The 53772-nt window shown below is 69.8% G+C and carries 54 protein-coding genes, 1 tRNA gene and 1 riboswitch; of the genes, 37 read left to right on the top strand and 18 right to left on the bottom strand.

Translation table 11 applies throughout. The features are described from left to right. Positions 1–150: 150 nt before the first annotated feature. Positions 151–1494: a UDP-N-acetylglucosamine 1-carboxyvinyltransferase gene (gene murA / locus ACZ5CR_RS23000; protein WP_468860167.1), complete on the bottom strand. Its 1344-nt coding sequence runs from the start codon at positions 1492–1494 to the stop codon at positions 151–153. 245 nt (positions 1495–1739) lie between these two features. Here murA and ACZ5CR_RS22995 point away from each other — a divergent pair, with 245 nt between their 5' ends. The 7 genes from ACZ5CR_RS22995 to ACZ5CR_RS22965 all read left to right on the top strand — a co-directional run bounded on the left by ACZ5CR_RS22995 (position 1740) and on the right by ACZ5CR_RS22965 (position 10388). Beyond that, entirely contained in the window at positions 1740–2348 is a 609-nt protein-coding gene (locus ACZ5CR_RS22995) for a YqgE/AlgH family protein (protein WP_468860165.1), read from the top strand. A 237-nt stretch (positions 2349–2585) separates the two neighbouring features. After that, positions 2586–2894 (top strand): DUF3039 domain-containing protein, encoded by a 309-nt coding sequence (locus ACZ5CR_RS22990; protein ID WP_383275550.1) that lies wholly within the window; start codon positions 2586–2588, stop codon positions 2892–2894. Between the two features lie 117 nt (positions 2895–3011). Next, a complete protein-coding gene (locus ACZ5CR_RS22985) occupies positions 3012–4634 on the top strand; it encodes a beta-N-acetylhexosaminidase (protein WP_468860164.1) in 1623 nt (540 codons plus the stop codon). A 297-nt stretch (positions 4635–4931) separates the two neighbouring features. Continuing rightward, entirely contained in the window at positions 4932–5834 is a 903-nt protein-coding gene (locus ACZ5CR_RS22980; protein WP_468860162.1) for an FAD binding domain-containing protein, read from the top strand. Next, positions 5831–7546 (top strand): (2Fe-2S)-binding protein, encoded by a 1716-nt coding sequence (locus ACZ5CR_RS22975; RefSeq protein ID WP_468860160.1) that lies wholly within the window; start codon positions 5831–5833, stop codon positions 7544–7546. Before ACZ5CR_RS22980 ends, ACZ5CR_RS22975 begins: the two co-directional genes overlap by 4 nt. After that, entirely contained in the window at positions 7543–9855 is a 2313-nt protein-coding gene (locus ACZ5CR_RS22970; protein ID WP_468860158.1) for a xanthine dehydrogenase family protein molybdopterin-binding subunit, read from the top strand. The genes ACZ5CR_RS22975 and ACZ5CR_RS22970 overlap by 4 nt, the downstream gene beginning before the upstream one ends. Positions 9856–9893: 38 nt before the next feature. Further along, positions 9894–10388, top strand: coding sequence for an AAA family ATPase (locus ACZ5CR_RS22965; RefSeq protein WP_468860337.1), 495 nt, complete (start codon positions 9894–9896; stop codon positions 10386–10388). A gap of 18 nt (positions 10389–10406) precedes the next feature. On the opposite strand, the gene ACZ5CR_RS22960 is transcribed toward ACZ5CR_RS22965, so the two are convergent. From ACZ5CR_RS22960 to ACZ5CR_RS22945, 4 genes are all read right to left on the bottom strand, one after another. Continuing rightward, positions 10407–10481 (bottom strand) — tRNA-Cys (locus ACZ5CR_RS22960). Positions 10482–10575: 94 nt separating this feature from the next. Continuing rightward, positions 10576–10782, bottom strand: coding sequence for a type II toxin-antitoxin system VapB family antitoxin (locus tag ACZ5CR_RS22955; RefSeq protein WP_468860156.1), 207 nt, complete (start codon positions 10780–10782; stop codon positions 10576–10578). A 32-nt stretch (positions 10783–10814) separates the two neighbouring features. Then, positions 10815–11615, bottom strand: a complete 801-nt coding sequence (locus ACZ5CR_RS22950) for a helix-turn-helix domain-containing protein (RefSeq protein ID WP_468860154.1) — start codon at positions 11613–11615, stop codon at positions 10815–10817. Between the two features lie 264 nt (positions 11616–11879). Continuing rightward, entirely contained in the window at positions 11880–12311 is a 432-nt protein-coding gene (locus ACZ5CR_RS22945; protein WP_468860152.1) for an ATP-binding protein, read from the bottom strand. 156 nt (positions 12312–12467) lie between these two features. Here ACZ5CR_RS22945 and ACZ5CR_RS22940 point away from each other — a divergent pair, with 156 nt between their 5' ends. The 8 genes from ACZ5CR_RS22940 (at position 12468) to ACZ5CR_RS22905 (ending at position 19557) form a co-directional block, all read left to right on the top strand. Beyond that, positions 12468–13340: a helix-turn-helix domain-containing protein gene (locus tag ACZ5CR_RS22940; RefSeq protein WP_468860150.1), complete on the top strand. Its 873-nt coding sequence runs from the start codon at positions 12468–12470 to the stop codon at positions 13338–13340. Then, positions 13337–13609 carry a DUF397 domain-containing protein gene (locus tag ACZ5CR_RS22935; protein ID WP_468860148.1) on the top strand — a complete coding sequence of 91 codons (273 nt, stop codon included), beginning with the start codon at positions 13337–13339 and terminating at the stop codon, positions 13607–13609. Before ACZ5CR_RS22940 ends, ACZ5CR_RS22935 begins: the two co-directional genes overlap by 4 nt. A 98-nt stretch (positions 13610–13707) precedes the next feature. Further along, the gene (locus ACZ5CR_RS22930) at positions 13708–15162 is read left to right on the top strand and encodes an MFS transporter (RefSeq protein WP_468860146.1); all 1455 of its coding nucleotides are present in this window, start codon (positions 13708–13710) and stop codon (positions 15160–15162) included. A 45-nt stretch (positions 15163–15207) separates the two neighbouring features. Further along, complete coding sequence (locus ACZ5CR_RS22925; RefSeq protein ID WP_468860335.1) at positions 15208–15402, top strand: CopG family transcriptional regulator; 195 nt, start codon at positions 15208–15210, stop codon at positions 15400–15402. After that, positions 15399–15788, top strand: a complete 390-nt coding sequence (locus ACZ5CR_RS22920) for a type II toxin-antitoxin system death-on-curing family toxin (protein WP_468860144.1) — start codon at positions 15399–15401, stop codon at positions 15786–15788. Before ACZ5CR_RS22925 ends, ACZ5CR_RS22920 begins: the two co-directional genes overlap by 4 nt. A 110-nt stretch (positions 15789–15898) precedes the next feature. Continuing rightward, positions 15899–17698: a DEAD/DEAH box helicase gene (locus tag ACZ5CR_RS22915; protein ID WP_468860142.1), complete on the top strand. Its 1800-nt coding sequence runs from the start codon at positions 15899–15901 to the stop codon at positions 17696–17698. Positions 17699–18013: 315 nt separating this feature from the next. Beyond that, the gene (locus ACZ5CR_RS22910) at positions 18014–18655 is read left to right on the top strand and encodes an IclR family transcriptional regulator (RefSeq protein WP_389908412.1); all 642 of its coding nucleotides are present in this window, start codon (positions 18014–18016) and stop codon (positions 18653–18655) included. A 95-nt stretch (positions 18656–18750) separates the two neighbouring features. Continuing rightward, complete coding sequence (locus ACZ5CR_RS22905; protein WP_468860140.1) at positions 18751–19557, top strand: S16 family serine protease; 807 nt, start codon at positions 18751–18753, stop codon at positions 19555–19557. Between the two features lie 151 nt (positions 19558–19708). On the opposite strand, the gene ACZ5CR_RS22900 is transcribed toward ACZ5CR_RS22905, so the two are convergent. From ACZ5CR_RS22900 to ACZ5CR_RS22880, 5 genes are all read right to left on the bottom strand, one after another. Next, positions 19709–20671: a glycine betaine ABC transporter substrate-binding protein gene (locus ACZ5CR_RS22900; protein ID WP_468860138.1), complete on the bottom strand. Its 963-nt coding sequence runs from the start codon at positions 20669–20671 to the stop codon at positions 19709–19711. 20 nt (positions 20672–20691) lie between these two features. Continuing rightward, positions 20692–21609, bottom strand: coding sequence for an ABC transporter permease (locus tag ACZ5CR_RS22895; RefSeq protein WP_468860136.1), 918 nt, complete (start codon positions 21607–21609; stop codon positions 20692–20694). Further along, a complete protein-coding gene (locus tag ACZ5CR_RS22890; RefSeq protein ID WP_468860333.1) occupies positions 21606–22814 on the bottom strand; it encodes a betaine/proline/choline family ABC transporter ATP-binding protein in 1209 nt (402 codons plus the stop codon). Before ACZ5CR_RS22890 ends, ACZ5CR_RS22895 begins: the two co-directional genes overlap by 4 nt. A gap of 76 nt (positions 22815–22890) precedes the next feature. Beyond that, positions 22891–23538: an ABC transporter permease gene (locus tag ACZ5CR_RS22885; RefSeq protein WP_468860331.1), complete on the bottom strand. Its 648-nt coding sequence runs from the start codon at positions 23536–23538 to the stop codon at positions 22891–22893. A 161-nt stretch (positions 23539–23699) separates the two neighbouring features. Then, positions 23700–24170 (bottom strand): Lrp/AsnC family transcriptional regulator, encoded by a 471-nt coding sequence (locus ACZ5CR_RS22880; protein ID WP_389908400.1) that lies wholly within the window; start codon positions 24168–24170, stop codon positions 23700–23702. Between the two features lie 133 nt (positions 24171–24303). Between ACZ5CR_RS22880 and hppD the strand changes: the two genes are divergently transcribed. The 4 genes from hppD to nthA all read left to right on the top strand — a co-directional run bounded on the left by hppD (position 24304) and on the right by nthA (position 26695). Further along, positions 24304–25464 carry a 4-hydroxyphenylpyruvate dioxygenase gene (gene hppD / locus ACZ5CR_RS22875; RefSeq protein WP_468860133.1) on the top strand — a complete coding sequence of 387 codons (1161 nt, stop codon included), beginning with the start codon at positions 24304–24306 and terminating at the stop codon, positions 25462–25464. A gap of 64 nt (positions 25465–25528) precedes the next feature. Next, a complete protein-coding gene (locus tag ACZ5CR_RS22870) occupies positions 25529–25810 on the top strand; it encodes a hypothetical protein (RefSeq protein WP_468860132.1) in 282 nt (93 codons plus the stop codon). Beyond that, a complete protein-coding gene (locus ACZ5CR_RS22865) occupies positions 25803–26108 on the top strand; it encodes an SH3-like domain-containing protein (RefSeq protein WP_468860130.1) in 306 nt (101 codons plus the stop codon). Before ACZ5CR_RS22870 ends, ACZ5CR_RS22865 begins: the two co-directional genes overlap by 8 nt. Continuing rightward, positions 26108–26695 (top strand): nitrile hydratase subunit alpha, encoded by a 588-nt coding sequence (gene nthA / locus ACZ5CR_RS22860; RefSeq protein WP_468860128.1) that lies wholly within the window; start codon positions 26108–26110, stop codon positions 26693–26695. The genes ACZ5CR_RS22865 and nthA overlap by 1 nt, the downstream gene beginning before the upstream one ends. 245 nt (positions 26696–26940) lie before the next feature. Here the strand turns inward: nthA and ACZ5CR_RS22855 are convergent, their stop codons facing one another. After that, positions 26941–28515 (bottom strand): tetratricopeptide repeat protein, encoded by a 1575-nt coding sequence (locus ACZ5CR_RS22855; protein ID WP_468860126.1) that lies wholly within the window; start codon positions 28513–28515, stop codon positions 26941–26943. 92 nt (positions 28516–28607) lie between these two features. Here ACZ5CR_RS22855 and ACZ5CR_RS22850 point away from each other — a divergent pair, with 92 nt between their 5' ends. After that, complete coding sequence (locus ACZ5CR_RS22850) at positions 28608–30038, top strand: FAD-binding oxidoreductase (protein ID WP_468860124.1); 1431 nt, start codon at positions 28608–28610, stop codon at positions 30036–30038. Positions 30039–30059: 21 nt separating this feature from the next. Here ACZ5CR_RS22850 and ACZ5CR_RS22845 read toward each other — a convergent pair whose 3' ends face one another. Continuing rightward, on the bottom strand, positions 30060–30539 hold the full coding sequence (locus ACZ5CR_RS22845; protein ID WP_468860123.1) for an SsgA family sporulation/cell division regulator: 480 nt from the start codon (positions 30537–30539) through the stop codon (positions 30060–30062). Positions 30540–30760: 221 nt separating this feature from the next. Between ACZ5CR_RS22845 and ACZ5CR_RS22840 the strand changes: the two genes are divergently transcribed. Further along, entirely contained in the window at positions 30761–32290 is a 1530-nt protein-coding gene (locus ACZ5CR_RS22840) for an RDD family protein (protein WP_468860121.1), read from the top strand. 193 nt (positions 32291–32483) lie between these two features. Continuing rightward, positions 32484–33179 (top strand): RDD family protein, encoded by a 696-nt coding sequence (locus tag ACZ5CR_RS22835; RefSeq protein WP_468860119.1) that lies wholly within the window; start codon positions 32484–32486, stop codon positions 33177–33179. 92 nt (positions 33180–33271) lie between these two features. On the opposite strand, the gene ACZ5CR_RS22830 is transcribed toward ACZ5CR_RS22835, so the two are convergent. Beyond that, positions 33272–33565 carry a hypothetical protein gene (locus tag ACZ5CR_RS22830; protein WP_468860329.1) on the bottom strand — a complete coding sequence of 98 codons (294 nt, stop codon included), beginning with the start codon at positions 33563–33565 and terminating at the stop codon, positions 33272–33274. A gap of 476 nt (positions 33566–34041) precedes the next feature. Here ACZ5CR_RS22830 and ACZ5CR_RS22825 point away from each other — a divergent pair, with 476 nt between their 5' ends. Further along, the gene (locus ACZ5CR_RS22825) at positions 34042–36456 is read left to right on the top strand and encodes an immune inhibitor A domain-containing protein (RefSeq protein WP_468860117.1); all 2415 of its coding nucleotides are present in this window, start codon (positions 34042–34044) and stop codon (positions 36454–36456) included. A 147-nt stretch (positions 36457–36603) separates the two neighbouring features. Beyond that, on the top strand, positions 36604–36945 hold the full coding sequence (locus tag ACZ5CR_RS22820) for a hypothetical protein (protein WP_468860115.1): 342 nt from the start codon (positions 36604–36606) through the stop codon (positions 36943–36945). A 327-nt stretch (positions 36946–37272) separates the two neighbouring features. Here the strand turns inward: ACZ5CR_RS22820 and ACZ5CR_RS22815 are convergent, their stop codons facing one another. Further along, positions 37273–37857 (bottom strand): nicotinamidase, encoded by a 585-nt coding sequence (locus tag ACZ5CR_RS22815; RefSeq protein ID WP_468860113.1) that lies wholly within the window; start codon positions 37855–37857, stop codon positions 37273–37275. A gap of 241 nt (positions 37858–38098) precedes the next feature. After that, positions 38099–39427, bottom strand: coding sequence for a nicotinate phosphoribosyltransferase (locus ACZ5CR_RS22810; RefSeq protein ID WP_468860111.1), 1329 nt, complete (start codon positions 39425–39427; stop codon positions 38099–38101). 131 nt (positions 39428–39558) lie between these two features. On the opposite strand from ACZ5CR_RS22810, the gene clpS reads away from it, so the two are divergent. The 10 genes from clpS to ACZ5CR_RS22760 all read left to right on the top strand — a co-directional run bounded on the left by clpS (position 39559) and on the right by ACZ5CR_RS22760 (position 47546). Then, positions 39559–39876, top strand: coding sequence for an ATP-dependent Clp protease adapter ClpS (gene clpS / locus ACZ5CR_RS22805; RefSeq protein ID WP_468860327.1), 318 nt, complete (start codon positions 39559–39561; stop codon positions 39874–39876). A gap of 11 nt (positions 39877–39887) precedes the next feature. Further along, positions 39888–40484 carry a DUF2017 domain-containing protein gene (locus ACZ5CR_RS22800; RefSeq protein ID WP_468860109.1) on the top strand — a complete coding sequence of 199 codons (597 nt, stop codon included), beginning with the start codon at positions 39888–39890 and terminating at the stop codon, positions 40482–40484. 353 nt (positions 40485–40837) lie between these two features. Next, positions 40838–42313 carry an amino acid permease gene (locus ACZ5CR_RS22795; RefSeq protein WP_468860108.1) on the top strand — a complete coding sequence of 492 codons (1476 nt, stop codon included), beginning with the start codon at positions 40838–40840 and terminating at the stop codon, positions 42311–42313. A 156-nt stretch (positions 42314–42469) separates the two neighbouring features. Beyond that, complete coding sequence (locus ACZ5CR_RS22790; RefSeq protein WP_468860106.1) at positions 42470–42892, top strand: M67 family metallopeptidase; 423 nt, start codon at positions 42470–42472, stop codon at positions 42890–42892. After that, positions 42893–43010, top strand: a riboswitch (cobalamin riboswitch). It begins immediately after the preceding gene. A gap of 43 nt (positions 43011–43053) precedes the next feature. Beyond that, a complete protein-coding gene (locus ACZ5CR_RS22785) occupies positions 43054–44016 on the top strand; it encodes an ABC transporter substrate-binding protein (protein WP_468860104.1) in 963 nt (320 codons plus the stop codon). Positions 44017–44126: 110 nt separating this feature from the next. Next, positions 44127–45182, top strand: coding sequence for a FecCD family ABC transporter permease (locus ACZ5CR_RS22780; RefSeq protein WP_468860325.1), 1056 nt, complete (start codon positions 44127–44129; stop codon positions 45180–45182). Then, positions 45179–45994, top strand: coding sequence for an ABC transporter ATP-binding protein (locus ACZ5CR_RS22775; protein ID WP_468860102.1), 816 nt, complete (start codon positions 45179–45181; stop codon positions 45992–45994). Before ACZ5CR_RS22780 ends, ACZ5CR_RS22775 begins: the two co-directional genes overlap by 4 nt. A gap of 69 nt (positions 45995–46063) precedes the next feature. Next, positions 46064–46165 carry a putative leader peptide gene (locus ACZ5CR_RS22770; protein ID WP_336605789.1) on the top strand — a complete coding sequence of 34 codons (102 nt, stop codon included), beginning with the start codon at positions 46064–46066 and terminating at the stop codon, positions 46163–46165. A 133-nt stretch (positions 46166–46298) separates the two neighbouring features. Next, positions 46299–46577 (top strand): MoaD/ThiS family protein, encoded by a 279-nt coding sequence (locus ACZ5CR_RS22765; protein ID WP_468860100.1) that lies wholly within the window; start codon positions 46299–46301, stop codon positions 46575–46577. A 6-nt stretch (positions 46578–46583) separates the two neighbouring features. Continuing rightward, on the top strand, positions 46584–47546 hold the full coding sequence (locus ACZ5CR_RS22760) for a PLP-dependent cysteine synthase family protein (protein ID WP_468860098.1): 963 nt from the start codon (positions 46584–46586) through the stop codon (positions 47544–47546). A 189-nt stretch (positions 47547–47735) separates the two neighbouring features. On the opposite strand, the gene ACZ5CR_RS22755 is transcribed toward ACZ5CR_RS22760, so the two are convergent. Next, positions 47736–48197, bottom strand: coding sequence for a type II toxin-antitoxin system PemK/MazF family toxin (locus tag ACZ5CR_RS22755; protein WP_468860096.1), 462 nt, complete (start codon positions 48195–48197; stop codon positions 47736–47738). Between the two features lie 224 nt (positions 48198–48421). On the opposite strand from ACZ5CR_RS22755, the gene ACZ5CR_RS22750 reads away from it, so the two are divergent. Then, positions 48422–49174: an MBL fold metallo-hydrolase gene (locus tag ACZ5CR_RS22750; protein ID WP_468860094.1), complete on the top strand. Its 753-nt coding sequence runs from the start codon at positions 48422–48424 to the stop codon at positions 49172–49174. A gap of 88 nt (positions 49175–49262) precedes the next feature. Here the strand turns inward: ACZ5CR_RS22750 and ACZ5CR_RS22745 are convergent, their stop codons facing one another. Continuing rightward, the gene (locus ACZ5CR_RS22745; protein ID WP_468860092.1) at positions 49263–50528 is read right to left on the bottom strand and encodes a PTS transporter subunit EIIC; all 1266 of its coding nucleotides are present in this window, start codon (positions 50526–50528) and stop codon (positions 49263–49265) included. A 266-nt stretch (positions 50529–50794) separates the two neighbouring features. Then, entirely contained in the window at positions 50795–52120 is a 1326-nt protein-coding gene (locus ACZ5CR_RS22740) for a PTS transporter subunit EIIC (protein WP_468860090.1), read from the bottom strand. A 235-nt stretch (positions 52121–52355) separates the two neighbouring features. Between ACZ5CR_RS22740 and ACZ5CR_RS22735 the strand changes: the two genes are divergently transcribed. Continuing rightward, the gene (locus tag ACZ5CR_RS22735; protein ID WP_468860088.1) at positions 52356–52589 is read left to right on the top strand and encodes a PTS sugar transporter subunit IIB; all 234 of its coding nucleotides are present in this window, start codon (positions 52356–52358) and stop codon (positions 52587–52589) included. 272 nt (positions 52590–52861) lie between these two features. Then, on the top strand, positions 52862–53602 hold the full coding sequence (rph, locus tag ACZ5CR_RS22730; RefSeq protein WP_468860086.1) for a ribonuclease PH: 741 nt from the start codon (positions 52862–52864) through the stop codon (positions 53600–53602). Positions 53603–53772 lie beyond the last annotated feature (170 nt).

Here is a 53772-nt window from a genome sequence, read left to right as displayed (position 1 = left end):
GACCCGACCACCGCCCCGCCCGCCCACACCGCCAATTTTTCGGCGGCCCCCAACCCCAAAAAACCCAACAAGGACAACCACCCCCAGCAAAAAAAAAAGGGGCCGCCCCCCCGTTTGGGTGCCCCCCCCTTCTGCGTGCGTGGGGAGCCGTCAGGCGAGCGTCGCCCTGCCGGGCAGCTCCACCTTCGCGCCGAGCTCCACGAGCTTGTCCATGAAGTTCTCGTAGCCGCGGTTGATCAGGTCGATGCCGTGGACCCGGGACGTGCCCTGCGCCGCCAGGGCCGCGATCAGGTACGAGAACCCGCCGCGCAGGTCGGGAATGACCAGATCGGCGCCCTGGAGCTTCGTGGGGCCGCTGACGACCGCCGAGTGGAGGAAGTTCCGCTGGCCGAATCGGCAGTGGGAGCCGCCCAGGCACTCCCGGTAGAGCTGAATGTGTGCGCCCATCTGGTTGAGCGCGGAGGTGAAGCCGAGCCGGGACTCGTAGACCGTCTCGTGCACGATCGACAGACCCGCGGCCTGCGTCAGGGCGACGACGAGCGGCTGCTGCCAGTCCGTCTGGAAGCCGGGGTGCACGTCCGTCTCCAGGGCGATCGCGTTGAGCGAGCCGCCCGGGTGCCAGAAGCGGATGCCCTCGTCGTCGATCTCGAAGGCACCGCCCACCTTCCGGTAGGTGTTCAGGAACGTCATCATCGAGCGCTGCTGGGCGCCGCGGACGTAGATGTTGCCTTCGGTCGCCAGGGCCGCGGAAGCCCAGGAGGCGGCCTCCAGGCGGTCCGAGAGGGCGTGGTGGTTGTAGCCGCCCAGGCTGTCGACGCCGGTGACCCTTATGGTCCTGTCGGTGTCCATCGCGATGATCGCGCCCATTTTCTGCAGCACGCAGATGAGGTCTTCGATCTCGGGTTCGACGGCGGCGTTCGAGAGCTCGGTGACGCCCTCGGCGAGCACGGCCGTGAGCAGCACCTGCTCGGTGGCGCCGACGGACGGGTACGGCAGCTGGATCTTCGTGCCGCGGAGCCGCTGCGGGGCCTCCAGGTACTGGCCGCCCTCACGCTTCTCGATGGTGGCGCCGAACTGGCGGAGCACCTCGAAGTGGAAGTCGATGGGCCGGCCGCCGATGTCGCAGCCGCCGAGGCCGGGAATGAAGGCGTGGCCGAGGCGGTGCAGGAGCGGCCCGCAGAACAGGATCGGGATCCGCGAGGAGCCCGCGTGCGCGTCGATGTCCGCGACGTTGGCGCTCTCCACGTGCGAGGGGTCCATGACCAGCTCGCCCGGCTCCTCACCGGGGCGGACCGTGACGCCATGCAACTGCAGGAGACCGCGTACGACGCGGACGTCGCGGATGTCGGGGACATTGCGCAGCCTGCTCGGAGCGCTGCCGAGCAGCGCGGCGACCATGGCCTTGGGCACGAGGTTCTTCGCGCCGCGGACACGGATCTCGCCCTCCAGCGGGGTTCCGCCGTGGACAAGCAGTACATCGTCGGTGACGGTCATGAATCTCGCGTTCCGATTGGATGGACGGGTGGACCAAAGGGCAAGCGTAATGGGCGAGTACCCCCCTTCCGTAAGGTCAAGGACGTCCGGAACACGTCAGGAGTCCGTGACAACACGAAACGTTCGGAACCGGACACTCCGGGTCACCGCCGAAAGTGTGCGCTCCGGCCGCTTCAGTGCGCCCCTGAGCTGCATTCACTCCCGTACGCGCATTGCCTCCCCCCGCGGGGCAAAGATGCGGGATCATGTCGTTCATGACCGAGGTGTCCTCGCTCACAGGGCGGCTGCTCGTGGCCACGCCTGCCCTGGCGGACCCGAACTTCGACCGCGCGGTGGTGCTTCTCCTCGACCACGACGAGGAGGGCTCGCTCGGCGTGGTCCTCAACCGGCCCACGCCGGTGGACGTCGCGGACATCCTGGAGGGCTGGGGCGATCTGGCCGGCGCGCCGGGAGTCGTCTTCCAGGGCGGCCCCGTCTCCCTCGACTCGGCGCTGGGCGTCGCGGTGATCCCCGGCGAGGAGGGCGCGTCCCCCGGGTCCCGGCCACGCCCGTCCAGAGGCGAGCCGATCGGCTGGCGCCGCGTGCACGGCGCGATCGGCCTGGTCGACCTGGACACACCCCCCGAACTCCTGGCTCCGGCGCTCGGCTCGCTGCGGATCTTCGCCGGGTACGCGGGCTGGGGCCCGGGCCAGCTGGAGGACGAACTCACCGAAGGCGCCTGGTACGTGGTCGAGTCCGAGCCCGGCGACGTCTCGTCGCCGGACCCCGAGCGACTGTGGCGCGCGGTCCTTCGACGGCAGCGCAGCGAGTTGGCGATGGTGGCGACGTATCCGGATGATCCCTCGCTCAACTGACGGGTCGGCGTCTGGGAACGGCCCTCGGTGGCGCGATCGCGCGTCACGCGGATGGCGTTCTGACGCGTACTTGTCGTTTTGTATGCGGGGGTTGGCCGTGAAGCGCGTTCAAGGGGAACGGCGACCCTTCCGGCGGCTACGAGAAGGACTTGGGCAGCGGCATGCCGCGTGAGAGTTCCGTTGCCCGCCCGTCCGGGCGATGCCCGGACGCGGTCGGCGTAGGTACCCTTGGATGCCATGAGCACTCTTGAGCCCGAGCCCGAGCGCGGGGCAGGTACGGGGACCCTCGTTGAGCCGACGCCGCAGGTGTCGAGCGGTGACGGCGACCACGAGCGCTTCGCGCACTATGTCCAGAAGGACAAGATCATGGCGAGCGCGCTCGACGGTACGCCCGTCGTCGCGCTCTGCGGCAAGGTGTGGGTGCCGGGTCGTGACCCGAAGAAGTACCCCGTCTGTCCCATGTGCAAGGAGATCTACGAGTCCATGAGCGCCGGTGGCGACAAGGACAAGGGCGGTAACGACGGCAAGGGCGGCGGCAAGAAGTAGCCTCCCGGCGTCCCGGCCCGGCGCCTTCCGGCCGGTCCACGACCCTCCTCGCGACGGGGCGTTGCGTGTGCCGCAACGCCCCTTTTGCGTTGTGCAACGGCATGGCAGCCTCGCTCCATGACCTTGACCTTTGAGGAACTGATCCCGGCGCCCTCCCACGCCGAGGGACCGCACACCGAAGGCTTTCTCCTCGACCCCTCGACCGTGCTCCGCGCGGCACCCGGCACCGAGTCCACCGAGCGCTGGCTGCGCTCCACCCTCGGCGCCGCGCTCGGCCTGCCCCTGGCCCCGGGTGAGGGCAGTGGCGTCTCGCTGGAGATCGACGGCTCCCTCGCGCCCGAGGCGTACCGGCTCACCGTGGGGGCCGGCGGCATCGAGATCGTCGGCGGTGCGGCCCCCGGCGTCTTCTGGGGCGCGCAGACCCTGCGTCAGCTCATCGGGGCGGACGCCTTCCGTCGCGCCCCCCTGCGGCCCGGGGTTCCGCACACCGTCCCGGGGTGCCGCATCGAGGACAGCCCCCGTTTCCGGTGGCGCGGCATGATGCTCGACGTGGCCAGGCACTTCATGCCCAAGGACGGCGTCCTGCGGTATCTGGACCTGCTCGCCGCCCACAAGCTGAACGTCTTCCACTTCCACCTCTCCGACGACCAGGGCTGGCGCGTCGAGATCAAGCGCCACCCGAGGCTGACGGAGGTCGCGTCGTGGCGGCCGCGCTCGAAGTGGGGGCACCGCGCATCGGAGTTGTGGAACGACACCCCGCACGGCGGCTACTACACGCAGGACGACATCCGCGAGATCGTCGCGTACGCCCATGAGCGGCACATCGCCGTCGTACCCGAGATCGACATTCCCGGGCACTCGCAGGCCGCCATCGCCGCCTACCCGGAGCTCGGCAACACCGACGTCGTCGACACCGCGTCACTCGGCGTCTGGGACACCTGGGGCGTCACCCCCAACGTCCTCGCCCCGACCGAGAACACCCTCCGCTTCTACGAGGGGGTGTTCGAGGAACTGCTCGAACTCTTCCCCTCCACCTTCATCCATGTCGGGGGAGACGAGTGCCCCAAGGACCAGTGGAAGGCTTCGCCGACCGCGCAGGCCCGCATCAAGGAGCTGGGGGTCGCTGACGAGGACGGGTTGCAGAGCTGGTTCATCCGGCACTTCGACACCTGGCTCACCGCGCGCGGGCGCCGTCTCATCGGCTGGGACGAAATCCTCGAAGGCGGCCTCGCGGACGGCGCCACCGTCTCCTCCTGGCGCGGGTACGGGGGCGGCATCGCGGCGGCCAAGGCCGGGCACGACGTCGTCATGTGCCCCGAGCAGCAGGTGTACCTCGACCACCGGCAGGACGGCGGCCCCGACGAGCCCGCGCCCATCGGCTTCGTCCGCACCCTGGAGGACGTCTACCGCTTCGAGCCGCTGCCGCCGCAGCTCACCGCCGAAGAGGCCCGGCACGTGCTCGGCACCCAGGCCAACGTCTGGACCGAGGTGATGGAGTACCACGCACGCGTGGACTACCAGGTGTTCCCGCGTCTCGCCGCCCTCGCCGAGGTCGCCTGGAGCGACCTGCCGGCATCCGCCGAGCGCGACTTCGCGGACTTCGAGCGGCGAATGGTCCCGCACTACGCGCGACTTGACGCACTCGGCGTCGACTACCGCCCGCCGGGCGGCCCGTTGCCGTGGCAGCAGCGCCCGGGTGTGCTCGGACGCCCGATCGACGGGACGCCCCCGAACGTGTGAGGGGGACCCCGTAGCCGGTGTGTCGGGCTGCCCGCGCTGGGAGCGTGGGCAGCCGGACGAAAGCCGTACAAGGATCACCGAAGAGTGGCAATTCCCGCTGACCGGCGAGGGTGTGTGAAATCGGCACAACCTCCTGGTCTGCGGACGAATGACTCCTAGCGGACCCCCGCGCCGGGGGCCGGGGAAGATGTGCCAGAGTTGCCACGTCCGGGCTGTGAACACGTACCGTACGGCGGAACAGGCGTAACGGTGGGAACGGCGAGAAAGCCGCCGGACATCGGGAAGGGGCAGCCGGTTTTGACCACGCACGCACCGCAGGCGGCGCAGACCGCGCAGACGGCGAAGCTGCCTGGAACGCTGGACGAGGCCGTGGAGGCACTCGCCGCGATGCCCGCCGCCGTGCCCGTGGCCGGCGGCACCGACCTCATGGCATCCGTCAACGCGGGCCTCCTGCGCCCCGCCGCGCTCGTCGGCCTCGGCCGCATCAGGGAGATCCGCGGCTGGCAGTACCAGGACGGTCACGCGCTGCTCGGCGCGGGACTCACGCACGCACGCGTCGGGCGGCCCGACTTCGCCGCCCTGATCCCGGCGCTCGCCGCCGCCGCGCGCGCCGCCGGACCCCCGCAGATCCGCAACGCGGGCACCCTGGGCGGCAACATCGCCACGGCGGGCCCGACCGGCGACACCCTGCCCGTCCTCGCCGCCCTCGAAGCCGTCCTCATCATCGCGGGCCCCGGCGGCACGCGCCGCGAGGTTCCCGTATCGCACCTCCTCGCGGGGATGGACATGCTCCGCCCCGGTGAACTCATCGGCTTCGTACGACTGCCGCTCCTGCACGCCCCGCAGGTCTTCCTGAAGGCGACGGGGCGCACCGGGCCCGGCCGCGCCACCGCGTCCGTCGCGCTCGTCCTCGACCCCGCGCGGCGCGGCGTGCGCTGTGCGGTCGGCGCTGTCGCCCCCATGCCGCTGCGGCCCCTGGAGGCCGAGCAGTGGGTCGCCTCGCTGATCGACTGGGACGGCGAGCGGACGATCGTGCCGGAGGCGCTCACCGCCTTCGGTGAGTACGTCGCCACCGCCTGTATCCCCGACCAGCCTCCGGCGGAGGACGGCTCACCGCAGCCGCTGCCCGCCGCCGTACTGCACCTGCGGCGCACCGTCGCCGCGCTGGCCCGACGAGCACTGGGGAGGGCGCTGTCGTGAGCGACGACCAGAACGGCAATGGCGGCTGGCAGCCGCATCCGCAGGGCGAGTACGACTCGGACGCCACGGCCTTCGTGCAGCTGCCCGAAGGCGCCCTTGACGCCCTCGACCACTCGCCGCTCGCCGCGCCCGGCCATGGTTACGTGCCGCCGCAGATAACGGTCACCCCGACGACGGTCGACGCGACGGACCCGGCCGCCACGGGTGTCTGGGCCATGCCGCCCGAGGTGACCGGCGTACAGAACGTGCAGTGGCCCGCCGCGGGCGGGGCGCCCGAGCCCGCGCCGTCCGGTCACGACGTGCAGGCGCAGGAGCACGCGTACGACCCCCGGGCCACAGGCCAGTGGAGCTTCCAGGAGGCGGAGGGGCACGCGCCCGTCGCCCCCGCGCCCGCCGATGTCACGGGGCAGTGGTCGATTCCCGTCGCCAACGGTGATCTTCCGGACGAATCCGGCGAGTTCACCACGTCCTCGCTCGCGGCGCAGTGGGGCGGTACGCCGCCCGCGACGTTGCCGGGCGGCGCCGCGGCGCCGTGGGCGACGGGTGGCGCGGGCGTGGGTGCGCCGTGGTCGGAGCCTGCGCAGCACCCGTACGCCGAGCCGCATCCGTACCCGCACGTCGAGCCGCAGCACCACCAGCACCAGCACCACCAGCACCAACAACACGTCGAGCCGCAGCATCACGAGCACGTGGCCGTGGCCCACGAGCCCGTCGTGCCCCCGGAGGCGTTCGTCCCCGAAGCGCCGGTCGCTCCCGAGATGCATGTGGCGGTGCCCGAGGCGCCGCCCGAGGTGCCCGACGTCCCCGCAGAGCCGGAACCGGAGCCCGAGCCCGCCCCGGAGCCGGAAGCCGAGGTCGCGGTCGCGGTCGAAGCCGAGCCCGAGGTCGAGGCCGAGCCCGAGGTCGAGCCCGAGGCGGAAGTAGAAGTCGAAGTCGAGCCCGAAGCCGGGACCGAGGTCGAAGCAGAAGCCGACCCCGAGACCGACCCCGGAGCCGACCCCGAGACCGATCTCGGGACCGACCCCGAGGCCGACTCCGAGACCGACCCCGAAGCGGTCGACGCCGTCACCGCCCCCGCCGACGAACACCCCCTCTGCTCCTACGTCCTGCGCGTCAACGGCGCCGACCGCCCCGTCACCGGCGCCTGGATCGGCGAGTCCCTGCTCTACGTCCTGCGCGAGCGCCTCGGCCTCGCGGGCGCCAAGGACGGCTGCTCGCAGGGTGAGTGCGGGGCCTGCAACGTCCAGGTGGACGGCCGTCTCGTCGCCTCCTGCCTGGTGCCCGCCGCCACCGCCGCCGGGAGCGAGGTGCGTACCGTCGAGGGCCTCGCCGTCGACGGCAGACCCTCCGACGTGCAGCGGGCGCTCGCCGCCTGCGGTGCCGTCCAGTGCGGCTTCTGCGTACCGGGCATGGCGATGACCGTGCACGACCTGCTCGAAGGCAACCCCGCCCCGTCCGACCTGGAGACCCGCCGCGCCCTGTGCGGCAACCTGTGCCGCTGCTCCGGCTACCGCGGCGTGCTCGACGCCGTACAGGAAGTGGTCGCCGAGCGCGAGGCGTCCGCGTCCGCCGCCGAACCGTCCGGCCAGGGCGACCAGGTGGGCGAGGCGCGCATTCCGCACCAGGCGGGGCCCGGCGCCGGAGGGGTCAACCCGGCGGCGCAGGACGGAACGTACGAAGGACCTTACGGCCAGGACGGAGGCCAGGCGTGAGCAACGAAGCCGCGGAGACGGCGCACACCGCGACCGCAGCGGAGCCGCAGCCGGGCCCCGAGCCGTTGCCGCACGGCATCGGCGCCTCGCTGCCGTCCGCCGAGTCCCGCGCCAAGACGGAGGGCACGTTCCCCTACGCGTCCGACCTGTGGGCGGAGGGAATCCTCTGGGCGGCCGTCCTGCGCTCGCCGCACGCGCACGCGCGCATCGTCTCGATCGACACGTCCCAGGCGCGCGAGATGCCGGGCGTGCGCTCCGTCGTCACGCACGAGGACGTGCCGGGCGAGGCACTGCACGGCCGCAAGACGGCGGACCGTCCGGTCTTCGCCTCCGATGTCGTACGCCACCACGGCGAGCCCATCGCCGCCGTGGCCGCCGACCACCCCGACACGGCGCGGATGGCCGCCGCCGCCATCTTCGTCGAGTACGAGGTCCTGGAGCCGGTCACCGATCCGGAGAAGGCGTTCGCGGCCGAACCCCTGCACCCCGACGGCAACTTGATCCGGCACATCCCGCTGCGGCACGGCGACCCGGAGGCGGCGGGCGAGCTCGTCGTCGAGGGCCTGTACCGCATCGGCCGCCAGGACCCCGCGCCGATCGGCGCGGAGGCGGGTCTGGCCGTACCCCGTCCGGACGGGGGCGTGGAGCTGTACATCGCCTCCACCGACCCGCACACCGACCGCGACATGGCCGCGTCCTGCTTCGGCATCGACCCGGACATCGTGAAGGTCGTCGTGACCGGCGTCCCCGGCGCGACCGCCGACCGCGAGGACGCCAGCTTCCACCTGCCGCTCGGCCTGCTCGCGCTCACGACGGGCTGCCCGGTGAAGCTGACGGCGACCCGCGAGGAGTCCTTCCTGGGCCACGCCCACCGCCACCCGACACTGCTCCGCTACCGCCATCACGCGGACGCCGAGGGCAAGTTGGTGAAGGTGGAGGCGCAGGTCCTGCTCGACGCGGGCGCGTACGCGGACACGTCGTCGGACGCGCTCGCGGCGGCCGTCTCCTTCGCCTGTGGTCCGTACGTGGTCCCCAACGCCTTCATCGAGGGCTGGGCGGTGCGCACGAACAACCCGCCGTCCGGGCATGTCCGGGGCGAGGGCGCCATGCAGGTGTGCACGGCGTACGAAGCCCAGATGGACAAGATCGCGAAGAAGCTGGGCATCGACCCGGCGGAGCTGCGGCTGCGCAACGCGATGGCCACCGGCGACATCCTGCCCACCGGACAGACGGTGACGTGCCCGGCACCGGTGGCCGAACTCCTCGGCGCCGTAAGGGACTTCCCCCTCCCCGAACTGCCCAAGGACACCCCAGAGGACGAGTGGCTGCTGCCGGGAGGGCCCGAGGGCGCGGGTGAACCGGCCGCGGTGCGCCGGGGCGTCGGCTACGGCCTCGGCATGGTCCAGCTCCTGGGCGCCGAAGGCACGGACGAGGTCTCCACGGCCACGGTGAAGGTCCACGACGGCATCGCGACCGTCATCTGCGCGGCGGTCGAGACGGGCCAGGGCTTCACGACGCTCGCCCGCCAGATCGTCCAGGAGACGCTCGGCATCGACGACGTCCGCGTGGCCCCGGTCGACACGGACCAGCCGCCCGCCGGTCCCAGCTGCCACGGCCGCCACACGTGGGTGTCGGGCGGCGCGGTGGAACGCGCGGCGAAGATGGTCCGCACGCAGCTTCTCCAGCCCCTGGCCCACAAGTTCGGGATGTCGACGGAGCTGCTCCAGATCACCGACGGCAAGATCACGTCGTACGACGGGGTGCTCAGCACGACCGTCACGGAGGCGATGGACGGCAAGGAGCTCTGGGCCACGGCGCAGTGCCGCCCGCACCCGACCGAGCCGTTGGACGAGGCGGGCCAGGGCGACGCGTTCGTCGGGATGGCCTTCTGCGCGATCCGCGCGGTCGTGGACGTGGACGTCGAGATCGGTTCGGTACGGGTCGTGGAGCTCGCGGTCGCCCAGGACGTGGGCCGCATCCTGAACCCGACCCAGCTGAAGGTACGTATCGAGGCGGGCGTCACCCAGGGGGTCGGCGCGGCTCTGACGGAGAACCTCCGTACGCCGCGCGGCCTGGTCCGCCACCCCGACCTGACGGGGTACGCGCTCCCGACCGCCCTGGACACCCCCGACATCCGCATCGTGAAGCTGGTGGAGGAGCGGGACGTGGTCGCGCCCTTCGGCGCGAAGGCGGCGAGCGCGGTGCCCGTGGTGACGACCCCGGCGGCGGTGGCCTCGGCGGTGCGGGCGGCCACGGGTCGCCCGGTGAACCGCCTCCCGATCCGCCCCCAGGCGGCGGTCGCGACGTGACGGCGCCCCTGGCCGGGGTTGTCGTCATCACCGGCATCATGGCAGCGGGCAAGTCCACGGTGGCGCAGGCACTCGCCGAGCGGCTGCCGCGCGCGGCGCACGTGCGGGGCGATGTCTTCCGCCGGATGATCGTGTCGGGCGGCCAGGAGTACGAGCCCGGGGCATCGGACGAGGCGGCGGCGCAACTCCGTCTGCGCTACGGCCTGTCGGCGTCGACGGCCGACGCTTACGCGGCTGCGGGCTTCGTCGCGGTGGTCCAGGACGTCATCCTGGGCGAGGAGTTGAAGACGTACGTGGATCTGCTGCGTACGCGTCCCGTGCACGTGGTCGTGCTCGCCCCGCGCCCGGACGCGGTTGCCGCCAGGGAGGCCGGTCGCGGCAAGACCGGTTACGGGGCATGGACCGTGGAGGCCTTGGACTCGGGAATGCGGGAGACGACGCCACGGCTCGGGCTCTGGCTGGACAGCAGTGACCTGACGGTCGACGAGACGGTGGACGCGATTCTCGCGGGGCTCGACGTGGCGCGGGTCTGAACCCTTCGGGCGGTTCTCTGGAGGCCGTGGCGGGAATCGAACCCGCGTTACTGGATTTGCAGTCCAGCCCCTAAGCCACTCGGGCACACGGCCAAGTCGTTGCTGACCTGACTCATCGAACGTAACCGTGACCGGCGGGATCGCTCAAGGGATCTCAGGCTGCTGCAACGGGACTGCCATACGGCGTTCATGATTCATGGCGTGGGGACCAGCCGAGGTCGATCGCGCCGGAGGCGACGAGCCGGGCCAGTTCACGACGGGCCTCCGCGCGCACGGAGCGCTGCCTGATCTCGGTGAGTGCCTGGTTCACGGTGTCCTTCTTGGTCGCCGTACCCAGGATCTTCTGGGCCTCGGCGAGCGCTTCGTCGTCGATGTCGATGAGCATCTTCGTCATGACCACTCCCTCACATGTATACGTCGGTCGCTCTATGCCGCTGCCGTAGTGGAGCGCACAGCACAGTCGTGGCAGTGGCCCGGACTCGGAGCGCGGAAGGCGCGGTCGCAGTGGTCGCAGTTCTGGAGGGGGTCCGGGCGTGGCGGGGCCGTCGGGGTGGCCGGGAGCGGCGGGGGCAGGAACTCCGTGAGGCGGTGGGTCAGCAGGGCTGCCGGGTGGTGGATCGGGGTCGAGGGGAGCCCCGCCGTGAGTGTGCGGCGCACCGCCTCTGGAGCGATGCCCCGGTCCAGCCATGCGGTGGCGGCCGGTGCGAGGCGGCGTACGTCGCGTTCCGTCAGCAGGAGGCGGGGGTCGTGACGCCGCAGGCCCGCGAGGAGGGTCGCGGCGGCGTCGTGCGCTTCGGGGAGGGGCGGGGGAGCTTCAGGGGGTGTGGGGGCGGGCCTCGGCGGCGGCGGGCCTGCCGCCATGGCGGGCGGGTTGTTGTACGAGACCGTTCGCGTGATCACCTGGCCAGACGGCAGACGCTCCCGGGTCCGGGTGAGGTAGCCGTGGGCCTCCAGCTCGCGCAGGGCGGCGGCGATGCGGACCTCCCCCTCGGGGAAACGCTCCGCCAGGCGTTTGATGCTGACCTTGGCGCCTGTGGGCAGCGACTGGATGTGGGCGGCCAGGCCGATCGCCGTGAGGCTCAGATCGCGATGCTGGGTGAGGTGATTGCCGACCACGGTGAAGCGCTCCGCGTGGCGGCGGTTGGCGTGCCAGATGCCGGAGGGCGGAACTGAGGTCGGAACGGAGGACGGTGCGCACGGGGGCGCGTTAAGCTGCTGATCAGCCATCGGGAAGGGGCTTTCCTTCTTGATGTCAGGCCCTCGCTTTGGGATTGCTGTCCCGGCGGGGGCCGTCTCATGTCTGCGGTTGTCGAGGCCGAGCTTGCACCGTGAACTGGCATATTCGCCAGCTGAGTTGGGTTAGATCACTCATGTGAGTGACGGCGGCGGGGTTTGGGGTGGGTGGGGAGGGTTCTCTCCCTCGTTTCTTACGTTCTTGATGTCGCGCCCCACCGCGTGCGGGGCCGCCAAGGCGAGGAAACCTCGATGGGGTCAAATAGGGGTGGACATGTCGATTTCCGCCCAGACTGTTTTGCAGGAGGTCGTGCCCGGTTCCGTGCCCCAGCGGTCGGACAGGGCGGCGACCAGGAGCAGGCCTCGGCCTGACTCGGCGTAGGCAGGCGGAAGGTGGGCTGCTCCCGGCGGTCGGCGGTCCGCCCTCGCGTCCGTCACCTCGATACGGAGCGTGGCCGCCTCGGTGAGTGTGAGCGCCAGACGGAAGCTTCTGCCGGGTACATGACCGTGCAGCGCGGCGTTGCTCGCCAGCTCGGCGACGATCTGCTCCGCCGCCTCGAACGGCAGGGCCCAGGCGCGGAGTTGCTCGCCCGCGAGCAGTCGGGCCAGGCGAGCACCCCTGCGGGTGGCGGACAGCAGGATCGTGAACTGGTGTACGGGGATCGGGGTGCGGGTGGTTTCGTGATTCACGTCACTCAGCGTGGCCGTGCGTGCGTACCGTGAACAGCGGCGCGGGCTGTGCGTACCGCGTTTGTCCCGCGCTTGTCCTGGCTTGTCCCGGCTGTCCCGGGTGACGTCCGGGTACGAGTGCGCGTTGGGCTTGGACGGTACGTCGGAGGTGGCGCGGTGGACGTGGAACGTGGCGGCGAGGGGCGTAATGACGGGGCGGACGAGCCCGGTTGGGACGTCGATCCGGAGGACGAGATCAGTGCGGTGGTCGAGATGACGGGCCACCAGCTCAAGTTGCGGAGGGAAGCGGCGGGCCTTCGCGTGGCCGAGTTCGGGGAGGCCATCGGGTACGGGGAGGACCTGATCCGGAAGATCGAGCGCGGGGCGCGGATTCCTCGTCCCGAGTATCTGGACAAGGTGGACGAGGTCCTTGACGCGGGTGGGCTTGTCTCCGCGATGAAGAAGGAGATGCGGGAGGCCCGGTATCCGAAGAAGGTGCGGGAGCTGGCGAAGCTGGAGGAGCGGGCGGTGGAGCTGGGGTTGTACAGCAACCACAACATCCATGGCCTGTTGCAGACACACGAGTTCGCATGGGCGCTGCTGGGGACGCGGCGACCCGCGTACTCGGACGAGGAACTGGAGCGCCTTGTGGCAGCGCGAATGGCTCGCCAGTCGATCTTCGAGCGTTCGCCCGCACCCGAGTTCAGCTTCGTCCAGGAAGAGGTAACACTGCGGAGGCCCATCGGAGGGACAATGGTGTTGCGCCGACAGCTTGAACGTCTGTTGGAGGTAGGGGAGTTGCGGAACGTTGAGATCCAGGTGATGCCGACGGAGCGTGGCGGTCACGCTGGGACAGGTGGTCGGATTCAGGTGCTGAAGTTCGCGGATGGTGGGGCGATGGGGCGTACCGACGATGAGTTCGCCGGTCGCCCGGTCTCTGATCCGAGGCGGCTCCGTATCCTTGAACTGCGGTATGGCATCATCCGGGCCCAGGCTCTTACGCCAGAGGAGTCCCTGGCCTTCATTGAGCACCTGCTGGGAGAGACATGATCCGCAAGGCCTCCGCTGGGGACACTTCCGAGCTGGACTGGTTCAAGAGCAGCTATAGCAGCAGCAATGAGTCCGGGGACTGCGTCGAGATCGCCCTGGAGTGGCGCAAGAGCAGCTACAGCGACAGCAGCAACGGCGAGGACTGCGTCGAGATCGCCACCACCCCCGCCACCATCCACCTCCGCGACTCCAAGAACCCCCAGGGCCCCCAACTGGCCTTCGCCCCCGCCGCATGGGGCGACTTCGTGACGTACGCGTCCGAGAGCTGACTGACCCGGAGCGAGCCAGGGACGTACGACCAAGGGACCAGAGGGGCACCGACCCCGGACAGGGGTCAAAGCCCGCCACGCCCCTTACGCTGGCAGGCATGACCGCCCTGGAACCACGCGACGCCGAAGTCGCCGCCGCCCCCATAGTCCCGCCGTCCGAGCTCCAGGGTGGAATCCTGCGCGCCCCCTACCGCGCGCTCAGCCTCGGCATCGTCTCCGTGGTCCTGCTCATCGCCTTCGAGGCGACCGCCGTCGGTACCGCGATGCCGGTGGCCGCCCGTGAGCTGAACGGCGTCTCCCTCTACGCCTTTGCCTTCTCCGCGTACTTCACGACCAGCCTCTTCGGCATGGTGCTCTCCGGGCAGTGGGCCGACCGGCGCGGGCCCCTGGGGCCGCTGGCCACCGGGATCGGGCTCTTCGCGGCGGGGCTGCTGCTCTCCGGGACCGCCGGGGCCATGTGGATGTTCATCCTGGGGCGCGCCGTGCAGGGGCTCGGCGGTGGTCTCGTCATCGTCGCGCTGTACGTCGTCGTCAGCCGGGCCTACCCGGAGCAGCTGCGTCCGTCCATCCTGGCGGCGTTCGCGGCGAGCTGGGTCGTGCCGTCCGTGGTCGGGCCGCTGGTCTCCGGGACGGTCACCGAGCAGCTCGGCTGGCGCTGGGTCTTCCTCGGAATTCCGGTGCTCGTCGCGGCGCCGCTCGCGCTCGCCCTGCCGCAGATCCGGCGCCGGGCCGCCGGGCCCGTCGACTCCGAGGCGTCCGCCGGGCCCTTCGACCGCCGCCGCATCCGGCTCGCGCTCGGGATCTCGCTGGGCGCCGGGCTCCTCCAGTACGCGGGCCAGGACCTGCGCTGGCTCTCGCTGCTGCCCGCTGTCCTCGGCGCCGCCGTCCTCGTACCCGCCGTCCTCGGGTTGCTCCCGCCCGGCACGTACCGGGCCGCCCACGGCCTGCCCTCCGTGGTGCTGCTTCGCGGCATCGCCGCCGGATCGTTCATCGCCGCCGAGTCCTTCGTGCCGCTGATGCTCGTCACCCAGCGCGGGCTCTCGCCGACCATGGCGGGGCTCTCGCTCGCCGTGGGCGGTGCGACCTGGGCGTTCGGGTCGTTCGTACAGTCGCGGCCGGGCATGGAGCCGTACCGGACCCGGCTCATGGTCGTCGGGATGCTCCTGGTCGCCGCCGCCATCGCTACCGCGCCCACGGTCCTGATCGACGCCGTCCCGGTGTGGATCGTGGCGGTGGCCTGGGCTTTCGGCTGCCTCGGCATGGGCACGGTCATCGGGTCCACCAGCGTCCTGCTCCTTCGGCTCTCGCCGCCGAAGGACGCGGGGGCCAACTCCGCCGCCCTCCAGATTTCGGACGGCCTGTCCAACGCCCTGCTCCTGGCTGCGGGCGGCGCCGCCTTCGCCGCGCTGGGCGGCGGCATGGTGGGCGCGCACGGCTCCACCGGGGCGGGCGGCTCACATCCCGGGGCCTTCGTCGCCGTGTTCCTGCCGATGGCGGTGGTCGCGCTGGTGGGGGCTTGGGTGGCTACGCGGCTGCGGGAGCGATCGCTCTGAGCGGTATCCGTTGACCCTCAGTGACGGTACCGTTTTCGCGTGGTCATGCACCTGAATCTTCGTGACGATCAGACCGCGGCGCTGAAGCGCCGCGCCGCCGAGGAGGGCACGAGCGTGCACGCCATCGTGCTGCGGGCGGTGGACGACTACCTGGCCGGGACGGTCCACGAGACTCGCGTGCGCACGGCCGCCGACGAGCAGACAGTCAAGTGGGCCGAGCTTCTGGAGCGGCTCAAGTGACCTGTGTTCATCTGGTCGCCGAAGACGTTCTGTTGATCGCCGAGCGGGTGGTCGGCGGCCCACCCCCGCGTGTGCGGGACCTGGGTCTTGTGGCGTTTGCCGTGCACCGCCATGGGGCGGTGGTGTTCGGTCGGAGTGCCTACACCGATGTGTTCGAGAAGGCAGCGGCGCTGCTTCAGTCGCTTGCCGCGAACGGCCCTTTCGTCGATGGCAACAGGCGCACCGCATGGGTGTCGTGCGTCGTCTTCCTCGCCATGAACGACGTGCGGTTGCGACCTGACGTCGACGCGGTCGAACGCCTGGTCGTCGCCGTCGCCGCGGGTGAAGTGGACGACGTGAAGGTGATTTCCGAGGCGCTGCGCGAGCTGGCCGAACCGCCGGTGTGAGACCTGTCGCACCCGCTCGGCTCCCCGTGCCGTTCTTCGCGGCGCGTCAACCCGCACCGGTAGGGTGGCCCGGTTGTCGTACGTACCCGAGCTGCCAAAAACCGGAGACCGTGACTACCACCGCCGCCAACTCCGCCTCCTCTCACCACCTCTCTCCCGCCTTCCCCGGCCGCGCCCCCTGGGGCACCGCCAACAAGCTGCGCGCCTGGCAGCAAGGGGCGATGGAGCGGTACCTCCAGGAGCAGCCGCGTGACTTCCTCGCCGTCGCGACACCCGGCGCAGGCAAGACGACGTTCGCGCTGACGCTCGCCTCCTGGCTGCTGCACCACCATGTCGTGCAGCAGGTGACGGTGGTCGCGCCGACCGAGCATCTGAAGAAGCAGTGGGCGGAGGCCGCGGCCAAGATAGGGATCAAGCTGGATCCCGAGTACAGCGCAGGGCCGCTCAGCAAGGAGTACCAAGGCGTCGCCATCACGTACGCCGGTGTCGGCGTGCGGCCCATGCTGCACCGCAACCGCGTCGAGCAGCGCAAGACCCTGGTGATCCTCGACGAGATCCACCACGCCGGTGACTCGAAGTCGTGGGGCGAGGCCTGCCTCGAAGCCTTCGAGCCCGCTACGCGGCGCCTCGCGCTCACCGGCACGCCCTTCCGGTCCGACACCAACCCGATCCCCTTCGTCGCGTACGAGGAAGGGAACGACGGCATCCGGCGGTCGGCCGCCGACTACACGTACGGATACGGGAGCGCGCTCGGCGACGGCGTCGTCCGGCCCGTCATCTTCCTCTCCTACTCCGGCAACATGCGGTGGCGGACCAAGGCCGGTGACGAGATCGCGGCGCGGCTCGGCGAGCCGATGACCAAGGACGCCATCTCGCAGGCCTGGCGCACCGCCCTGGACGCGCGTGGCGAGTGGATGCCGAACGTGCTGAAGGCCGCCGATCAGCGGCTGACCGAGGTCAGGAAGGCGATTCCGGACGCCGGCGGCCTCGTCATCGCATCCGACCAGGACTCCGCGCGCTCCTACGCCAAGCTGATCCGCGAGCTCACCGGGGAGAAGGCCACCGTCGTCCTCTCCGACGACACGGGCGCGTCCAAGCGGATCGACGACTTCACCGCGAGCGACGACCGGTGGATGGTCGCGGTCCGGATGGTCTCCGAGGGCGTCGACGTGCCGCGCCTCGCGGTGGGTGTGTACGCGACCACCATCTCGACGCCGCTCTTCTTCGCCCAGGCCGTGGGCCGTTTCGTACGTTCCCGGCGGCGCGGCGAGACCGCGTCGGTCTTCCTGCCCACCGTCCCCGACCTCCTCGGCCACGCCAACGAGATGGAGGTCGAGCGCGACCACGTGCTCGACAAGCCGAAGAAGGAAGGGGAAGAGGACCCCTACGCCGAGTCCGAGAAGGAGATGGACGAGGCGAACAAGGAGGAGGACGAGGACACCGGCGAGCAGGAGCAGTTCTCCTTCGAGGCGCTTGAGTCCGATGCCGTCTTCGACCGGGTTCTTTTCGACGGCGCCGAGTTCGGGATGCAGGCGCACCCCGGGAGCGAGGAGGAGCAGGACTATCTGGGCATCCCCGGGCTCCTCGAACCCGACCAGGTGCAGATGCTGCTCCAGAAGCGGCAGGCCCGGCAGATCGCGCACAGCAAGAAGCGGCCCGACGACGAGGCCGACCTGCTCGAACTGCCCGCCGAGCGGCGGCCCGTGGTCTCCCACAAGGAGATGCTCGAACTGCGCAAGCAGCTCAACACGATGGTCGGCGCGTACTCCCACCAGAGCGGGAAGCCGCACGGTGTGATCCACACCGAACTGCGCCGCACGTGCGGCGGCCCGCCCAGCGCGGAGGCCACCGCCGGGCAGCTGCGGCAGCGGATCGCGAAGGTCGGGGAGTGGGCCACCCGCATGAAGTAGGGCGGGCCGGTCTTCCGGCGGGAGCGGACGGGTGGGTTCCGTGTGCGGAAATCGTGCAAGCGTCCGCCCGGAGCGCACCGCGTATAGGGGCATTGCGCCCCTAACAGCTCGTCTCATGACCGGATTCTGGACGGAGTCTTCCGCTGAGCGGGACGGCCTCGCTAATGTCCCCGAAACGTACACGCCCCGTGGCAGCGCCGCCGCGGAGCGCAGCCGGAGTTCCGACCGGCGGCCTCTGACGCGCGTCGCCCACGGGACCGGCGACGCAACCGCCGCGTAAAGGGGCCGTCGACCCTCATCTAAGGAGTGGGCGTCGTGACCGCGGAGACTTCCCAGACGCTCGACCGAGGACTGCGCGTCCTCAAACTGTTGGCCGACACCGATCACGGGCTCACCGTCACCGAGCTTTCGAACAAGCTCGGTGTGAACCGCACCGTGGTGTACCGCCTCCTCGCCACGCTGGAGCAGCACGCGCTGGTCCGCCGTGACCTGGGCGGCCGTGCCCGCGTCGGACTCGGAGTGCTGCGGCTCGGCCGCCAGGTGCATCCGCTGGTGCGGGAGGCCGCGCTGCCCGCGCTGCGCTCCCTAGCCGAGGACATAGGGGCGACCGCGCACCTGACCCTCGTCGACGGCACCGAGGCACTCGCCGTCGCCGTCGTCGAGCCCACCTGGACGGATTACCACGTGGCCTACCGCACCGGCTTCCGGCACCCCCTGGACCGGGGCGCCGCGGGCCGGGCGATCCTCGCCGCGAGGCAGGGGCTCGCCACCGATCCGGGGTACGCGCTCACGCACGGGGAACTGGAGGCGGGCGCGAGTGGAGCGGCGGCGCCGCTGGTCGGCGTGACCGGGGTGGAGGGGAGCGTCGGCGTCGTCATGCTGGCGGACTCCGTGCCGGAGCGGGTGGGGCCGCGGGTGGTGGACGCGGCACGGGAAGTGGCCGACGCGTTGAGGTGAGGCCCCTGTGGCGTACCGTCGATCACCGGCTCCGCCGAGTTCGTCCCCAGACGCCGGACGGGCTCGTCCGTCCCACCGCACGTTAGATTGATCCCGTGTTCTCCCTCTCTCGTCTCACGCGTCCCCAGGTCATCGCCGTCTGTGCCGTCCCCGTGGTCGCCCTGTTCGCGGTCGCCGCCCTCGCGCCGCTGCCGTTCGCCGTGGCCCAGCCGGGGTCGACGGCGAACGTGCTCGGCACGAGCGAGGGCAAGCGGGTCATCTCGATCACCGGCGCGCCCACCCGCGAGACGAGCGGGCAGCTGCGGATGACGACGATCGTGGCCACGGGGCCCGACATGGACGTGAGCCTGAGCGACGTGGTGGACGGCTGGTTCCGTACGGACCGTGCCGTGATGCCCAAGGACTCGGTGTACCCCACGGGCAACAACGTGAAGGAAGTCGAGAAGCACAACCTCGGCGACATGAAGAAGTCGCAGGACACGGCCACGAAGGCCGCGCTCTCCTACCTCGACGCGAACGGCGTGGACGGCACCGACAAGGTGAAGGTGAAGGTCGACCTCGGCAAGGTCGGGGGCCCGAGCGCGGGCCTCTTCCTCTCGCTCGGCATCATCGACCTGATCGACGGCAACGGCAGCGGCGGAGACCTGACGGGCGGCCGGAAGATCGCGGGCACCGGCACGATCGCCGACGACGGCGAGGTCGGCCCGGTCGGCGGTGTCTCGATGAAGACCCAGGCCGCGAAGCGGGACGGGGCGACGGTCTTCCTGGTCCCCGAGGCCGAGTGCTCGGACGCTCAGGCGGAGCTGCCGAAGGGGCTGCGGCTGATTCCGATCACGACACTGAAGGGCACGGTTGACGCGTTGCGTTCCCTGGAGCGGGGCGGGAAGGTTCCGAGCTGCTGACCAGCCGCAGCCCCAACTCGACCAGGGCCCAGCCCAGTTGAGTACGGAGGCGGGGGTGCCTCTGTAAGGGTGCCGCGCGGTGGAGCTCGGCGGCGCGGGTGTGGTGCAGCCGCAGATGGATGTCGGGGTGCATGCCCGGATTCGAGCGGCGTCACTCCTTGACGAACCCCTCCTTCACCAACCACTCCTTGGCCACCTCATGCGGGTCCTGGCCGTCCACATCCACCTTGGAGTTCAGCTCCTGGGCCACCGTGTTGTTCAGCTTCTTCGTGATGGGGTCCAGGACCTTCTCGATCTCCGGATGCTCCTTCAGGGCCTTGCTGTTGATCTCCGGGGCGGCGTTGTAGTTGGGGAAGAAGTGCTTGTCGTCCTTCATCACCGACAGGTCCATCGCCTTGATGCGGCCGTCCGTGGTGAAGACCTCGCCGAACACGCACGACCCCTTGGAGACCTGGGTGTAGATGATCCCGGTGTCCATCTTGGTGATGTTGGAGTTGGGGATCTTCATCCCGTACTCCTTCTGCATGCCGGGCAGACCGTCCTCCCGCGAGGAGAACTCGCTCTCCACGCACAGCGTGACCGCCTTCGGGTCCGACTTCGACAGGGCCGCCACGTCGGAGAGCGTCTTCGGCTTGTACTTGGCCTCGTTCTTCTTGTTGATGGCAAGCGCGTAGGTGTTGTTGAGGTCGGCGGGCGGCAGCCAGGTGACGCCGTTCTTCGCGTCCGCCTTGCGCACCGCCTCCCACTGCTTGTGCGGGTCGTCGATGGGCTCGGAGTTGCCGAGGTACGTGATCCAGGCGGTGCCCGTGTACTCGTACATGGCGTCCGCGTCACCGCTCTTGACGGCCTCGCGGGCGCCGATCGAACCCTGGATGCCCGTCCGGTCGAGGACATCCGCGCCGGCCGCCTCGAAGGCGATGCCCATGATCGCGCCGAGGACCAGCTGCTCGGTGAACTCCTTGGACGCGACGGTGAGGTCGGCGCCCTTCAGGGGCAGCCCCTTGCCGACCGTGCCCGGCTTGACGTCGTCCACCATCGGGCTGCCGCTGGTGAGGCCGCAGCTCACCAGGAGAGCCCCGCCCACGGCGCCGACGGCCGCCGTACGCAACGTCATCCTCATCCTCGTTCTCGTCCTCATGACCCGGCCTCCAGTCCGCGCGGACGCAGGACCAGCTCGGCCAGGGAGGCCAGCCAGTCCACGAGCAGCGCGAGCGCGATCGTCAGGATCGAGCCGAGCATGAGCACCGGCATCCGCTGGTTGGTGATCCCGGTGGTGATGAGGTCGCCGAGCCCGCCGCCACCGCCGAACGTGGCGAGCGTCGCCGTGCCCACGTTCAGGACGAGCGCGGTGCGCACACCCGCCAGGATCAGCGGTACGGCCAGCGGGAGTTCGACCTTGCCGAGGACTCCCCATGCCGACATGCCGATGCCGCGCGCGGCTTCGAGCAGGGTCGGGTCGTTGGCGTTCAGGCCCGCGATCGTGTTGGAGAGCACCGGCAGGACGGCGTAGATGATGATGCCGATCAGGGCCGCCTTCTCGCCGATGCCGATCCAGATCACCAGGAGGGCCAGGAGGCCGATCGCCGGTGTCGCCTGGCCGATGTTGGCCAGGGCCATCGCGACGGGCGCCCCCTTGCGGAGCTTCTTGCGGGTCAGCAGGATGCCGAGCGGGATCGCGATGATCAGCACGAAGAAGGTGGAGATCACCGTCAGTTGGATGTGCTGGCGGAGCCTGAGCCAGACGTTGCCATCCGCCAGGGCGTTCGTGGAGATCGAGTCCAGGTCGGCCTGCTGGAACCACCACCAGGTGAGCAGCAGGAGCACGATCAGGAACACGGGCAGGACGGTCAGCTTCTGCCATCCGATCCGCCGCCGCGCCCGGCCCGTGGCCGACGCCGATGGCGGGGGCGCCTCCTGCTCGGCGGCCTCGCCCGTGTCGCGGAAGGGGTGGCCCTTGACCTCGTGCTCGCCGTCGGGCCGCGGGCCGGGTCCGTCGCCGGGCGACGGCGTGTGCTCGGGGAACCGGGGGTCGCTCCCGGGGGTGCCGCTCACGCCTGTGCCGCCCCTCCGTCGCCCTCCTGCTCGTGATGGGTCAACAGGGAACGCTGTTCCTGCAGTTCGTGCTGGTGCTCCACGGCGTCGAGCCGGTCGGCCTCCAGCATCTCGTGGACGGAGTTCATCAGCGTCTGCATGTCCACGACGCCGGTGAACTCGCCGCGCCGCCCGGTGACCGCGACCCGCCCCGCGTTGTCCGTGAGGACCGCTTCGAGCGCGTCGCGCAGGGTGGCGTCGCGGGTGACCGTGTCGTGGACGAGAGTGCCCGCGCGGGCCAGCGACCCCTCGGCGCGCATCAGATCGCCGCGCCGCAGCCACTTGTAGGGGCGGCGCCGCTTGTCGAGGAGCAGCAGTTCGTTCGTGCCGCTGTCACGCAGCTTGTCGAAGATGTCCTGGAGCGGATCGTCGACGGTCACCGTCGCGAAGTCGGCGATCTCCACATCGCGTACGCGGGTGAGGTTGAGCCGCTTCAGAGCCGCGCCCGCCCCCACGAAACCGGAGACGAAGTCGTCGGCGGGGTTGGTGAGGATGGCTTCCGGGGTGTCGAACTGCGCGATGTGCGAGCGCTCCCGCAGCACCGCGATGCGGTCGCCGAGCTTGATGGCCTCGTCGAAGTCGTGCGTGACGAAGACGATCGTCTTGTGCAGTTCGTGCTGGAGCCGGATCAGCTCGTCCTGGAGGTGGTCGCGGGTGATCGGGTCGACCGCGCCGAACGGCTCGTCCATCAGGAGGACGGGCGGATCGGCGGCCAACGCCCTCGCGACCCCCACGCGCTGCTGCTGACCGCCGGAGAGCTGGCGCGGATAGCGGCCGTGGAACTCGGCCGGGTCGAGCCCGACGAGGTCGAGCATCTCCTCGACCCGGTTCTTGATCTTCGACTTCCCCCAGCCGATCATCTTCGGCACGAGGGCGATGTTCTGGGCGACCGTCATGTGCGGGAAGAGCCCGGACGACTGGATCGCGTACCCGATCTTGCGGCGCAGCTTGACCGGGTCCATGTCGGTGACGTCCTCGCCGCCGATGCGGATGCGGCCGCTTGTCGGTTCGATGAGCCGGTTGATCATCTTCAGGGTGGTCGACTTACCGCAGCCCGATGGACCGACGAGGATGACGATCTCGCCCGCCTTGATCTCCATGCTGACGCTGTCCACCGCGGGGTCGCTGGTGCCCGCGTACCGCTTGGTGAGGTTCTCCAGCTCGATCGTCGCGCCCGTGGTGTCGTTCGGGGCCGCCGCACCCGCGGCCGTCGCCCCGTCGTCGGTGTTGGTCGCGGTGGTCTCAGACACGGATACCCCTAGAGATGGTCAGGCGGCCGATCAGTACGTACGCGGCGTCGAAGAGCAGCGCCAGGATGATGATGCCGAGCGTGCCCGCGAGCACCTGGTTGAGCGCGTTCTTGCTGCCGAGCGAGCCGATGCCGCGGAAGATCTCGTTGCCGAGGCCGGGGCCCGACGCGTACGCGGCGATGGCCGCGATGCCCATCAGCATCTGCGTGGAGACGCGGATGCCGGTCAGGATCGGCGGCCAGGCGAGCGGCAGCTCGACCCTGACGAGACGCGCGGCGCGCGACATGCCGATGCCCTTCGCCGCGTCGACCAGGGAGGGATCGACGCCGCGCAGGCCCACGATGGCGTTGCGCACGATGGGGAGCAGGCCGTAGAGGGTCAGGGCGATGACCGTCGGGGCGACACCGAGGCCGACGACGGGGATCAGCAGACCGATCATGGCGAGCGACGGGATGGTCAGGATGGTGGAGGTCGCGGTCGTGGCCAGGTTGCCCGCCCAGTCGCTGCGGTACGTGATGACGCCGATCAGCACCCCGATGACGGTCGCCACGACCATGCACTGGAAGACCGCACTGGCGTGCTGATACGCGTCCGTCAGCAACTGCTGGTGGCGGTTGCCGAGGTAGTCCCAGAAGTTCACTGAACTGCTCACCTCGCCCAGGCGCGGTTCAGACGGCGCCGGGAGTCTCCCGGTGCCCGCGTGCCGCGTACGTCGTGGGGGCGTACCGCGCTGTGTCCGTTCGGCTGTTCGCTGTGTCTTTTCGGCCGCTGTCCGACCGCTCGTTCTCTTGTCTACCCGCGTCAGGTGTCCTCTGACGCCTGCTCCACCAGGGGGATGATCCGCAGCGGAACAGGGTTCTCCATGACGATCGCCGTGGAGGCCCGGACGATGCCATCAAAACCCAGGACGCGGTCGATCACACGTTGGAGATCCGCGTTCGAACGGGCGACGAGACGGCAGAGCATGTCTCCGTGGCCGGTGATGGTGTGCAGTTCGAGGACCTCCGCGACGGTGGCCAAATGCGCCCGTACGTCGGCGCCCTGGCCCTGTTTGATCTCCAGGGTGGCGAAGGCGGTGACGGGGTAGCCCAGGGCGGCGGGGTCGACCTCGGGACCGAAGCCGCGGATGACTCCGTTCGACTGAAGACGGTCCATCCGGGCCTGCACGGTCCCGCGCGCGACGCCGAGCCGGCGCGACGCCTCCAGGACGCCGATGCGGGGTTCGCGCGCGAGCAGCACGATGAGCCTGCCGTCCAGATGATCGATCGTCATGGCGTGTTCTTCTCCGCTCGTGGGGTGGTCATCATGTACAGATAGCCCGCTGACGGTGACCTCTCACTGGGCAGATTGACCACTGAATACGCAAACTATTGCGCACCTTGCGATACGGCGGGAGCCTGCGGACATGGCGACTACTGCGAACACCCAGCACACGGCCACCACCCCCCACACCGCGCGCGAGGCCGACCCCTTCCCGGTCAAGGGAATGGACGCGGTCGTCTTCGCCGTGGGCAACGCCAAGCAGGCGGCGCACTACTACTCCACGGCCTTCGGCATGAAACTCGTGGCGTACTCGGGCCCGGAGACGGGCAGCCGCGAGACCGCGTCGTACGTGCTCACCAACGGCGGCGCCCGCTTCGTCCTGACCTCCGTCATCAAGGCCTCGACGGACTGGGGCCACTTCGTCGAGGGCCATGTCGCCGAGCACGGCGACGGCGTCGTCGACCTCGCCATCGAGGTGCCGGACGCGCGCGCCGCGTACGAGTACGCCGTCGAGCACGGTGCCCGCGGGATCACCGAGCCCTACGAGGTCAAGGACGAGAACGGCACGGTCGTCCTCGCCGCCATCGCGACGTACGGCAAGACCCGCCACACCCTCGTCGACCGCACCGGCTACGACGGCCCCTACCTGCCCGGCTACTCCGCCGCTTCCCCGATCGTCGAGCCGCCCGCCAAGCGCACCTTCCAGGCGATCGACCACTGCGTCGGCAACGTCGAGCTCGGCAAGATGAACGAGTGGGTCGCCTTCTACAACAAGGTCATGGGCTTCACGAACATGAAGGAGTTCGTGGGCGACGACATCGCCACGGAGTACAGCGCGCTGATGTCGAAGGTGGTCGCGGACGGCACCCTCAAGGTGAAGTTCCCCATCAACGAGCCGGCCATCGCCAAGAAGAAGTCCCAGATCGACGAGTACCTGGAGTTCTACGGCGGCGCGGGCGTCCAGCACATCGCGCTCGCCACGAACGACATCGTGGAGTCCGTACGCACCATGCGCGCGGCCGGCGTCCAGTTCCTCGACACGCCGGACTCGTACTACGACACGCTGGGGGAGTGGGCGGGCGAGACGCGCGTCCCCGTCGACATCCTGCGCGAGCTGAAGATCCTGGTCGACCGCGACGAGGACGGCTACCTGCTCCAGATCTTCACCAAGCCGGTCCAGGACCGCCCGACGGTCTTCTTCGAGATGATCGAGCGGCACGGCTCGATGGGCTTCGGCAAGGGCAACTTCAAGGCCCTGTTCCAGGCGATCGAGCGGGAGCAGGAGAAGCGGGGCAACCTCTAGGACCAAGCGGGGCAACCTCCAGGACCCCGGGACCCCGGCGCCCGTCGCTGGCTAGAGTGCGGGCATGGCCAGGATCAATGACGTCGGCGGGATGACGGGCTTCGGGCCCGTCGACACCACCGACGACACGGAGCCCTTCCACGCGGACTGGGAGGCGCGGGTGTTCGCGCTCAACAGTGCGCTGGTGCGTGAAGGCGTCTACAACCTGGACGAGTTCAGGGACGCGGTGGAGACGATGCCGCCGGGGGAGTACCTGGCGGCGTCGTACTACGAGCGGTGGTTCCACGCGATCCGGGTGTTGCTGGTGCGCAAGGGCGTGGTGGCGGAGGGTGAGCTGGATGCCTGACGACCGGTTCGCTCCGGGCGCCCGCGTCCGCACCGTCCACCACGACCCGCCCCACCACACCCGCCTGCCGCGTTACGCCCGGGGCAAGCGGGGCGTGGTCCTCGAACCCGAGGGGCGGCACGCGCTGGCGGACGTCAGCTCGCTGGGGCGGGGGGACGCGCCGGTGGAGCAGGTGTACGCGGTGCGGTTCGCCGCGCGGGAGCTGTGGGGCGAGGGGGACCACGGGGTGGTCCTTGACCTGTGGGAGAGCTACTTGGAATCGGCACCGGAATCGGCACCGGAATCGGGGGCCAACTGATGTCCGGTACGCACTCGGATGCGGCGATCTCCCGCCAAGTGCGGGAGTTGGAAGCCCTGTTGGAGGAGCGGGGGATCGTCGCCGGGGCCGTGCTGGACGAGGCCCTCGACGCGTTCCTCGCCGGGTCGTCCCCGCTGAACGGGGCGCGGGTCGTCGCACGGGCCTGGACGGACCCGGAGTTCAAGGAGCGCCTGCTCGCGGACGGTACGTCCGCGGTGGCGGAGCTGGGTTACGCGGCGGGCGGCGTCCAGCCGCAGCGCCTCCGGGTGGTGGAGAACACCGCCCACACTCACAACGTGGTCGTCTGCACGCTCTGCTCCTGCTATCCGGTGCGGCTGCTCGGGCCTTCTCCCAGCTGGTACAAGAGCGAGGCGTATCGGTCGCGGGTGGTGCGGGAACCGAGGGCCGTGCTGGCGGAGTTCGGCCTCGTGCTGCCCTCCGAGACGGGGATCACGGTGTGGGACTCCAGCGCGGAGACCCGCTACATGGTCCTGCCTCTGCGGCCTGCGTCCACTGACTCCCTCACGGAGCCTGCCCTCACCGGCCTGATCACCCGCAACGCGTTGATCGGTACGGCTCGCTTGTAGCGGACGTGAGCGTGGGCGCCTGGTCCTGTCCCGGCGCTCCGCGCCGGATGTTTTCCCGCCCACCCGCCCATTACCCCGCGTGCAACCGTGCACGCGGGGCGCCTGCTCGTCGCCCACCACCGCCTCCCGATCGCCCCGCACCGTGGTGGTTTTCCCGTAGCCCTGTGATGCGGGGTGATCGGGTGGGTGGGTGGGAGGCATCCGGCGCGCAGCGCCGGGACAGGACCCTGGGTGAAGAGGTGGGGTCAGCTCTGTCGGGTTGGCCTAGGGGCAGAGGGCCGCGGGGGTGCTGCCGCCGGAGGGGGCGCGGGGGCGTACATCTGGTCCGGGCCGCCGTCCGGGGGCTCGCCCAGGGACTTCAGAGCCTCCCTGGCCTCCGGGGCGAGGAGAGGGGAGAAATGGGGGTTCAGGCGCAGCGCCTCACCGATGTGCCGCCGCGCCGCCCCGTACCTGCCGAGCTCCCGCTCGATCTCACCCCGGTGATACGCGAACACCGCACTCCGCGGCCCCTTGTCCGTGGCCCGCGTCGCCAGTTTCAGGGCCTCCTCGTCCTCACCGGCCCGGTGCAGCGCCCAGCCCAACGCGTCCGCCACCTCCGGACTCCCATGGCGCTTGAACTCCGCCCGCAGCCGGTCCACCGCCTCGTCCGCGTCCCCGTGGTCCGCCTCGAAGAGGCCGAGGATCCGTTCGTCGTTGACGCCGTTGACCCCCTCCTGCTTCACCCGGGCCCGCAGCACGTCGTACTGCGCCCGTGCGGCCGGCGTCAGGCGCAGCGACTCGTACAACTCGCCAAGGGCCAGGGCGTACTCCGGTGCGGGCTGCCTGACCAGCGCGTTCTGGTAGGAACGTAGCGCCTCCGACGTACGGCCGAGAGCCGCGAGCGCCCGGCCCTTCCCGGCGAGGGAGGGGTGGTGGTCCGGGTCAGAGGCCAGTGCCGCGTCGTAGTAGCGCAGGGCCTCCGACGGCTCGCCCCGCTCCCACGCCAGCTCGCCCTCCAGGTACAGGCAGGCCGCCTTCTGCGCGGGCCCCTCCGCCAGCGCCGCCGCGTCCATCAGCGCCACGGCCGCGTTCTCGCGCCAGCCGCGGTCCCGGTAGACCTGCCCGGAGCGCGCCATCACGGAGGTGGCGTTCGCGTTCAGTTCCTGGAGGGATTCCAGGGCCTTGTCCGCGCCCTTCGCGTCGCCCAGGCCGCTGTACGCGTCGATCAGGGAGGGATACGCCGACCACCTCTTCGGCGCGAGCGCGACCGCGCTCTGGGCCCACTTCTTCGCCCCGCGGTAGTCGTGCCGCGCGTTCGCGAGCACCGCCATGCCGGTCAGCGCCCGCGCGTTCCCCTGCGGCCGGGTCTTCAGGGACGTACGCAACGCCTTCTCGGCCCTGGGGTAGTACGCGGAGTCCGCGGTCCGCTGCCCTCGCTCGACGTAGGCGGCCCCGAGCACCGCCCACGACTCGTCGTCACCGGGATTCTCGCGCAGGTGCGCCTCGCGCTCCCCGATCAGGACGGTGAGGTCGGGCAGCGCCGCCGGAGCCCCGGCACCCGCCGCCGCCATCGCCCGCCCGGCGGGACCGAGAGCGGGCGGCGCCGCCTTCCCGCCCCCGTCGGGCCGCAGCACCAGTACGCCGCCGAGCACCACGCACCCGGCGACGGAGCCGATCAGCGCCCGCCGCACGAGAGGGGAGCGGCGCGAGCCCCGTGGCGACTCGCTCCGGACGGCGGGCGCGGACGCGGGTGACGGCCGCTGTTCCTTCCCGTCCTTCCCGTCCCGCTCGTCCTTCTCGTCCCTCTCGGTCACGGGCTCGGACCGGCTCTCGATGTCCATGGCGCTCACTGTGCGTCAATACGAAGAGCACATCCCGGCATGCGGACCGGCGTCGCACACGGGTTCACACCGATGGCCCCGGGTGCGAGGCTGTGATCATGAGCCGCACACTCATCGAACTCCTCCTAGAGGGCCACGAGGGCCACGAGGGCCACGACGGCCACGACGGCCATGAGGGCCACGGCGGCCTTCCCGCCGATGCCGTCCTCACGGACCCCGACATCACGTCCTCCTACGCGAACGACATGGCGAGCTTCTGCGACGCGGGCACCCCGGCCGTCGTCGTCCTGCCGCGCACCGTCGAACAGGTCCAGCACGTCATGCGCACGGCGACCGAGCTACGGATCCCGGTGGTGCCGCAGGGCGCCCGCACGGGCCTCTCGGGCGGCGCGAACGCCAGCGAGGGCTGCATCGTGCTGTCCCTGGTCAAGATGGACCGCATCCTGGAGATCAACCCCGTCGACCGGATCGCGGTCGTCGAACCCGGCGTCGTCAACGCCACGCTCTCCCGCGCGGTGAACGAACACGGTCTCTACTACCCGCCGGACCCGTCCAGTTGGGAGACGTGCACCATCGGCGGGAACATCGGCACCGCCTCGGGCGGCCTGTGCTGCGTGAAGTACGGGGTGACGGCGGAGTACGTCCTCGGTCTCGACGTCGTCCTCGCCGACGGGCGGCTCATGAGCACCGGACGGCGCACGGCCAAGGGCGTCGCCGGTTACGACCTCACACGCCTGTTCGTCGGCTCCGAGGGCAGCCTCGGCATCGTCGTCCGCGCGACCCTCGCCCTGAAGCCACAGCCGCCCCAACAGCTGGTGCTCGCCGCCGAGTTCGGCTCGGCGAAGGCCGCGTGCGACGCCGTATGCAAGATCATGGAAGGGGGGCACGTCCCCTCACTCCTTGAACTGATGGACCGTACGACCATCAGGGCCGTGAACGCGCTTGCCAACATGGGACTCCCGGAGACCACCGAAGCACTGCTGCTCGCCGCCTTCGACACCGCGGACCCGGCCGCCGACCTCGCGGCCGTCGGTGCGCTCTGCGAGGCCGCGGGTGCCACCCAGGTGGTCCCGGCCGAGGACGCTGCCGAGTCCGAACTGCTGCTCCAGGCGCGGCGGTTGTCGCTCACCGCGCTCGAAGCCGTCAAGGGCACGACGATGATCGACGACGTGTGCGTGCCGCGCTCGAAGCTCGCCGACATGCTCGAAGGCGTCGACCGCATCGCCGATAAGTACAGCCTCACGATCGGGGTCTGCGCGCACGCGGGCGACGGCAACACCCACCCCACCGTCTGTTTCGACGCGGCCGACCTCGACGAGGGCCGCCGCGCCCGTGAGTCCTTCGACGAGATCATGGCCCTGGGCCTGGAACTCGGCGGCACGATCACCGGCGAGCACGGCGTGGGCGTCCTCAAGAAGGAGTGGCTCGCCCGCGAGATCGGCCCGGTGGGCGTGGAGGTGCAGCGCTCCATCAAGGCCGCCTTCGACCCGCTCTCCCTCCTCAACCCCGGCAAGCTGTTCTGATCCCGGTCCTCACGCGCCAGCTCACTCACCGTCATTGGACTCGTCCGAGGGCCAGGGGTCGCGCAGCCACAGCTCGTCGACACGGCCCGTGGTCGGTGTGAGCAGCTCGGCGAGGCCGTCGTCGATGCCGAGCCGCTCTGCCTCAGAGCCCGGAGGGACCACCCGCAGCGTGCGCTCGAGCCAGGCGGACACGGCGGGCGCCGGTGCCTCGAGGAGGGCGTCACCGTCGGGTGAACTCAGCGCCATCAGAACGACGCTGCGCCCGTCGACCTTGGTGGGCCAGACCCGGACGTCGCCGTGCCCGCAGGGCCTGAAGACTCCCTCGACCAGGAGTTCGCGGGCGAACGTCCAGTTCACGGGGTGATCGGAGCCGATGTGGAAGGCGATGTGGACGGCGTAGGGATCTTCGGTGCGGTAGGTGAGGCGGGCCGGAACGGGGATGGCGCGTTCCGGCGAGAGGACGAGTTTGAGCTCAAGCTCGCGTTCCACCACGGTGTGCATGTCGGTGCTGTTCCTTCCTTGTTCAGGGCCCTGGAGCGGGTCCGTGCAAGGAGAGAGCGCGGCGGGGGCGGAGCGTTACGCGGGTTTTTGAAACTTTCTCCGTACGAGGCCGAACTGTGCCCGGAAAGTGGTCTGTGGGGCAGGACTCGCACAGGGGGACGCACAGGTCTGATAGATGTGGAGCCTCAAAAAGACCCCCGAGCAGATACGGGACGACGGACATGAGCGCCCCAACTCCGGCCCCAGGCGACGACAGGCCCCGCGAAGGCTACTACCCCGATCCGTCCATTCCCGGATATGTCCGGTACTGGAACGGCGCGGCCTGGGTGCCCGGGACAAGCCGTCCCGCTCCGACGGACGGAGAGTCGCTCCCCGCGCCTCCGGGATCGGCGCCCGCGTCCGCCTCCGCGCCCGCGTCCTTGCCCGCGTCCACGCGCGCGTCCCTGCCCGCGGAGGAGACCGGTCCGCACTTCTTCGACGAAGAGCCCTTGGTGGCGGGCAGCGCCGCTGACGCCGACGCCTCGCAGCACGGTGCCAGGCCCGAACCTGCCTCCGCGTGGCAGGCGGACTCGGCCCGGCAGGCGGGGCTCGGTGGCGAGCAGGAGCAGCGGGTCTCGTGGGGTGGGCCCGAGCAGCCGAGTGCTCCGGGGGCGGGGGAGCCGCGCGATCCGCGCGATCCTCGGGTGCGGGGTGCGTCGACCCCGGCGGACACCCCCTCCGCCAACTCCTCTCCCTCTCCCTCTCCTTCCCCGGAGACGAACGGCCCCGGCACCGTGCAGATCCGCGCGATCAAGCCGGGCGGGTCAGGTACGCCGTCAAGTACGCCGCCCAAGCAGGAGCAGCCGTCGGCGGAGGGCACGGTGACGTTCCGCAGGCCCGCCGGGCCGGTGCGCCCCACCGCGGCCTCGCCCGCCACCGAAGGCACCATGGCGATCCGGGCGCTGCGCCCGAAGTCGTCCGGTACGGCGGAGCGGACTCCGGCGCCGCCGCAGACCTCCGTACCTCCCCAGGCCGCGGCGCCCGCGCCGACGCCCGCACCCGCACCCGCACCCGCACCCGCCCCTGCTCCTGCTCAGCCGTCCGTTCCTCAGCAGGGCGGTGCGCCGGCCGGGTCGGTCTCGCCCATGACCTCGGGGCCCGGCGGCGGCTCGCCCTCGTGGGCGCAGCAGGTGCACCAGCTCGCCGAGGGGGACGGGCAGCAGCAGCCCGTGGTGCCGTGGAAGCCGGTGGCCAACGACCCGTTCCTCGCCATGGCGCAGAACCAGGCGGCGGGGCGGCCCGCGGGGCTCGGCAAGCGGTTCGCCGCGCGGCTCATCGACACGGTCCTCCTCGTGGCCGTGACCGGGGCCGCGGCGCTGCCGCTCGGCACGAAGGCCGCCGATCACGTCGACAGCAAGATCGACGCGGCGAAGATGTCCGGCGAGAAGGTCACCGTATGGCTGCTCGACGGCACCACGGCGGGCTACCTCGGGATGGTCCTGGCCGTGCTGCTCCTCTTCGGCGTCCTCTATGAGGTGCTGCCCACGGCCAAGTGGGGCCGGACGCTGGGGAAGAAGGTCTTCGGCCTCCAGGTGAGGGACATGGAGGAGCACGAGACGCCGACGTTCGGGGCCGCGTTGAAGCGGTGGCTCGTCTATGTGGTGCCGGGGGTCCTGGTCATCGGGATCGTCGGGGTCCTGTGGTGCGTGTTCGACAGGCCGTGGCGGCAGTGCTGGCACGACAAGGCTGCGGGAACGTTTGTGGCGGGGTAGCTGGCCCCTGGGCCTTAGGCACCGCCATCACCGGCTTCGCCGAGTTCGTCCTCGATCGCCGGACGGGCTGGAAATCCAGCCCGTCCGGCGATCGATACAGCCGGGAAGGGGCGGGGCCTGGGAGAGAGTCCCCTTTAACCCGGACAGCCGCTCGCCGGATGCGCCCCCGGCCCACTCGCGGTCGACTCGCACCATGAGTACCGAACCGCCGCAATACCCGCCGCCCCCCGACGACAACGACCCCTTCAGGAAGCAGCCCCCGCAGGACAGCGGCGGCGGCTCTCCTTACGGCACGCCCCCGCAGGGCGGCGGCGGCTCTCCCTACGGCACGCCCCCGCAGGACGGCGGCGGCTCCCCGTACGGCACGCCCCCGCCACCCCCGCCGTACGGCGGAAGCGGAGGCGGGGATCCCTACGGCGGCGCCGGTGACCCCCTCGCCGGTATGCCGCCCCTGGCACCGAGCGGCAAGCGCGTACTCGCCCGCATTCTCGACATGATCATCATCGGCGTGATCGTCTGGCTGCTCTCCTGGGCCTTCGGCACGAGCGAGTTCGACGTCGACCCGGACAAGGTCCAGTACGGGAAGAGCTTCGGGCAGTCGCTGCTCGCCGCCGTGCTCTACATCGCGTACGACACCTTCATGATCTCCAAGACGGGCCAGACCCTGGGCAAGAAGTGGCTGGGGCTGAGGGTCGCGAACCTCAATGACGGGGCGACCCCGACCACGCAGACCGCGCTCGTCCGCGCGGCCGTGCTCTGGCTGCCGTTCGCCTTCTGCTGTGCCTGCATCTGGACAGCGATCTGCGGCGGCTGGAGTTTCTTCGACAAGCCCTACAAGCAGGGCCTGCACGACAAGGCTGCCAAGACGGTGGTGGTCAGCACCGGCTGACGGCAGAGGTTACGGCTACCGCGGCGGCAACAGGTGCGGCGGTAGAAGCGGTAGCAGCGGTAGCAGCGGTGGAATCGGCGGGCTCGTGATCCTCACGGGCCCGTCGGCCCGTGCAGGGGCTCGGCGAGCACGGGAGTGGCGGTCCGCTGGAGAGGAACGCGCCTCTCGGCCGCCGGTGGGACGGGGGCGGCCTCCGCGGCCGGTGAGGCTGCGGGTTTCGGTTGGGGAACCGTCATGGCCACGAGTAATCCGAGGCCGAGCGCGGCGACGGCTATCACCGCGACACCGACGCCCGAACTCGTCTGGGAGAGCAGCAGCATGGCGAGCGTGGAGAAAATGACGGTCAGCGTGCCATAGGTGACCTGAGCAGGGGTGGGGCGAGGCAGCGACATGGGACGAGGCATGGCGTAATCCGTCCTCGGGGAAGCGGATGCGGGGGTGGTCGAGCCCAATATGAAGCTGTAACGCGAATCAAAGGGTGCTCGGCTGCGGCGGCTTGATATGTGCCGCCTCGCACTGTGGCGCACCGACGAATGACTCTAATCCGCTGCATGCCCGACGGGAACGGGCAGTAAGCGTGACCTAACCCACGGTGCGGCAGCACGGGGGGCGCACGGGTTCATGACGTCCACCAAGTGGACGGTGGGGCGCGCCTGTTGACCATGCCGAGCGGTGGGTGCACGCGTTCGGATAGCGGACCTCCAGGCCTGCATAGTGCACTTGGCCTGTTCAAGTCAAGGTCTGTCTTTTCTCCCGTATCTCCGGTCGAATGTCGTCACTTGTGACGCGTATCGCGCGCGGACCTCCTCCGACCGGGGCTCTCGGCCCGCCTTCGCGCGGACGCGGGGGAGGACAGCATCAAGTGACAGTCAGAAGACGGACGTTCAGAGCCACCGCGGCTGCCGTGGCGATGGCCGCGGCAGCCGCCACGTTCTCGGCAGCCACGGCATCCGCCGAGGACGGCGGGGCGACCGGAGCTCCCGCCATCGACCGGCAGGACCCGAGCAGGGCCAAGGCGCAGGTCGACCACGACCTCGACGGGCCCTTCAGCAAGCAGCAGGCGCAGCAGCGCAAGGCGGCGCTTCAGCAGGTCGTCGCGGGTGACGCCAAGGTGCAGAAGCGCGGCGGCTCCCAGGTCGTGAAGCTCGACGACAAGAAGTACGTCGAGCTCGGCCGGGAGAAGACCGACAAGATCTTCACGATCCTGGTGGAGTTCGGGGACAAGGTGGACGACACCACCATGTACGACCCCGACGGGGCGGACGGCCCCGAGCCGCCCGTCAAGAAGTACGGGGGCAAGGCGGGACCGGCGCACAACAAGATAGCCGAGCCGGACCGTGCGAAGGACAACAGCACGGCCTGGCAGAAGGACTACAACCAGAAGCACTTCCAGGACCTGTACTTCGGGAAGGGCAAGGACGCCAAGGGCAAGACCAAGGAGTCCCTGAAGACCTACTACGAGAAGACCTCGTCCGGCCGCTACTCGGTCGACGGCGAGGTCTCCGACTGGGTCAAGGTCGACTACAACGAGGCGCGGTACGGCTCCAACTACTGCGGCGACACCAACTGCCCCAACGTCTGGGACGCGGTCAAGGACGGCGTGACCTCCTGGAGCAAGGACCAGAAGGCACAGGGCCGCACGGACGCCCAGATCAAGGCGGACCTCGCCAAGTACGACCTCTGGGACCGCTACGACTTCGACGGCGACGGCGACTTCAACGAGCCGGACGGCTACATCGACCACTTCCAGATCGTGCACGCGGGCGAGGACGAGTCGGCGGGCGGCGGCGCCGAGGGCACCAACGCCCTCTGGGCGCACCGCTGGTACGCGTACGGCAACGACGCGGGCAACACGGGACCTGCCGACAACAAGGCGGGCGGCACGCAGATCGGCGACTCGGGCATCTGGGTCGGCGACTACACGATGCAGCCGGAGAACGGCGGACTCGGCGTCTTCGCCCACGAGTACGGCCACGACCTGGGCCTGCCCGACCTGTACGACACCTCGGGCAAGGGCGAGAACTCGGTCGGCTTCTGGTCGCTGATGTCGGCGGGATCCTGGCTCGGCACCGGCAAGAACGCCATCGGTGACCTGCCCGGTGACATGACCGCGTGGGACAAGTTCCAGCTGGGCTGGCTCGACTACGCCAAGGCCAAGGCTGCGACGACGTCCGAGCACAAACTCGGCGTCTCGGAGTACAACACGCGCCACCGCCAGGCGCTCGTCGTCGACCTGCCCAAGAAGGCCGTCACCACCACGGTCACCAAGCCCACCGAGGGCTCCAAGCAGTGGTGGAGCGACCAGGGTGACGACCTCAAGAACACCCTGACGCGCTCGGTCGACCTGACCGGCAAGTCCAAGGCCGAGCTCTCGCTGGACGGTTGGTGGGACATCGAGGCCAACTACGACTACCTCTACACCGAGGTCTCGACGGACGGCGGCGCCAACTGGACGCCGGTGGACGGCACCGCGGACGGCAAGCCCATCCCGCGCGACGCCGGTGACAAGCCCGCGTTGACCGGTGTCTCGGGTGCGTACAAGAAGCTCGCGTTCCCGCTCGACGCCTACGCCGGCAAGAAGATCGACGTCCGCTTCCGTTACTCGACGGACGGCGGCGCGGGCGGCAAGGGCTTCACGGCCGACGCGCTCGCGGTCACCGCGGATGGCGCCAAGCTCTTCGAGGACGGCGCCGAGGGCGGCGACAACGGCTGGACGGCGAAGGGCTTTTCGCGCATCGGCGAGTCCTTCACCAAGAAGTACGACCAGTACTACCTCGCCGAGAACCGGCAGTACGTGTCGTACGACAAGACCCTGGAGAACGGCCCGTACAACTTCGGCTTCTCCAAGTCGCGTCCGGACTGGGTGGAGCACTACGCGTACCAGACCGGCCTGATGGTCTGGCAGTGGGACACCTCGCAGAAGGACAACAACACCAGCGCGCACCCCGGCGAGGGTCTGATCCTTCCGGTGGACGCGCACGCCAAGCCGCTCAAGTGGGCGGACGGCACCCTGCTGCGGAACAAGATCCAGCCGTTCGACGCGCCCTTCAGCAAGTACGCGACGGACAAGTTCACGCTCCACAACGCGGACGTCGCGCTGAAGATCAAGTCCCAGAAGGGTGTCCCGGTCTTCGACGATCACAAGGGCACCTACTGGTACAAGGAGAACGGCACGGGAAGTGTCAAGGTCGCTGACACCAACACCCAGATCAAGATCGTCAAGCAGCCGAAGGATGGCTCTTCGATCACGGTCCAGGTGGGCCCCTCCAAGAAGTAATTAGCATTTCCGCAGGTCAAGCCATGATCGGCCGTCGCCCTCTAGCGGGCGGCGGCCGATCGTGTTTAGGTGCGTCCTGTGGATTGCTTATTGACACGGGGTCCGGCCAGGGGCCCCGTGCGACGTCTCACGGGGGTGTGATCAGCCATGTCCGCAGGAGGTTTCAGCAAGCTGCCGAACGGCAGTGTGGTGGTGGCCTTGACCCTGCCGAGCCCGGTCATGGGCGGCGGCGATGTCCGGATGATCGTCCATGCGATGAACCGCGCCAGGGCGCTGACGCGTCTGCGGAATCTGGGCATGCGCGCCGTCTATCTCCGGGGCAACGCCGAGCCGCCGACGCCGGACGAGATCACGGCGGTCCTGCATCACCCGGACGGGCTGATATGGCGTACGGCGCCGGACGGCAGGGACGAGTTGTGGCACCCGATAAGGGCGCTGAAGCGCCAGAGACCCGCCGGCCGGCCGGAGGCCAGCCCTTCGGGCGTGTGAGGGGCGCTCTGCGCCTGCGGCTGTGGCTCTGCGGGCTCTGCGGGCTCTGCGGGCTCTGCGGCTCTGGGTGGGCCCCGTGCGTCGCTGTGATGGACCTGCGGGCCGGTGGGGGCTGGTCGCGCAGTTCCCCGCGCCCCTGACGGGGCCTAGCTCCGAGCCCCCTGACGGGGCAGAGCCCCCGCGCCCCTGACGGGGCCTAGCTCCGAGCCCCTGACAGGGCAAGGCGGCCCCGAGCCCCCACCTGACGGGACATAGCCCCGAGCCCCCCTGACAGGGCATAGCCCCGAGCCCCCCTACGCGGCACAGCCCCGCGCCCCCTACGGGGCTCTAGACCACCGGCTTGCCCGTCAGCTCCACTCCGGCTGCCCGCAGCTCCTCCAGGGTCCGCTCCGTCGTCTCCTTGGAGACGCCGGCGGTCAGGTCGAGCAGGACCGTCGTGCCGAAGCCCTCCCGCGCCGCGTCGAGCGCCGTGGCGCGCACGCAGTGGTCCGTGGCGATCCCCACCACGTCCACCTCGGTGATCTTCCGCTCCCGCAGCCAGTCCGCCAGCGTGACGTCGTTCTCGTCGCTGCCCTCGAACCCGCTGTAGGCGGCCGAGTGGGCCCCCTTGTCGAAGACCGCGTCGATCGCCCCGGACGCGACGACCGGCGCGAAGTTCGGGTGGAACCCGCCCCCCTCCGTGCCCGCCACGCAGTGCGGGGGCCAGGAGTGGACGAAGTCAGGCTGGTCCGAGAAGTGGTCCCCCGGATCGATGTGGTGATCGCGGGTGGCCACCACGTGCCGGTAGCCCGCGGGAGCCTGCCCGATCAGCTCGGTGATCGCGGCGGCCACATCGGCTCCCCCGGAGACCGCGAGGCTGCCGCCCTCGCAGAAGTCGTTCTGCACATCGACGACGATCAGTGCGCGGCGCATCGGGTGTCCTTCGGTTCGGCAAAGACTCGTAGGTGTGGGGGGCTCGGCCGGATGAACCGAGCGTAGAGACTTGGAACGCATTGCGGGAGTAGGCGTTCGAGCGCCCTCCGTCGCGCTCCGGCGCACAATCGGACGTAACCCGGCGGGCAGGCGCGTTCCGCCAGGTCAGACGCATCCTGCCGGGTCAGATGTACTCCGTCGGCTCAGACGCATCCCGCCGGGTCAGACGTACCCCGCCGGGTCAGACGTACTCCGTCGGGATGACCGCCTCGCCCTTGGACAGCTGCGTCGCCGACAGCGGAAGCCGCTCCCGCGCCGCCGCGTGCCGGTCGCGCACGGTGTCGAGCGGCTCGCGCGCCACCACCTCACCGCCCTTGACCAGCTCGACGAGGAGCTGGTGGTCGGCGAGCTCCACCGGCACCGAGCCCGTGCCGATCACCTCGGCCTCGGCGACCCCGTGCTCGTCGGGCCGCCGGGCGGCCCACTTGCGTCCGCCCACGGACGATTTGGCGCCGAGGGACTTCTTGGCCACCGGCTCGAGCGGGGCCTTCGGGTCCGCCGAGTGCGCGCGGGCCACCAGCTTGTAGACCATCGAGCAGGTCGGGTGCCCGGACCCGGTGACGAGCTGCGTGCCCACGCCGTACGCGTCCACGGGCGCCGCGGCGAGCGAGGCGATGGCGTACTCGTCGAGGTCGGAGGTCACGACGATCTTCGTCTTCGTGGCGCCGAGCTCGTCCAGCTGCTGACGCACCCGGTGCGCGACCAGGAGCAGGTCACCGGAGTCGATGCGCACGGCGCCCAGCTCGGGCCCGGCGACCTCGACGGCGGTGCGGACGGCCTGGGTCACGTCGTACGTGTCGACGAGCAGGGTCGTGCCGGGGCCGAGCGAGTCGACCTGGGCCTGGAAGGCGTCGCGTTCGTTGTCGTGCAGGAGGGTGAAGGCGTGGGCCGACGTGCCGACCGTGGGGATGTCGTAGCGGAACCCGGCCGCCAGGTCGGACGTGGTGGTGAAGCCGCCGACGTACGCGGCGCGCGACGCGGCGACGGCGGCCAGCTCGTGCGTACGCCGGGCGCCCATCTCGATCAGCGGGCGCTCCCCGGCGGCCGATGCCATCCGGGAAGCGGCGGCCGCGATCGCCGAGTCGTGGTTGAGGATGGAGAGGATCACCGTCTCCAGGAGCACGCACTCCGCGAAGGAGCCCTCGACGCGCAGGATCGGCGAGCCCGGGAAGTAGACCTCGCCCTCCGGGTAACCCCAGATGTCGCCGCTGAAGCGGTACGCCGCGAGCCACTCCAGAGTCGCCTCGTCCACGACACGGCGCTCGCGCAGGAATCCGATGACGTCGGCGTCGAAGCGGAAGTTCTCGACGGCGTCGAGGACCCGGCCGGTTCCGGCCACCACTCCGTAGCGGCGCCCCTCGGGCAGTCTGCGCGTGAAGGCCTCGAAGACGGAGCGCCGATCGGCGGTGCCGGCCTTCAGGGCGGCCTGCAGCATCGTGAGCTCGTAGTGATCCGTGAAGAGCGCGGTCGACGGAACATCCACCGGCAGCCCAAGGTCCGCTGTGTTCATACGAAGGATGCTACCCCGCATCTCGTCACTCTGACGATTTCCTGAGTCCATTTGTGCGAGCACCCCCTGTGAGTGGCAGCATGGGCCAGGTGAGTACGTCCTGCCCGTCTCCCGCCACCGCCCCTCCAAGGATGGGCTCCGCCCGCTGCACTGTTCCCGCAGAGATCACCCGCCCCGAATCGGCCGAAGAGACCTTCGCCGTACCGGAGCCGGATGTCCCATGGATCACGCTCGTCCACAACGACCCGGTCAACTTGATGAGTTACGTGGCCTACGTGTTCCAGTCCTACTTCGGGTACTCGAAGGAGAAGGCCACGAAGTTGATGATGGACGTGCACCAGAAGGGCCGGGCCGTCGTCTCCACCGGCTCCCGCGAGGAGATGGAGCGCGACGTACAGGCCATGCACGGGTACGGCCTCTGGGCCACCCTCCAGCAGGACCGGAAGTAGCGACGTATCTGATGCCAGGACAATTCGAAGCCATTCCCGGGGGCGGCGCGGCCGTCGCGCTCGACGAGGTCGAGATCTCGATCATCCGGTCCCTCGCCGTGCAGCTCCTGGAGCTGATCGGCCCAGGACCGGCCGAGGACGCCTCCGACGACCCCCTCGCGGAGCTGTTCGCCGAGGGCCCGAGCGAGCCGCCCACCGACCCGGTCCTCCAGCGGCTCCTGCCGGACGCGTACGGCGGCCCCGGCAGCGAGAAGGCCGATGAGGACGAACTGCGCGCGTACTCGTCGGAGTTCAGGCGCTTCACCGAGAACGACCTGCGGGCCAAGAAGCGCGACGACGCCCTGGTGGTGATCCGCTCCCTCGACACCATGACGTCGAAGGGCGAGGGCGGCGCCGTCCTGAAGCTGTCCACCGACGAGTCGCAGCACTGGCTCGGCGCGCTCAACGACCTGCGCCTCGCGATCGGCGCCCGCCTCGAAGTGACCGACGAGGACGACACGGACCTGCTCTTCCAGCTGCCGGACTCCGACCCGCGCAAGCCGATGGTGATGGCCTACCTCTGGCTCGGCGGCCTGCAGGAGACGCTGGTGGGCACGCTCATCGGTTAGAAGTCACACCGTGACTTCCGCAAAGTCGGTGTATGGGGCAGCGGTTACCCCACGTTCGCTCATCGGACGCTCAAATCCGGATAACGATCGCGTCACTCCGCTGGCCACCTTTGGCGCAGCGGGGGAATTTTGTCCGCTTCTTCTCGTGACGTGAGCCACACACGGCCCCGCCGATCACTGTTGCGACCGTGATAAATCTTCACGACCACTCGGTGACGCCACCCATGTCACGGGGTGGCGCTCGGGCCGGCAGACCGCCGGTAGCACTCCATCCATATCCGGGGGGATCAGGACCTGACCCGTGGCCATACGCAGTCTGCGGGGCACGGATCAGCGTGGAGAAAGGCGTCACCATGACCTCAGCGCAGGTCGAAGAGCATCACGACGGCAATGAGGCCGACGGCACGGGCGGTGCGCCCGGCTCGTCAGGCGAGGGTTATCAGCGCGGGCTAGGCGCCCGGCAGATCCAGATGATCGCGATCGGCGGTGCCATCGGCACCGGCCTGTTCCTCGGCGCGGGCAAGGCCATTCACAAGGCCGGACCGAGCCTCATCCTGGCGTACGCCATCGCGGGCCTCGTCATCTTCTTCATCATGCGGGCCCTGGGCGAGCTGCTCATGTACCGCGCCGTGTCGGGCTCCTTCTCGGAGTACGCGCGTGAATTCATCGGCCCGTTCTTCGGGTACGTGACCGGCTGGACGTACTGGCTCTTCTGGGTCGTCACCGGCATCACGGAAGTCACGGCGGCCGCCCAGTACATGCAGTACTGGACACACGACACCATCCCTCAATGGGGATACGCGCTGATCTTCACGGTCATCCTCTACGGCGCCAACCTGATCTCCGTGAAGCTCTTCGGTGAGCTCGAGTTCTGGTTCTCGATGGTGAAGGTCACCGCGATCATCGGCATGATCCTGATCTGCGTCGGCATCCTCACCATCGGCTTCTCCGACGCCGGTGACACCGCCTCCGTGTCCCACCTGTGGGACCAGGGCGGCTTCTTCCCCAACGGCATCGGCTCCACGCTGATGACGCTGCAGATCGTGATGTTCGCCTTCCTCGCCGTCGAGCTCGTCGGCGTCACCGCGGGCGAGTCCAAGGACCCGAAGACCGTCCTGCCCAAGGCCATCAACACCGTGCCGTGGCGCATCGCCGTCTTCTACGTCGGCGCGCTCATCATGATCCTCTCGGTCGTGCCGTGGACGGAGTTCGTGCCGGGCGTCTCGCCGTTCGTCGCCGCCTTCGACAAGATGGGCCTCGGCGTCGGCGCCGCGATCGTCAACTTCGTCGTCCTGACGGCCGCGCTGTCCTCCTGCAACTCCGGCATGTACTCCACCGGCCGCATGCTGCGCGACCTGGCGATGAACGGCCAGGGCCCGAAGTTCTTCACCAAGCTCACGAAGAACGGCCTGCCCCTTGTCGGCACCACCTTCTCCGCCGCGCTGATGCTGGTCGGCGTCTGGATCAACTACCAGTGGCCGGGCGAGGCGTTCAACTACGTCGTCTCCTTCGCGACCATCTCCGGCATGTGGGCCTGGATCATGATCCTGGTCTGCCAGATCAAGTACCGCCGCAAGGCCGACCGCGGCGAGCTGCCGCAGTCCACCTTCCGGGCGCCCGGCGCCCCGTACACGAGCTGGTTCGCCCTCGCCTTCATCGGCATGGTCATCGTGATGATGGGCATCGACAAGGACGCGCGGATCTCGCTCTACGCGGCTCCGGTGTGGGCGCTCATCCTGGGCGTCGGCTACCTGGTCATGCAGAAGCGCAACGACACGCGGCCGACGGGTGGCGGCGAGGCGGGACAGAAGGACGCGGTCAAGTCCTGATCGCCGTCTGAGCGGTGCCTGAGCACCGCCCGAGCAGTATCTGAGCAGCACCTGAGCAGCACCTGATCACCGCCTGATCGGCACCTGATCCCAGTATGTGGACCGGTCCGTACCACTCTTCGGTACGGACCGGCCCTTCTGCTTATCCTGGCTGCCATGCTGACCCTGACCCAGGCCCTCCACGACCAGATCGTCGCGCACGCGCGCCAGGACCACCCCGACGAGGCCTGCGGTGTGGTCGCGGGCCCGGAGGGCACCGGCCGCCCGGAACGCTTCATCCCGATGCTGAACGCGGCCCGCTCGCCCACGTTCTACGAGTTCGACTCGACCGACCTCCTCAAGCTCTACCGCGAGATGGACGACCGCGACGAGGAGCCGGTGATCGTCTACCACTCGCACACGGCCACCGAGGCGTACCCCTCGCGCACGGACATCAGTTACGCGAACGAGCCGGGCGCCCACTACGTCCTGGTCTCCACGGCCGACGCCGACGACGCGGGCGACTTCCAGTTCCGCTCCTTCCGGATCGTGGAGGGCGAGGTCACCGAAGAAGAGGTGAAGGTCGTCCAGGCATACTGAGCTCACCTTGAGGCGGCAGGACCCAGGAAGCCGGTGCGAATCCGGCACGGTCCCGCCACTGTGACCCCACCCTCCGCGGGCGGGGCAGTCAGGAACTGACCTGCCGCCTTCTTCTCCCACGACGCAGGGGACGCGGAATCCCCTGGAGGAGGCGCTCAGCCATGCCCCGCCCCATACGCGTGCTCGTAGCCGCGGCCCTGCTCGTCCCGCTCGCCGCCTGCTCGTCCGCCGCGGACCCCGCTGCGGACAAGCCCGCCGCGAAGACCGCCGGTTTCCCGTACACGGTCACGAACTGCGGTGTGAGGACGACGTACGAAGCACCCCCGAAGCGCGCCGTGACGATGAACCAGCACGCGACGGAGGTGATGCTGGAACTGGGCCTGAAGGACCGCCTGGCCGGGACGGCGTACCTCGACGACAAGGTCCTGCCGAAGTACGCGAAGGCCTACGCGGACACTCCGGTCCTCGCCAAGGAGTACCCCTCGTACGAGAAGCTCCTGGCGGCGAACCCTGACTTCGTCTACGGCGGCTACGCGAGCGCCTTCCTGGCGGGCGAGGGCCGCAGCCGCGAGGCCCTGGCGAAGTCCGGCACCGAGAGCCGCCTGAACGTCGAGGGCTGCGCGAAGAAGGCCGTGACCATGGGCGACGTCTACCGCGAGGTGCGGGAGGTCGGCTCCACCTTCGGGGTACGGGCGCGCGCCGACCGGTGGGTGAGCGGCGCCGAGCGCGAACTGGCGGACGCGGCGAAGAAGTCGAAGGACCGCGAGCCCGTCCCGGTCTTCGTCTACGACAGCGGCGACAAGACCGCGTTCACGGCGGGCGGCCGGGGCATCGGCAACGACATCATCGAGCGGGCGGGCGGCCGCAACGTCTTCGCCGACCTGGACAAGTCCTTCGGTGACGCGTCCTGGGAGTCGGTGGTCGACCGCAAGCCCGAGACGATCGTGATCCTCGACTACGGCGGCACGACCGTCGCCCAGAAGAAGAAGCGCCTCCTGGACGACCCGGTCCTCTCCGATGTCCCCGCCGTCAAGAACAAGAGCTTCGCGGTCCTGCCGCTCTCGGACGCGGTGGTGGGGGTGCGGGCCCCGGGAGCGGTGAGCAAGCTGGCGGACCAGCTGTGAAGGGGCTTTCCGTCCTTCAGCCCGTCCGGCGTTCGAGGGCGGACTCGGCGAATTCGACGGATTCAGCGGACTCGGAGAACTCGACGGACTCGGCGGACTCGGCGAAGCCGGTGAGGGACGGCGACCAGCCCGGGGCGGGGAAGAGACTCCGCTACGGCACGGTCGTCGCAGCGCTGCTGGTGGCCCTCGCGGCGGCGGTCGTGGCGGGCCTCGCCCTGGGCTCCGTCCGTATCCCCGCCTCAGAGGTCCTGACGATCCTCACCGGAGGCGCAGAACCCTCCCCCTTCCGCACGATCGTCCTGGACGTACGACTCCCCAGGGTCCTGCTCGGCGCAGCCGTGGGCGCGGGTCTGGCGGTCATCGGCACAGTCCTCCAGGCCCTGGTGAGAAACCCCCTGGCCGACCCCTTCCTCCTCGGGGTCTCCTCCGGCGCCTCCGCCGGAGCCGTCGCCGTCATCGTCCTGGGCAGCGCCTTCGGCATGGGCGCGGGCCTGGCCACCACGGTCACCATCCCGGCCGCGGCCTTCGCGGGCGCCCTGCTCTCCCTGCTGGTCGTCTACACCCTGGCAAGGTCCGGCGGCGGCTTCGCCACAGGCCGCCTGATCCTGGCGGGCGTGGCCGTCTCGTACGTCCTCTCCGCCCTGACCAGCCTGATCCTGATCATGGCCGACAGCGCGGACCACCTGAAGGAAGTCCTGTACTGGACGCTCGGCGGCCTCGGCAGCGCCCGCTGGGACATGCTCGCCCTGCCCGGCGCCGCCCTGATCGCGGGCACGGCGCTGCTCGTGGCCCTGGCCCGCCCCCTGGACCTGCTCCTGGTCGGCGAGGAGGGCGCCACCGTCCTGGGCCTGGACACGGCCCGCTTCCGCGCCGGGGTCTTCGTCCTCGCCTCGCTCCTGACCGGCGTGCTCGTCGCCTACAGCGGGGCCATCGGTTTCGTCGGCCTGATGGTGCCGCACGCGGCCCGGATGCTGGTCGGCGCCGCGCACCGGGCGCTCCTGCCGGTGGTGGCCCTGATGGGCGCGGTGTTCCTGGTGACCGCCGACCTCGCCGCGCGCACGGTCGCGGCGCCGCAGGACATCCCGGTGGGCGTCCTGACGGCGCTGACGGGCGGCCCGTTCTTCCTGTGGATGCTGCGCAGAAACCGTACGGAGGCAACCGCATGAGCCACTCGACCCACCCCGCGGCGACCCTCAGCACCGAGTCCCTCACCTACCGCACAGGTGACAAGACCCTCGTGAACGACGTCACCCTCCACGCCCCCCAAGGCGAGACCGTCGGTCTCGTGGGCCCCAACGGCAGCGGCAAGACCACCCTCCTGCGCTGCGTCTACGGCACCCTCGCCCCCACCACAGGCCGCGTACTCCTGGACGGCGACGACCTCGCGGCCCGCTCGGCCAAGGACCGCGCCCGCCGTATCGCCACCGTCCCGCAGGACGGCCACACCGGCTTCGAGCTCACCGTCCGGCAGATCGTCGCCATGGGCCGCTCCCCGCACAAGCGCTTCTGGGAGGCGGACACCGCGCGGGACGCCGTCCTGGTCGGCGACGCCCTGGAACGGGTCGGCGCGGCCGACCTCGCGCACCGCGCCTTCGCCGGACTCTCCGGCGGCGAGCGCCAGCGCGCCCTCGTGGCGAGGGCCCTGGTGCAGGAGCCCGCGGTCCTCGTGCTCGACGAGCCCACCAACCACCTGGACATCCGCTACCAACTGGAGATCCTCTCCCTGGTCCGCGATCTCGGCACGACGAATCTCCTGGCCTTGCACGACCTCAATCTGGCGGCGTACTACTGCGATCGTCTGTACGTTCTCGACGCCGGCCGTCTTGTCGCGTCAGGGCCGCCGAAAGAGGTCCTGACCAGCGAACTCCTCGCCGACGTGTACGGAGTGACGGCGGAGGTGGCGGTGCACCCGGCCACGGGCGCACCGACGGTCACCTACCTGCCCTCAGCCGCCCCGAAGCTCCCCTCATCCAGGTGATGGACGCAATCCGTCCACCATTCGAGATCACATTCCAGAACCCGGACCGGGAATCGATACGATGACCGCATGGTTCCCCACGACGTGAGCGACAAGATGCCGGGCATGCTGCTCGTTGCGCGTCTGCACGTCGATTTGTGCAGGCTTTCCAGTGCGATCTGTTCGCGCTGACAGCCGCCGCCGTACGGCCGTGAGCCGCGGCGCCACCCCCGCGTAACGCCTTACGCACCCGCACTTACGCACTCGCAAGACCGGGCCGCCGCGCGCCCACCCACGTGACTTCTTCCGACAGGAGCCCCCAGCCATGGCCATCGAGGTCCGCATCCCGACCATCCTCCGCACCTACACCGACGGCGCCAAGGCCGTCGAGGGCAGCGGGGACACCCTCGCCGAGCTCTTCACCGACCTCGACTCGCGGCACGCGGGCATCGCCGAGCGCATCGTGGACGACGGCAAGCTGCGCCGCTTCGTGAACGTGTACCTGAACGACGAGGACGTCCGCTTCCTGGACGGCATCACCACCAAGCTCACGGACGGCGACAACGTCACGATCCTCCCGGCCGTGGCCGGCGGCATGGTCTGATCGCGGATGCCTCGCTACGACTCCCCGCTGGCGGCCGTGGGCAACACGCCCCTCGTCCGCCTGCCGCGCCTGGCCGAGCTCTATCTGTCCGACGACGTCCGCATCTGGGCGAAGCTGGAGGACCGGAACCCGACCGGTTCCATCAAGGACCGCCCGGCACTGCACATGGTCGAACAGGCGGAGAAGGACGGCCGGTTGACGCCCGGCTGCACGATCCTGGAGCCGACGTCCGGCAACACGGGCATCTCCCTGGCGATGGCGGCCAAGCTCAAGGGCTACCGCATCGTCTGCGTCATGCCGGAGAACACCTCGCAGGAGCGGCGTGAGCTCCTCGCCATGTGGGGCGCGGAGATCATCCCGTCCCCGGCGGCGGGCGGCTCCAACACGGCGGTACGCGTCGCCAAGGAGCTGGCGGCCGAGCACCCGGACTGGGTGATGCTCTACCAGTACGGGAACCCGGACAACGCGGGCGCGCACTACGCGACGACCGGCCCGGAGATCCTCACGGACCTCCCCTCCGTCACCCACTTCGTAGCGGGCCTCGGCACGACGGGCACGCTGATGGGCGTGGGCCGCTTCCTGCGCGAGCAGAAGCCGGACATCAAGATCGTCGCGGCGGAACCCCGCTACGACGACCTCGTGTACGGCCTGCGGAACCTGGACGAGGGCTTCGTCCCGGAGCTGTACGACGCGTCGGTCCTGACGACCCGCTTCTCGGTCGGCTCGGCGGACGCGGTGACGCGGACCCGTGAGCTCCTCCAGCAGGAGGGGATCTTCGCCGGGGTCTCCACCGGCGCCGCGCTGCACGCGGCGATCGGCGTGGGCAAGAAGGCGGTGGCTGCGGGGGAGTCCGCCGACATCGTCTTCGTGGTCGCCGACGGCGGCTGGAAGTACCTGTCGACCGGCGTCTACACGGCGGAGACGACGGAAGCGGCGATCGAGACGCTGCAGGGCCAGCTGTGGGCTTAGGCGCCGGGCAGTACCGGACGATCACGATCACCGGCTCCGCCGAGTTCGTCCGCAAACGCCGGACGGGCTGAAAACATTGAACGCCGGACGCGCTGAGATCACTGAACGCCGGACGGGCTGAAACACTGAACGCCGGACGGGCTGAGTGATCACTCAGCCCGTCCGGCGTTCTGACGTACAGCCGCTCGCTCACCGCGCCAAGTGCCGTACTTGATCCCACAACGCCGGATCCACGATCCCCGCCCGCCTGCGGAACTCCCGCACCGGAACGTCCCGCAGCTCGCCGGTCTCCAGAAAGCTGGGCCGCCCCCGCGCGTCCCCCACCGACCCGGGCGGCAGCGGAATCACCCCGGGACGCTCGTCGTGGTACTTGCTGGTGATCTTCGCGACGGCCGCGGTCTCTCCCCGCACGGACAGGACGAGACAGGGCCGGTCCTTGTCACCCGGACCGTCCTCGTACGGCACCCGCGCCCACCAGATCTCCGCGGGCTTCGGCGCGGGCGACCGCCGTCGCGGGCCGCGCGGCCGACCCGGCGGCCGGGTGGTCCGCCCCCGCGGTCCGCGGCTGCCGCGGCCCCAGCCGTCGACCACCGAGGCGACCACAGCGAGCACCACCACAGCGGCCAGCGCGAGCCACCATGACGTATCCATACCGCAGACCGTACCGGCGCGCTCCCCGCCCCGCGCGCCCCCCGAACCGGTGACAGAGCAGGTGAGTTCTCCCACAACGGCCCACGGTGGAGGAGCTACCGGCACTTTTGCGCCTTACGCTCGACGGACCGCAGAACTCCTCGAAGAGCCGCTCGCAGGCCCTTTCGAGAGCCCCCGCAAGGCCCCCGCACAACCCCCGTTTCGCCCCCGGAGGTTTCCGCTCCATGAAGCTCACCGTCGTCGGCTGCTCGGGGTCGTTTCCGTCCGCGGACTCGGCCTGTTCGAGCTACCTCGTCGAGGCCGACGGCTTCCGGCTGCTTCTCGACATGGGCAATGGTGCCCTGGGCGAGTTGCAGCGCCATATCGGTCTGTACGACCTGGACGCGATTTTCCTCAGTCATCTGCACGCCGACCACTGCATCGACATGTGCGCCTATTTCGTGGCGCGCTACTACCGGCACGAAGGCGGTCGCTGCGCCCCCATCCCGGTCTACGGACCCGAGGGCACGGAACAGCGCCTGACCACCGCGTACGCCGACACCCCCTCGGCCTCCTCGATGAGCGAGGTCTTCGACTTCCACACCGTCAAGCCGGCCTCGTTCGACATCGGCCCCTTCTCGGTCCGTACGGAGAAGGTGTGCCACCCCGTCGAGGCGTACGGCATCCGTATCGAGCACGGGGGCAAGTCCCTCACGTACTCGGGAGACACGGGTGTGTGCGGCGCGCTCGACGAACTGGCCGCCGACACCGACCTGTTCCTCTGCGAGGCGGCCTTCACGCACGGCAAGGAGGACATCCCCGACCTGCACCTCAACGGCCGTGAGGCGGGCGAGTCGGCCCAGCGCGCGAGGGCCGCACGCCTCCTCCTGACCCACATCCCGCCGTGGACGGACCCCGAGGTGAACCTGGCGGACGCACGGACGGCGTACGACGGCCCGGCCGAACTGGCGACGTCAGGCCGGTCCTACGAGATCTAACGCCTGGTGACACGAGAGAGCCCCGCACCGTTGATCGCATCGGTGCGGGGCTCTGTTCGGTACGCGCGTGAGGCTGAGACCTACAGACCTACTTCGACTCGGCCTTCAGGAGCTCGGCGAGCTCCTCGTCGGACTCGCGGCCCGGCGTCGGGAGGTTCCACTTGGTGATGGCGAAGCGGAAGACCACGTAGTAGAGCACCGCGAAGCAGAGGCCGACCAAGGCCAGGCCCAGCGGGTTCTTCGCGATGCCGAAGTTGATGGCGTAGTCGACGAATCCCGCGGAGAAGCCGAAGCCGTCCTTCATGCCGAGCGCCCAGGTCAGCGCCATGGAGACACCGGTGAGCACCGCGTGGATCGCGTACAGGACCGGGGCGATGAACATGAACGTGAACTCGATCGGCTCGGTCACGCCGGTGACGAACGCGGTGGCAGCAAGGGAGAACATCATGCCGCCGACGACCTTGCGGCGCTCGGGGCGGGCGCAGTGGACGATCGCGAGGCAGGCCGCGGGAAGAGCGAACATCATGATCGGGAAGAAGCCGGTCATGAACTGGCCCGCAGTCGGGTCGCCCTCGAGGAAGCGGGCGATGTCGCCGTGCTTGCCCTCGTAGTCACCGGCCTGGAACCAGGGGAAGGAGTTCAGGAGGTGGTGCATGCCGACCGGGATCAGCGCACGGTTGACGACGCCGAAGATGCCCGCGCCCACGGCGCCCGAACCGACCAGCCACTCACCGAAGTTGTGCAGACCCGTGCCGAGGACCGGCCAGATGTAGCCGAAGATGATGCCTATGAACAGGCCCGCGAAGGCGGACAGGATCGGGACCAGGCGGCGGCCGCCGAAGAAGCCGGCCCAGTCGGGCAGCTTCGTACGGTAGAAGCGCTGGTAGATCAGGGCGACGACGATACCCATCACGACACCGCCGAGTACGCCGGCGTCGACCGCCTTCTCGGCCATCACGATCTTGCCGTCGACGGCCGTCTCTTCCTTCGGCAGGCTGCCGTCGGTGAAGGTCGCGAGGACGTTCTTGAAGACCAGGTAGCCGGTGACGGCGGCCAGGGCCGTGGAACCGTCAGACTTCTTGGCGAAGCCGATGGCGATGCCCACTGCGAACAGCAGCGCCATGTTGTCCATGATCGCGCCGCCACCGGCGGCCATGAAGCTGGCGATCTTGTTGATGAAATCGGGCATGGACGGCTTGCCGAGCATGTCGTCGTGGCCCAGACGGACCAAGAGTGCTCCGGCGGGCAGCACGGCGACCGGCAGCATCAGGCTGCGGCCGATGCGCTGCATGACAGCCATCACGCCGGCGCCCTTTTTCTTGTCGGCCGCGGGGGCGGCACTGGCCGTGGACACAACTTCCTCCAGTGGGGCAAGGCGCCGCCTGGGGACATGGAAGTGGGTGACGGCGGCGTCTCCGGGGGCCGCGGCGGACGGCCGCGTGGTCTACACCAATAAGTGGTGTAGACCTGTTGTAGCACGGTGAAGGTGACGTAAGGAACCCACGAGTTTTGTGGGGTCCGCCATAACGCGAAATTTACGCGGAAAGACCCCCGGACCTTTCGTCCGAGGGTCTTCCGGTTAGCTGCGGGCCGGTCGGTGGCGGCGATCCCTGACGGCGGCTAAGCCTTCGTCTGCTCCGCGTCCTGGGCTTCCGTTTCCTCCTCGGGTTCTCGCCCGGGGGTATGCAGGTCGAACTTGCGGATCACGAAGCTGAACAGCACGTAGTACACGACGGCGAAGGCAAGCCCGATCGGGATGATCAGCCAGGGTTTGGTCGCCAGACTCCAGTTGATGACGTAGTCGATCAGACCCGCCGAGAAGCTGAATCCGTCCTTGACCCCCAGCGCCCACGTCACCGCCATGGAGACACCGGTGAGGACCGCGTGGATCCCGTACAGCAGTGGCGCGATGAAGAGGAACGAGTACTCGATCGGTTCGGTGATGCCGGTGACGAACGACGTCAGACCGACCGAGAGCATCATGCCGCCGACCACCTTGCGGCGCTCCGGGCGGGCCGCGTGGGTGATCGCGAGGGCCGCCGCGGGGAGCGCGAACATCATGATCGGGAAGAAGCCCGACGTGAACTGACCGGCCGTCGGATCGCCCGCGAGGAAGCGGTTGATGTCACCGTGGACCACCGTGCCGTCCGGCTTGGTGAAGTCGCCGAACTGGAACCAGACGAACGTGTTCAGGAACTGGTGCAGGCCGATCGTGAGCAGCGCGCGGTTGGCCACACCGAAGATCCCGGAGCCCAGCCACCCCAGGTCCACGAGCCACTTGGAGAAGCTGGTCAGCGCGTCACCGATGGGCGGCCAGATCCACACGCACAGACCGGCGAAGACCAGGCCGACGAAGGCCATGATGATCGGCACCAGACGGCGGCCGTTGAAGAAGCCGAGCCAGTCGACCAGCTTCACGCGGTGGTAGCGCTGCCAGAACCACGCGGCGAGCAGGCCCATCACGATGCCGCCGAAGACTCCTGGGTTCTGGTACGCCGCCTGCGCGACCGTTCCGTCCTTCGCCACGCAGACGCCGCTCCACATTCCCGCGCCACCGAATGTGGTGTCGGCGGGGCAGTCGTCGGGGAAGGCGCGCAGTACGGCGTAGTAGACGAGGAAGCCCGCGACCGCCGCGAGAGCCGTGGAGCCGTCCGACTTCTTGGCCATGCCGATCGCGACACCGATGCAGAACAGCAGGGGCAGGCCGAGAGTGGAGTCCAGGAGCGAACCGCCCGCCGCGGCGAAGACCTTGGCCACGTTGTCCCAGCCGAGACCGTCGGTGCCGAAGACGTCCGGCTGGCCGAGGCGGTTGAGGATGCCCGCGGCAGGCAGGACGGCGATGGGGAGCTGGAGGCTGCGGCCCATCTTCTGGAGACCCTGGAAGAGGCCGCTCCACCACTTCTTCTGCGGCTTCCTCTGCGGCACCGCTGCTGCGTCGGTACTCATCGGCGTCCCCTCCGGAACAAGCCAGGTTTGGCGGTCGTTGAAAACTGGTGTAGACCAGTTGCGGAACGAGTACGGTGCCGTCCCGGCAGGAATGGCATGAGGGATCGCACCTTGATCGCCATCATTGGGTACGAGTGCCGTAACCGCCCGCGAAGATGGTCCAACCGTGCGTTACCGTGACAAAGCGGGCCTACGGTGTGGTGAGGCCGCGTCCTTTAAGAACAGGGAGAACACCATGGCCACCAAGGCTGAGAAGATCGTCGCCGGGCTCGGCGGCATCGAGAACATCGAAGAGGTCGAGGGCTGCATCACCCGCCTCCGCACCGAGGTTCGCGACCCGGAGCTCGTCGACGACGCCGCGCTGAAGGCCGCGGGCGCGCACGGCGTCGTCAGGATGGGCACCGCGATCCAGGTCGTCATCGGCACCGACGCGGACCCCATCGCCGCCGACATCGAAGACCTGATGTGAGCAGCTGACCCAGCTGAACGCAGACGCTGAGGGGCCCTTCCCGAGGAACGGGAAGGGCCCCTCAGCCATCTGACATCCATGCGCCGACCGCGGGAGCCGCATGGCAGCCGCGCGCAGGCACATGGCAACCGCGTGGCACCCGCGGGCAGCCGCATGGCACCCGCGGGCAGCCGCATGGCACCCGCATGGCAGCCGCACAGCACCCGCGCGCAGCCACATGGCAACCGTGTGCGAATAAGGCCCCTCAGCCATCTGCCGATAGGGTCAGCCGCATGTCCTCCACCCCCCGCATCGACGGCCGCACCCCCGAACAGCTCCGCCCGATCACCATCGAGCGCGGCTGGAGCAAGCACGCCGAGGGATCCGTCCTCATCTCCTTCGGAGACACCAAAGTCTTCTGCACCGCCTCCGTCACCGAAGGCGTCCCGCGCTGGCGCAAGGGCAGCGGCGAAGGCTGGGTCACCGCCGAGTACTCGATGCTGCCGCGCTCCACCAACACCCGCGGCGACCGCGAATCCGTACGCGGCAAGATCGGTGGCCGCACCCACGAGATCTCCCGCCTCATCGGCCGCTCCCTGCGCGCCGTCATCGACTACAAGGCGCTCGGCGAGAACACCATCGTCCTGGACTGCGACGTCCTCCAGGCCGACGGCGGCACCCGCACCGCCGCGATCACCGGCGCCTACGTGGCGCTCGCCGACGCCGTCGCCTGGGCCCAGGGCAAGAAGATCATCAAGGCCGGACGCAAGCCCCTCACCGACACCGTCTCCGCCGTCTCCGTCGGCATCGTCGGCGGCGTACCGCTCCTCGACCTGCGCTACGAGGAGGACGTGAAGGCCGACACCGACATGAACGTCGTCTGCACCGGCGACGGCCGCTTCGTCGAGGTCCAGGGCACCGCCGAGGCCGAGCCGTTCGACCGCAAGGAACTGAACGCGCTGCTCGACCTCGCGGTCGGCGGCTGCGAGGACCTGGCCGCGTTCCAGCGCGAGGCGCTCGAAGCGACCAAGTAAGCGGCGCGGGCGGCCAACTGGAAGGCCGGGCAGGCAACCATCGACCCTCCACGAGCGTTCTAAGGAGTGGGGGGGGGGGAGGGGGACCACGGCCCCAACCACTAGACCCCGGAGGGCGACCCACCCAGCTCCGCCCCCTCCCCCTCCCTCCCCCCCCCCCGCCCCCATCT

It is taken from the genome of Streptomyces sp. NPDC031274, from assembly GCF_055570235.1.
Note: the sequence above shows the minus strand (reverse complement) of the source record. Positions and strands in the feature narration are given on the sequence as shown.

What these genes read in the sequence shown, in the direction of transcription:
- ACZ5CR_RS22855 (WP_468860126.1), bottom strand. Translation starts at nt 28,515, where the DNA reads ATGGACATCGAGAGCCGGTCCGAGCCCGTGACCGAGAGGGACGAGAAG.
- ACZ5CR_RS22760 (WP_468860098.1), top strand. Translation starts at nt 46,584, where the DNA reads ATGCCTCGCTACGACTCCCCGCTGGCGGCCGTGGGCAACACGCCCCTC.
- nthA (WP_468860128.1), top strand. Translation starts at nt 26,108, where the DNA reads ATGTCCGGTACGCACTCGGATGCGGCGATCTCCCGCCAAGTGCGGGAG.
- ACZ5CR_RS22955 (WP_468860156.1), bottom strand. Translation starts at nt 10,782, where the DNA reads ATGACGAAGATGCTCATCGACATCGACGACGAAGCGCTCGCCGAGGCC.
- ACZ5CR_RS22900 (WP_468860138.1), bottom strand. Translation starts at nt 20,671, where the DNA reads ATGACGTTGCGTACGGCGGCCGTCGGCGCCGTGGGCGGGGCTCTCCTG.
- ACZ5CR_RS22995 (WP_468860165.1), top strand. Translation starts at nt 1,740, where the DNA reads ATGTCGTTCATGACCGAGGTGTCCTCGCTCACAGGGCGGCTGCTCGTG.
- ACZ5CR_RS22735 (WP_468860088.1), top strand. Translation starts at nt 52,356, where the DNA reads ATGGCCACCAAGGCTGAGAAGATCGTCGCCGGGCTCGGCGGCATCGAG.
- ACZ5CR_RS22950 (WP_468860154.1), bottom strand. Translation starts at nt 11,615, where the DNA reads ATGGCTGATCAGCAGCTTAACGCGCCCCCGTGCGCACCGTCCTCCGTT.
- ACZ5CR_RS22770 (WP_336605789.1), top strand. Translation starts at nt 46,064, where the DNA reads ATGGTTCCCCACGACGTGAGCGACAAGATGCCGGGCATGCTGCTCGTT.
- ACZ5CR_RS22880 (WP_389908400.1), bottom strand. Translation starts at nt 24,170, where the DNA reads ATGACGATCGATCATCTGGACGGCAGGCTCATCGTGCTGCTCGCGCGC.
- ACZ5CR_RS22820 (WP_468860115.1), top strand. Translation starts at nt 36,604, where the DNA reads ATGTCCGCAGGAGGTTTCAGCAAGCTGCCGAACGGCAGTGTGGTGGTG.
- murA (WP_468860167.1), bottom strand. Translation starts at nt 1,494, where the DNA reads ATGACCGTCACCGACGATGTACTGCTTGTCCACGGCGGAACCCCGCTG.
- ACZ5CR_RS22810 (WP_468860111.1), bottom strand. Translation starts at nt 39,427, where the DNA reads ATGAACACAGCGGACCTTGGGCTGCCGGTGGATGTTCCGTCGACCGCG.
- ACZ5CR_RS22985 (WP_468860164.1), top strand. Translation starts at nt 3,012, where the DNA reads ATGACCTTGACCTTTGAGGAACTGATCCCGGCGCCCTCCCACGCCGAG.
- ACZ5CR_RS22765 (WP_468860100.1), top strand. Translation starts at nt 46,299, where the DNA reads ATGGCCATCGAGGTCCGCATCCCGACCATCCTCCGCACCTACACCGAC.
- ACZ5CR_RS22835 (WP_468860119.1), top strand. Translation starts at nt 32,484, where the DNA reads ATGAGTACCGAACCGCCGCAATACCCGCCGCCCCCCGACGACAACGAC.
- hppD (WP_468860133.1), top strand. Translation starts at nt 24,304, where the DNA reads ATGGCGACTACTGCGAACACCCAGCACACGGCCACCACCCCCCACACC.
- ACZ5CR_RS22845 (WP_468860123.1), bottom strand. Translation starts at nt 30,539, where the DNA reads ATGCACACCGTGGTGGAACGCGAGCTTGAGCTCAAACTCGTCCTCTCG.
- ACZ5CR_RS22800 (WP_468860109.1), top strand. Translation starts at nt 39,888, where the DNA reads ATGCCAGGACAATTCGAAGCCATTCCCGGGGGCGGCGCGGCCGTCGCG.
- ACZ5CR_RS22840 (WP_468860121.1), top strand. Translation starts at nt 30,761, where the DNA reads ATGAGCGCCCCAACTCCGGCCCCAGGCGACGACAGGCCCCGCGAAGGC.
- ACZ5CR_RS22930 (WP_468860146.1), top strand. Translation starts at nt 13,708, where the DNA reads ATGACCGCCCTGGAACCACGCGACGCCGAAGTCGCCGCCGCCCCCATA.
- ACZ5CR_RS22870 (WP_468860132.1), top strand. Translation starts at nt 25,529, where the DNA reads ATGGCCAGGATCAATGACGTCGGCGGGATGACGGGCTTCGGGCCCGTC.
- ACZ5CR_RS22750 (WP_468860094.1), top strand. Translation starts at nt 48,422, where the DNA reads ATGAAGCTCACCGTCGTCGGCTGCTCGGGGTCGTTTCCGTCCGCGGAC.
- ACZ5CR_RS22790 (WP_468860106.1), top strand. Translation starts at nt 42,470, where the DNA reads ATGCTGACCCTGACCCAGGCCCTCCACGACCAGATCGTCGCGCACGCG.
- ACZ5CR_RS22990 (WP_383275550.1), top strand. Translation starts at nt 2,586, where the DNA reads ATGAGCACTCTTGAGCCCGAGCCCGAGCGCGGGGCAGGTACGGGGACC.
- ACZ5CR_RS22815 (WP_468860113.1), bottom strand. Translation starts at nt 37,857, where the DNA reads ATGCGCCGCGCACTGATCGTCGTCGATGTGCAGAACGACTTCTGCGAG.
- ACZ5CR_RS22785 (WP_468860104.1), top strand. Translation starts at nt 43,054, where the DNA reads ATGCCCCGCCCCATACGCGTGCTCGTAGCCGCGGCCCTGCTCGTCCCG.
- ACZ5CR_RS22925 (WP_468860335.1), top strand. Translation starts at nt 15,208, where the DNA reads ATGCACCTGAATCTTCGTGACGATCAGACCGCGGCGCTGAAGCGCCGC.
- ACZ5CR_RS22865 (WP_468860130.1), top strand. Translation starts at nt 25,803, where the DNA reads ATGCCTGACGACCGGTTCGCTCCGGGCGCCCGCGTCCGCACCGTCCAC.
- ACZ5CR_RS22775 (WP_468860102.1), top strand. Translation starts at nt 45,179, where the DNA reads ATGAGCCACTCGACCCACCCCGCGGCGACCCTCAGCACCGAGTCCCTC.
- ACZ5CR_RS22795 (WP_468860108.1), top strand. Translation starts at nt 40,838, where the DNA reads ATGACCTCAGCGCAGGTCGAAGAGCATCACGACGGCAATGAGGCCGAC.
- ACZ5CR_RS22740 (WP_468860090.1), bottom strand. Translation starts at nt 52,120, where the DNA reads ATGAGTACCGACGCAGCAGCGGTGCCGCAGAGGAAGCCGCAGAAGAAG.
- ACZ5CR_RS22965 (WP_468860337.1), top strand. Translation starts at nt 9,894, where the DNA reads ATGGCAGCGGGCAAGTCCACGGTGGCGCAGGCACTCGCCGAGCGGCTG.
- rph (WP_468860086.1), top strand. Translation starts at nt 52,862, where the DNA reads ATGTCCTCCACCCCCCGCATCGACGGCCGCACCCCCGAACAGCTCCGC.
- ACZ5CR_RS22935 (WP_468860148.1), top strand. Translation starts at nt 13,337, where the DNA reads ATGATCCGCAAGGCCTCCGCTGGGGACACTTCCGAGCTGGACTGGTTC.
- clpS (WP_468860327.1), top strand. Translation starts at nt 39,559, where the DNA reads ATGGGCTCCGCCCGCTGCACTGTTCCCGCAGAGATCACCCGCCCCGAA.
- ACZ5CR_RS22755 (WP_468860096.1), bottom strand. Translation starts at nt 48,197, where the DNA reads ATGGATACGTCATGGTGGCTCGCGCTGGCCGCTGTGGTGGTGCTCGCT.